We start from the raw sequence: 57,671 nt of genomic DNA on the forward strand, positions 1-57,671 counted from the left end.
TTTACCCAAATCCCTTCTCTTACTTGATGAATGAGAGGGAATTCTTATTTTCTTCTGCCTAGAGTGACAGAAGAGGGCTATAATACCCCCAAGTCTCGCAAACACCGCCGCGTTAATTCGCTTCGATATTTAGCATCCTGAGTCTGGAGTTTTTAAGTGATTGGGTGGAGAATTAAGCCTGATGTTTTTGATAATTTAAGAGCGATCGCACTTTGCTCGAGAAAGGGCGATCGCCCTTAAAGATTATTCTTTCCAGTAACGGGTCACAATCCGCATTACTTCACCTGCTAGAGGGGACGGTAAAGGCGGGATCCATTCACCAACTTCTGCAAAACCCAAAACGTGCAGCAGATTGATGAGGCTTTCTACTCCTTTGGGAATGCCGCAAATCAACAATCGGATCGGTTGCTTTCCAATGGGTGCGTCGGGAATTTCTTCGCGCAGGAGTTCGGGAACTGACTTTGGCTGTGATATCATGAGTTTTAACTACAAAATAGTCGGATAGCGATCGCCCTTCAGTTTTCGAGGCAAAGGGGCGATCGCTTTTCCGTTTGTACATCCTCAGCATAGTTCATTCGCTGCTGCCATTCAAGCGATACGACAAAAAATATTGCCGATACGGCAAAACAAGTGTTAGTCAAGGTTGCAGGATGCTAACATCACCTTGCAGAGTCCTGGCTAGTAGTTGAGTACGCGCAGTGATCCGTTGGAAATTGGCAGTTGTGATGGCCGATCGCAATATCAGCAATAAAGAATTGGCGGCTAGAGTTGGGATGCACCCAACATCTGTTTCTAAAATCAAAACCCGTCGCCGGCTGACAAGAATTGATGAAACAACTCTTGATGCTTTGTGCAAAGCACTAAACTGCCAACCGGGAGATTTAATGGTGTATGAGGAGGAAAATTCCGATCGCACTTAAAAAACCGACTGCGATCGTTAGTAGGAAGGTTGACAGCGACGCACCCTACACATTCGTGAAGCGAAGCTATCCCGTAGGGAATCGCACAATTTCCACTGCAAAAACGCGAGCAAACTCAGCGACAACGAGCGATCGCACTCGATCGATCTCAATTCCCGGAATAAACTGCTCTAAACTGCCAACGGGTCGATCGGGAATCCCGCAAGGTACAATTTGCCCAAAACCTGCGAGATCCGGACAAACATTTAAAGCAAAACCGTGCATCGTAATCCAGCGGCTGACTTTAATGCCGATCGCACCTACCTTGCACCCATCCACCCAAACCCCAGTCATACCGGGAACCCGCGAACCCTTCAACCCCAAAACTTCCAGCACCCCCAGCAGCACTTCCTCCAACTGTCGCAAATACCAGTGCAAATCAGGCTGGTGGCGCCGCAAATTTAAAATCGGATACCCCACCAATTGGCCCGGACAATGGTAAGTCACCTCACCACCCCGTTCAACTCGGTGCAATTCCGGCTGAGTTTCGCTGTCAAATTTCAGAAATTCCAACTTCGCGCCCTGTCCCAAAGTATACACCGGCGGATGTTCCACCAAAATCAGCACATCTGGCAAATCTGGGTTTTCCCGGCGCTCTTGCACGAGTTTTTTCTGGATTTCCCAAGCTTGGGAGTAGGACACTTGTCCCCAATCGAAGAGCAAGCAGGGTTGTGCATTTAACTGTTGAGGGATGAGAGGAGAAATCATGAAAAAAATCAAGAGTGTATTTACGGAATATTGGCGCAGCTTAAATCAAGAATTGTCAACATATAATAAAAGATTTGGAAGATAAGTGTTTTCCAGAATACATAGTGCTACTGTATAAAATATACCCAAGTAAAAGAAGGGAGGGAGCTCTATGAAGCTTGTTATCCAGGGTAAAAATATAGAAATCACCGATGCGATTCGCGAGTACGTCAATCAAAAGGTTGAAAAGGCAGTTAGCCATTTTCAAACTTTGACTACAGAAGTGGACATACATCTATCGGTGGCTCGTAACCCCAGGATCAATCCTAAGCAGACTGCTGAGGTGACAATTTATGCTAACGGCAGCGTGATTCGGGCTGAAGAAAGCACGGAAAGCCTGTATGCCAGCATCGATTTGGTTGCCGACAAGATAGCTCGTCAACTGCGGAAATTCAAGGAAAAACGCCACGACAACAAGACCCACAGTAGTGTTAAAACGGTTACGGCAGTTGAAGAACATCCTGTAGTAGCGGATCTGATTGGCGATCGAACTCCCGAACTTCCTGCTGAGGTGGTGCGGACTAAGTATTTTGCCATGCCTCCAATGACTGTGCAAGAAGCTTTGGAACAATTGCAGATTATCGATCACGATTTCTATATGTTCCGTAATGCGGAAACAGGCGAAATTAATGTGCTCTACGAACGCAAGAGTCACAGCGGCTATGGAGTTATCCAACCCCGCCACAGCAACGGTAACGGTAATAGCAAAAATGGCAAAACTGCCGAAAGCGCTACATCTGAAAAATCGAGTGTTGCGAAAAGCTAGATAATTGCTGAGTGCTAATTATTAATGGCTGCAAGCCGTTAGCAAAAAAGGACTAAAGTCCTTACTACGAACCACGAGTTTTTAGTAAGGACTTTAGTCCTTTCTTGGTTTTTTTAGATAATGATTCGTAGTCAGGACGTTGCTGATATTGCCTAGAGAAAATGGATGAAAAATTATGCTATTGGAGTTAAGACAATTGAAGATTCAGCCGGGTCAGCAATTACTGGTTGAGGATGTTAACTGGCAACAATTTGAAAGTATTTTGGCGGAATTAGGAGAACGTCGTGCTTCCCGACTTTCCTATAGTAACGGAAGGTTAGAAATTATGGTTCCTCTGCCCGAACATGAAAAAGCCAAGGAAATTATTGGCGACATGGTAAAAATTTTGTTGGAAACACGACAAATAGCATTTGAGTCGTTGGGTTCGACAACGTTGAAAAATGAACGCATGAGTCAGGCTGTCGAACCGGATACCTGTTTTTACATTCAAAATCAACTAGCGGTTATCGGTAAAAATCGCCTCGATATGAGTGTCGATCCGCCCCCAGACTTAGCTATAGAAATTGATCTCACCTCTCGCACGCAGTTGGATAATTATCAAATTCTACGAGTGCCGGAACTTTGGCGATACGCAAGGCGAGGGCTACAAATCAACGTCTTGCAAGCCGAACAATATATTGAGTCTGATGTGAGTCCTACTTTCCCCAATATCCCGATTGTTCAACTGGTGAACCAGTACACTCAGCAGAGTCAAGTTGCTGGCAGAACCCGCGCTATTCAAGCTTTTAAAATTTGGCTAGGGGAAAATCTCTAGTCTCAGAACTTTCTTCCTCACTAAAAACCGTTAGTTCGCAGTCAGGAATTTAGTGTTTTCTTGTTTTTGAGACAAGGAGGACTTTCGTCCTCACTACCAACAATATATTTAAGCAAATCCCTCTAACTTTTGATGGTTTCTAAAGTTTTGAGTGCTTCTGCAACGTGTGCTTTGAAGTCTAACATCGAGTCAAAGATATGCTTGACAACGCCTTCTTTGTCAATGACATAAGTTACTCTACCGGGCATAATCCACAAGGTAGCTGGAACGCCGTACAATTGCCGAACTTTATTCCCCGTATCACTCAACAAAGTAAAAGGTAACTGATATTTGGCAGAAAAATTCTGGTGAGACTGCTGCGAATCTTCGCTAATTCCTATGACTTCTGCACCTGCGTCTTTGAAGACTTCGTAGCTATCTCGAAAGGCGCAAGCTTGGGTTGTGCATCCGGGTGTGTCGTCTTTGGGGTAAAAGTAGACTATGACGTTTTTTTTACCTTTAAAATCTTTGAGGCTGACTGATGTGCCAGTTTGAGAGGGTAAGGTAAAATCGGGTGCGGTGTCTCCTACTTTGACTGTCATGTTTTTTAACTGAGTAGCTCTGTTTGAGTGAAATTTTAACTTTTGTTATTGTACAGTCTTTTGTGACGAATAGTTGGCAGTTGCGATCGCCCGGTTCGGTATCATCCCATGCTTGCTTTCTGGCACTTAAACAAAAAACCCTTTTGACAACATCGGGATGCTCCAGGTGATTCGCAATTAGGTGGATTAATTGGAGAACCTTTTTTGAAACGCAGATGCACGGGGATTAACGCAGATTGTTATTGAAAATTGGAGGGGCGGGGCTGAATCGTTAACACAAAGTTAATTGTTATCGGCCTTTAGTTAAATTTTTTAATTCCCGCCAGATTGGAGGAATTTGGCCGGAGTGTGTGCGGGGCTGGGTGAGGATTCCTTGAGTGGGACTGAACAGCAGTGATAGCACAAAGAATCCCGATGCAACTAAAACTATTGCGGGGCCGGATGGTAAGTTATAGAAGTAGCTGAGATACATTCCGCTAATGCTGGAAATCACTCCGATAATTGCGCCTAAAATCATTACTTGGTGCAGGCGAGTTACTAGGAGATAGGCGGTACTTGCTGGTGTAATTAATAGGGACAAGACTAGCACTACGCCAACGGCTTTGAGGCTGGCAACTATCGTGAGGGCGATGAGTACCATCAGTCCGAAGTTGAGCAGGTTTACTGGCAAACCTGTTGCTTGCGCTCCTAATGGATCGAATGTGTAAAATAGCAGTTCTTTGTAAAAGACTACTACAACTAATAAGACTACGGCGACAATAACGGCTGTGTCGATCGCATCTTCGACAGTCACGCCCAGGATGTTGCCGAACAGAAAGTGGTTGAGGTCGATTTTGTTGTCTTTTTGGACGATCGTAATTAAGGTGATGCCGAGGGCGAAGAATGCCGAAAATACGATGCCCATTGCCGCGTCTTCTTTGATTGTCGATCGAGCTTTGATCCAAGCTATGATGACTGTACTCAAAACTCCGGCAATGAACGCGCCGATAAAGATATTTGCTCCGAGGATAAATGCGATCGCCAATCCGGGCAAAACCGAGTGGCTGATGGCGTCTCCGAGCAAGGCCAGTCGCTGTACCATTAGGTAGCTGCCGACGATCGCGCAGACGATGCCGACGAGAATGGCAATTACGAGCGATCGCTGCATGAATCCGTACTGCAACGGCTCAATTAAGGTTTGTAGCATAAAATTATAAAATCACAGTTAACTAATGACTAACAACCAAAGCAACCCGGTTTGATCTGAGAGGTTGCACCATTCTCAATAAGCTTTTTATGAACAGGCTTTCCGGTGGGTGAAGCGAGAAAATTCACTTTTTGTGGAACAGGCCGGAAAGCCTGTTCTTGAGAATGGTGCAAGATGTGAGTTCGATCCGAGATTTATCGTTTCCCAATTCAAGATTATCAAAAAAACCGGGTTCAAGAGTGTAACTCCTAGATTAATGACCAAGAATTTCAAAGGTGGTACCCGCCACGTGATTTATGCGTGGAATCAATGCAAAATCGAAAATCGAAAATCCTCAAGCCCCCGCATTTATCCATGGGGTCGCCTCTAAAATCTAAAATCTAAAATCGATTGACTGCTGGCTAATTAAGCTGCTTGTCCGGCAAAGAACATTACTTGTCCGCCGTAGGCGCGGTAAAGGTTTTCTTGGGTTAGCACTTCTTGGCGGGAACCAGCAGCAATCAATTCTGTATTTAGCAAAATTAAATCGTCAAAATTAGTGATTGATTCGCCTAAGTCGTGGTTGACTACTAAGACGATTTTTCCGGCATTTGCTAGTTGGTGGAAGATGTCAAAAATGATATTTTGAGTTTTTTGGTCAACGCCAACAAACGGCTCGTCAAAGCAGAAAATAGAGGCTTCTTGGGCTAAGGCTCTCGCTAGAAATACTCGCTGTTGCTGTCCGCCGGAAAGTTGTCCGATCGGTCTGTCTTTGTAAGCACTCATGCCTACTCTTTCTAAGGCATCGGCAGCGGTGCGGCGACTAGCTGCCGAAAAGCGGCGGAACCATCCGGCTTTTCTGACTCTTCCCATCATCACGACATCCCAAACGGTGGCGGGATAGTTCCAGTCAATTTGCGATCGCTGCGGCACGTAGGCTACTGTTTCGAGTCGATCGGCGATCGCTTCTTCCCCCCAGGTAACAGTGCCGCGAGCTGCCGGAATTAAGCCCAACATTGCTTTGATCAGCGTGCTTTTGCCGGCACCGTTGGGCCCAATAATACCCGTCAGCCTTCCCGGTTTGACGGAAAGATTGATATCTTTGAGTGCCTCTACCGTGCGGTAGTTTACTGCTAAGTGCTTAACAGTGATAATTTCAGTGTCGGTAGCGCTGTCTTTGAGGTGGCAAACCATTTGAGACCAAGGATTCTCGTTGGGGAAGGCGGCGGTATTCATTGGGGTGACTCTATATCCTTTTTATTAAGTTTACTGTAAAAATGAAAAGAATATGAAATCATCGGTAAATAGGAATAATCGGCAACGCACCAGAGGTAGATAATGCGACAGTCCAAGCTGGAAACCCCTCAAACCATAGGCTTTGTAGCGAAAATCTCAAGTCGGTTAAAACTTCTCATATCTTCCACCATTCTCAATCAGAGGCAAGAAGCCTGTGAAGCGAAGAGTGAGTTTTCTTGTGGGGTGGGCATCCTGCCCGCCCATAGAAGGGTGATTGAGAATGGTGCCAGATGTGAGTTAAAACCGACGGAAATTGTAAAGCAATCCTATCAAGGGGAGTTTAGCTGTGAGTGGGGAATTGAAACCTCCCGCCCTGCATTGGACAAGTCCAAGGTATTTTTGATTAGAAGTATTGCCTGCGGCATTTTGACTTTGGGTTTATTTAGTTGCGCTCAAACCCAGGGCGATCGCCTCTCTCCAGAGGCAGATGCTAAACCCAAGGTAGTTGCTACCAGCACAATTATTGAGGATTTGACCGATCGAGTAGCCGGCGGCGAAGTTCAGCTAACAGGAATTTTGCAGCCGGGAACCGATCCTCACGTTTACGAACCGGTGCCAAAAGATTCTCAAGCTTTAGAACAAGCTAACTTAATTTTGTATAACGGTTACAATTTGGAACCCGGATTAATTAGGATGATGAATGCCGCCGGAATTAAGGCGCGGAAATTAGCAGTGGGTGAAGTTGTCAAGCCTTTGCTACTGAATAAAGAAGGCAATACCGTACCCGATCCGCACGTTTGGGGAAATGTGGAAAATGTAGTTCAAATGGTGGAAGCGATTCGGGATGCGCTAATCGAACTGTCGCCGGAAGATCGGGAGAAGTTTACGCAGAATGCTGTGAAACTTACTGAAGAGTTAAAACGCTTGGATAGTTGGATCGAACAAGAGATTAAAACTATCCCCGAAAATAAGCGCGCATTAGTAACAACTCACGATGCTTTTCAATATTACAGCCGCGCCTACGGATTGGGAAGTGCGGGCAGTTTGATCGGGATTAGTACGGAGGAACAGCCGAGCGCTCAAACGGTGCAAAAGTTAGTAGAATCGGTGAAAGCTGCCGGAGTTCCTGCTATTTTTGCCGAGACTACAATTAACCCGCAACTGATTAGAACAGTGGCGGAGGAAGCGGAGGTAAAATTGGCGGCGCAGCAACTTTATTCGGATTCGATTGGGGCGCCCGGAAGCGATGGCGATTCTTATGTGAAAATGATGTCGGCTAATACTCGCGCCATCGTCGAAGCTTTGGGGGGGAAATACACGCCGTTTGAAGTTAGCAAGTAGCAAGTATGGCGCCCCGGAAGAGTTTTATTTTCTCTGCGGGGTGACAGCTAGCTGATGCAGCCTGCAAGTTTCAGTAGGCTTGCATTGCATAAGTCTTTGGTTGATACAGAAACCGCAGATGCAAGGCAGATAAACACAGATTAACGCAGATTGTTGAAGGAATTGAAAGCTTGGGAATGCAAGAGGTCTAGTTTACCTGCTTCGACAAAATTAAATTGAGCACGTTCAATTCGTTGGAACTTAAAAGATATTTATCTGTGAAAAATTTTTCTCTACTTTGCTCTAAACTGTAGCTTCTAAACACGATAAATGGAAAGTCTTGATACTTGTGCCCGATCGGCATTACACTATCTACAGGGTAGATCGATCGCACGTAAGCCGACAAAATATCCCGAAACCGCCTGTCTTCCGGTTCTTCCAGCTTGCTGTCAGCAAAATACTCCTGCATTTCCTCCCCGCTAACAAAAGCAAACAGCGGTATGGCATAATAGCGATCGAACTGCTGACTCTGCTCTTCAAAATACTGAGTTTTCTCAACTTCGCTGTTGAGAAATTGCAAAAGCTCGATCGCACCGCCTCTAATTGCCGATATTACATTCTCCGGGGACGAATCCCTATCCCTAATTAGACGCATTTTGTGCAGCAACTTCTTCTCTAGACATTCCTTAATTTCTCGATGAAGCCGCATCTGGTATGTTTCTACCAAATTTTGTTTAGCTAGAGGTACGACCAACAAACTACCGCAAACATGACCGAGTTCTAAATTATCATAGCTCAGCAAACCATCAAGAGGATTGCACTTATCCAAAAATTTACGATTAAAATCGTCCCGCATTTCCAGATAGGAATCGCCCTTTTGGCGAGAGTTATCATAATTTTTCAAAACAAACTCCCCGCGACCCAAAAGCTGTTCCAGACTCGTATAAACCTCCTTAAACAACATATTTACTCGCTGGCTCTCGCTCTTTAATGTCTTAATTAGAGCAGCCATTTTGTTGCTAAAAGTATCCCCGACTGCGGAAACCGACTTTCCACCAATCGGAATTATCAAAAATTTATCCCTACCTAAATAACCGTATCCCGAAATTCGCGTCATCACCGCAGTCTTCAAAATTAGCAATAAATTCAACAAACTTAACTTACTTTCTTGCAGGGAAAGTTCCGCATCATCAGCGTAATAAACGGCGGTATCAGATAGGTAAAAAACCAATTCTTTGTCTTCACCATCAAGGGTTTTACCGTTCTCATCTTCTCCGCGTCCCCGATAAATCACCTGTATCACTTCCATCAGATTTTTCTCAATCTGGAAGCGGGGAATATCAACTAAAATATGCTTGGTTTTGGGGAAAGAAAGTCCACGACTTCCCGATGCAGTCATAAAGATTACTTTAGCTGTATTTTTGTATTTCTGTATTTTTTCTTTCTCCTCTTCCGAGATATTCGCGTGAATTTCCAGATAATCGGTAAACTGCTCAAACTTTTCGCGACTAGCTTTAATTTTTTCAATTAATTCTGCCAATCTTTGCTTGTTCTGAATATATACTATAATTTGTTCCACACCTGGGATAGCTAATCGCTGATTGATATCCTCAATCATTTCTGTTTGAACCCGCTTTACTAAATTACTATTCTGTTTTAAAGGTGCATTCTCAGTGTATTTAAGAGTTTCTACAAATACCTTATAAGTGATATCTAAACTGCGCGCCGGGTAGGAATTCGCATTAATAACCTTTGCAGGTAGATTGTTAAATTTAAAAGGAATAACTTGTAAAGGTTGAATTTCTTCAGAATCTCTAGCTAACTTTTTAAAATAAATTTTGTCCGGTTCCGGTGACGTGTTATCCAGGTGTTGTTTGATGACATCAGGGTCAACTATCGAAGCATCTGCCACAATAATTTTAGTATTAAAGCCGTGTTCCCGCTTGTGCAAATCATGTTTTTTGACAATCTTGGCAATTCCGGCTAAAAACTCAACGCCACCATCATCTCCTGTAATTTCATCTATCATAATGAAAATATGTTTGATGCGACTGGAGATTTCTTGCATCTTAGCGGGAATGACCCGTTTGTCCCGTTTATTATAAGTATCTTGAAAAACTTTATCTAAATGCTCTAGAGTATTTTGTCTGTTCTCTTTCATTTTCACCGATTGAATAGAAACCGTAGCTACGATATTATTAGATACCTGACTATTGAGCAGCGCGTATATACCTTCGCAAATGCTCTTAAGCACTCCATTTCCTTTGGAATTAAGTGGTTTAATTACTGTTTCTCCCTTTTTTTGAAGTTCAGATTGATGAGATCCCCTCCTCTGAATTTCTGAATCATCCTTGAGGAAGCAAACAGTTTTTTTTGTGAAATCTTCACGATAGCTATTCGATGCGTATTTAACTGTACAGTGTCCTGAATTGCTTTTAATGATATCGGCGTTAGTGTTGATACAAAATAATCGATCGTTGCACAGCAAGCCAGTATTTTTATCTTTAAATTTTTTGATAATATCTAAGTTTACTTGCTTGCGGGGACTCACGTATAGGAATAAGAAACCCTCGTCGATATGGCTTTCCAGGAAATTTACGATCGCAGTTGTTTTCCCAATTCCCGGATTCCCAGTCAAAAATAGGTAAGTTTCGTCAGATTCCAGTGCTTTGACAATTAATTGAGCGTGAGCATTTCTCAGGTGTAATCCGCGATCGATTTGCAAATCATCTGCCAATTTATCTGATATAATATCAATGGAATTGACAAAGTTATAGATCCGCTCTGTATGACATACAGGTGCGACATTTTTGCCAATTGTTAACAAATCGGTGACAAATTTTTTGCCATTCTGAAAACTGTAACCTGCGTTAAGTTGGATCGCATCTAAAACTTCGCCACGAGCATCGTTAATCTGTTTATCTTTCGCTTCCTGCTGGTAGATTTTGGCACAAGTCGCCAAGATGTCAATTTTATCACTGCGGAGGGAAATTGTGCTGATTGTGCGATCGCTATAACCGACAACATTCAACAAAACATCAGCATCATGAGGAATAATATTAGTTGTTTGCAGAAAACCGTAGAAGCTGTGAGCGTAGCTACCAGCCTGAATCAACTTAGCGCTTTCCTTATCCTTATACTTAAAAGCCGTAAAATAGCGGTTTAAACCCTCCGAAAAGTCAATACCTAAAGTGCTAGTATCGATTCGCAGATTAGAAAAAACACTTTTCGATCGCAAATAGCTAATTTCTCTGAGCAAAGACTTCCGCATTACCTCTATTTCGTTGAGATTATCGAATTTTTCCGAAGTCAACGGAGGAGTAAACACAGACAAATCAACGCACAGGATTCTAAAATGCTTACCATTTTGCAACAAAATCAGGGTATCAGCTTGCAAAAACTCACCTTTTTTCTTGTAGCGGCGGATGTAGGAGTTAATTTCATCGCCTGATAAATTGGGTTTCGCAGTTTTTAACTGAGATAATACCTCTGTAAATCCTGCTTTTGGATCCTTATTATAAGTTCTGATACTGTTAGCATCGCTAAAACTGCACTGACAATACAAAATCTTCACCACATTTAAATTGCAGCCAGTAGATTTGACGTACTCCCGGAAAAAATTCAACCCACCCAAAAAGCCTTTTTGAACAAAAAATAAGCTCCATTTTTCAACAATTTTAGCATCCAAACTACCGAGCAAATTAGCTTCTCTGGTAATTTCCCCAATCATCTTGGGCAATTTGAGTTTCTGCAAATCTAGACGATAGGAATCACCGAAATTATGAGCTATATTTTCCCGCTGAATATATGCCAGGATCCCGATATTAAATCCAACCTCAAACAGCCGTCCAAAATCTTCACCAATCACGATCGAGTCCCTCCCTCACTGACATTTAATACTTCTCTTACCTTATTCAAAAATGCCAAGGAATTAAAATTTGCGCTACTCCGAGCATGACTAAATATAGACAAAGCACCAACCGATTCATCGCCAAGAATTCGCTCGTAGGGGTCAAGTTTTAAACTAATATTGTGACGAGCTTCATACCTAGAAAAGTGGAATATTGTTAGATAATGTAGCAAAGTAGTTTTGATGGCACTATCATAAATCAAACCTTCACGAATATCTTGATCGTCTAGGATACCTTGATAGATATTCAACAGAGTCGAGTAGGAAATGACACCGTTATAAAAGTTCTTTTCCTCCCTGACTCTAATTCCGTTAAACAAGTTGAAAAACATCACAGCTTGCTGACTGGTATCTGCAAACAAGCTTTCCAGCTCCATTGCATCCTGAATGTAAAAAGATTTTCCCCTATCGCCTAGGAAACTGCGGACATAGTATTTATCAAAAAATATCGGATAAATTTTGATATCTCGCCTCTCTCCCTTCAAAGTTCGGAGAAGTTTTTTGGACATGAAAGACAATTCCTCATCTTCCTCAGTCTTAGTAATATGCAGCGTACTCATGTAAGGTGCTTGCGAAATATAGGCGAAATTCCGATATCCTTGTTGATAAAGCTGACTCATTGCATCTTCAAGGATTAACGGCTCAGAATAAAGACGGCTGACACTGTAATTCTCGGAAAGATTTTTCAGCATTTCGACTTGAATTGTAATATCATCTAGGCGAGTAATTCCGACAATTTCTCCGATTAAGCAGGCTTGTCTTTGGAAGCGGTTTTGATTGCTTCTTTTCGCATCACTATCCCGGCTGGAAACGACAATAATTGCCAATTTTTCCAACTCAGGAGCTAGCTGTACATTATCATCGAATCGAAACTTTTTAGGAAGGATTGAATACAGGGAACTCAAACCGTTACGAATTGTGTAACCATTGGGCGTTTTTCTAATCCGAAATCCTTGAGAAGTTGAGCGTTGTTTTTCACTCAAAATATGAGAGAATGTTTTGGAAATATTGGCCATAAATTTTTCTGACGGCGAAGGGTTTTTATCGTCGCCTTCGTGAAGTCTCACCATCGGAATAAATAAGTTGTCCGCAGTATTTTCCAGCAATATCCTCAGACAGATATAGGACAGCAGCAGCATGGCAAACTTATAGACAAAAATTGCGGCAGGTTGTAAACCTTTATCACCGCTGTCTAGTCGTCTGTCGTCGTAGGGAAACACAACTAATTTTGTCTGAAAATGTTTTTCGTAGATCGCTCTAGAGCGATCGGCTTTAGGTGCAGAAAGTAAAGGCAAAACATCGACATCTTTGATATTGTATTCCATGCTGAAATTTTGGCGTTCATCAGTAGGAAAATAGCGGACATCTTCTATGGTGATATTGACTGGTAGCTGACAAATAGAGCTTTCATCGACACTAGGATCTTTGACGGTAATATAATGGAGCGTTTGCTTGTAATTTCGCTCCATAATTTCATTAAAAAATTTAGGAGTAGTCAAAATATTGTCAATATCTTCTACCAGACCTATTTTGAGGTTTACGTGTCGCGTTTCTGTGCGAATTGGTAAAATTGTTTGACGTTCCAGAAAGCCTTTTAGCATTATTCTCAGATGGTTGATTTTAGATTTAACATTTACTTCGTTAAACCTCTTCACAAAATTTCGGAAAAGTCTTCTTTTTATTTCGTCATTGTCACGACCCAATACATTTTTGATGACTTGCTCAAAACCAGAAATAGGATTAAAGTCAAGTTCTAATTCAGGGTTGTAATTTTCCGTTCCAGGAGTGTGGGTAGATGCAAAGACAAAGTGATATAACAGTGCTATTTTTAATACCTTACGTACAAATATTTCGCTATTAGCATCTTCGGCCAATTCTGCTTGATGTTCTTCACTGTCTGGATGTAGCAGATTCAGATAATACTCAAATACATCTTTTCCACCGCGCGCTTGAACTTGATTATCAAATTTAATTTTCAGCCCAAAGATAAACTTGCGTTCGTTACGAGCATTGTCGGTACTTTCTCCCAAGTAACCTGATACAATAGGAATAATTGGCAGTGCATCTAGGACTTCTGCCCTCGCGAAAATTTCTCTGTAATTAACTCTAACACCAGCATAATTAACCTCGTAATCACCATCGGATTTATTTGGATCGTTGATGTAATCTTCTATCAATCTGAGGCGGCGAATCAAGTCTTGTAAATAGATGATTCCTACGGTATCTGTACTGCTAGCGCGAATGTGTTCTAGCAGATAGTCCAAATAAATAATCTTAGATTCTTTGTTAATTTTCCCCAGAGTTTCTTTATCTACCAGTCTGATTAATTTGTGAAAATCAGAGTCTGGATTTTCAACCATCTCATCAAGACGATGCTTAAGTCCTTGTTTATCATCGTTATTGTCGGCATTTTCATTAATATAGTTTTCCAAACCTTTTTTTAGTTCTTGTTCAAAAATATCAGTATTTCGGACTGTAACGGTCAATTTATGCAATTTTAAAGCTGCATGGCTTCCAGTACCTCGGCTTTCCAAAGTTAGCCTTTCTTTTTCTAAAGAAGGGTAGCGGGTGCCAAAATCGTATTTAAAGCCTAACTCTTGGCCGCTTCCCCGAAAAGAGGGTGAGTCTAAGGGACTAATCAAACTAGCGACAAACCTTTCAATCGAGGTATTTCGAGGCAGTTTAGATTCTAAGTGCTGCCGCAAATAGTTTTTGATTTTTCTAACTTGACTGCCAAAATGCTCCTCAATTTCCGGCGGTAAATTAACAGTAGCAGAATCTGCTTGGGGTTCAAAAGAACCCAAGGGTTGCCGCACTTGCTTGTTGGAAACATCCGCAGCAATGGTGTCAATATCAATTAGCAAGCGGCGGCTGTCTTCTGATACGCTAAACGGGTTTTTAGTCTGCAATGTTTCTAAAATCTTGTCCAGCAAATCGCCATAGTCTACTGGAACTAAATCGTCGTCGCCTAGTCTTAAGATGTTCACCCTGTTAGCTCCTTTAAAAGGCTTGAATCCACTCTTTAATTTCGTATTCTGTCCAAACCTGATTTACCCAATAAGGATCGGTTTCAACTAATTCTCTGACTTGGGCTTCGTCTGCTGCTTCGTAAATTGCAAAAACTTTTGTTAAATCTTTCGTTGGCCCGATCGTACTTAACACACCCGATTCCTTCTGCTTAGCCAATCCTGCTAAATGAGCGTCTCGAAACGGAGCGCGTTTTTCGAGAACATCTTCGCAGTAACTTCCCCACATCACATATTTAGTCACGGTTTTGAGCCTTAGATTAATTTGTTTAAAAGTTATTGTACAATAAGAGTAAGAGGATTTAACTAAAATTTTAAGAATAAGATTAATGAACCGCAGAGAGCGCAGAGGGCGCAGAGGAAGAGGGGAAAGAGAGAGGTTTGTTAGATAAGAGGAGAAATTTATTACTTTAATGGTTGGGGAGATGTTGCGGCCATTGGTGTCAATTTAATTAACGTTATAAATTGAGTCCGGCAGGGGTTGAAACCCCCGCCTCAAAGCTGAAGTCCTCTCAAGAGGACTGAAGAGTTCATTAGTTAGCAATTATGCACTTTAGACGGTTTTATTGCAATAATTTGAGATTCTTCGCTTTGCTCAAAATGGCAAATTTACCTTGTTATCCGTAAATCTTATTAGTCCTCTTGAGAGGACTTTAGCTTTGAGCCAGGGAATTCATTCCCTGGCAGTTTCCATTGCTGAGTAGCGGCTTCTTTAGCTTCTCAAACTAACGCCGAATTTTTCAACTAGGACATCGCGAACTTTTTGTTGTGCCGGTTCGACATCGGTTTCGCTCAAAGTTCGATCGCCCGCGCGATAAACTAACCGAAAAGCCAAACTCCGCTGTCCCGCCGGCACGTTGTCGCCTCGATATTCGTCAAACAATTCCACCGAATCCAGCAAACTACCCGCCGCCTTTTTCATCGCACTCTGCATATCTACAACCGGAACTTCAACCGATGCGAAAAATGCAATGTCTCTGTCTGAAGCGGGGAAACTCGAATAACCAGCGAATTTGCGAGTTAACTCGTTCGATCGATTCAACGCTGCCAACAGCACCGCCAAATCTAATTGAAACACGTAAACCTGCTCAGGCAAATCCTTTTCTTGCTGCAATTGGGGGTGCAACTGTCCAAAAACTCCTAAATGTTTTCCGTTTAACGATAACGCAGCGGTGCGGCCCGGATGCAGGCGTGTATTCGAGGAATCACTTTGATATTCCACCGACAAACCCAACTCCTGAAACGCGCTTTCCAAAACCCCCTTGGCCTCAAACCAAGTCAAAGGTCGATCGCGCCCTCCCTGCTGCCATTTCCACACAGTTGGATCGCCGCCAATAATCCCCGCAACGGCATCGGCTTCCTTCATTGTGGGGTGGGCATCCTGCCCGCCCTCTTCCTTCCAGAAAATGCGGCCGACTTCAAAACCGTTTAGCGCCCCATTTCCCTGTTCCAAATTGTACTGGAAAGCATCAATCAAACCCGACAGCATTTCTGTCCGCAAAGCCGAATACTCCACAAACAGCGGATTCGCCAGCACCACCTGATTGTCTCCCTCAGTTTTCACCAAAGAATAGTGCATCAACTCCGTCAAACCGGCCGCCCGAAAAGCCGATCGTACATTCCGAATTGCCGCATATTCTGGTGACAAATAACCGGGTTCCGTTTTGCTGGGTAAAGTATCGCAGAAATTGTCATAACCGTGGAGTCGGGCAACTTCTTCAATTAAATCAATTTCCCTTTCTAAATCGCGGTAACGGTAAGGAGGAACAGTTATCCCAAACACCCGTTCTTTTTCCGTTGGCACAACTTCGCATCCCAAAGCTGTCAGAATGTTTTTTACCTCTTCCGGTTCCAGATATTTAGAACCGCCCGTTTGTCCTCTTTTCAACTGTCCCAAAACCAAATTTACTCGGTCTAAACGCAATTCGAGCGATCGCGAAAAACTCAAATCATCGCCGGAACTCGCCGTTTTCTGCACCGTCGCACTGCCTCCAGCCAACTCCAAAATTAGGGATACAGCGCGGTTGCAGGCCGTCGTCAATGCCGCCTGATTGACCCCCCGTTCGTAGCGGATCGATGCCTCGCTCCGCAGACCTTGAGCGCGCGCAGAACGGCGAATCGTTGCCTGGTCAAAAATCGCTGCTTCCAAAACTAAATTTTGCGTTCCTTCGTGAACTTCCGTGTCTTCGCCGCCCATTACCCCAGCTAAGGCAACAGGTTTGTCGCTAGCAGTAATTAACAGATTTTGAGCTTGCAAATTGCGGTTTTGTCCGTCCAAAGTTTTGAAGGATTCGCCTGTTTTGGCAAAGCGGACGCCGATGCTGATATCTTGAGTACCAGTGAAAGATTGCAGGCGATCGCGATCGAAAGCGTGCAGCGGCTGGCCCCACTCCAATAAAATGTAATTAGTTACGTCAACCACATTATTAATCGGCCGCACTCCCGCCGCCTGCAACCGCTGCTGCAACCAAGCTGGAGAAGCACCAATTTTCACACCTTCAATTGCCGTGCCGATGTAAATCGGGCAACCTTGCGGTTCCGATATTGCTACTGCCAAACCAGGACTTTCTTTGCCCTCAATCGCCACACCATTCGCTGCGGGAATTCTCAAACTAGCCCCAGTCAGCGCGGCCACTTCCCGCGCTACGCCCACCATGCTCAAAGCGTCAGCCCGGTTGGCAGTTGCTGTCAAATCTAAAATCACGTCATCTAAACCCAAAAGCGGGCGAATATCGCTGCCCAATTCGGGATTTTCTAACTCGAAAATGTGAATTCCGGCTGACTCTTTAGATAGTCCCAATTCCGCCAGAGAGCAAATCATTCCTTCGGAAGGAACGCCCCGCAATTTAGCCGGTTTAATCTTTAAATCAATAGTCGATAAATAAGTGCCGACAACAGCGACAGGCACGTAAATGTCTGCCCTAGCGTTCGGTGCGCCGCAAACAATATTCAAAGCTTCACCAGAGCCGACATCCACTTGACAAACTCTCAATTTATCTGCATTCGGATGCTGTTCGCAGGCGATGATTTTGCCCAAAACTACGCCGCTTGCCCACGGGCGGCGGTCTTCAATTTCTTCAACTTCAAACCCAGCCATTGTCAGGGTTTCGGCTAATTCTTCCGGGGATATTGCCACATCCACCAATTCCTGCAGCCACTTTAGAGAAATACGCATAATTTAGTCAGTAGTTAGTTGTCAGTGCTCTGTAGTTATTAGTCATTAGTCGGCGCCGACCGGCTACGACTTTTGAGTGCCAGAATTTATTGGGGAAAGCTTTTCATAGCATACTAATTTAAATTTGTCAATAGTGTTATGGTACCGATCGGCAAAAACTAGGGATATACCCCAAGGTCGATGGCAACTGGGGGATGAGTAGCATTCTCATTCAGAGAATGAGGTATGCTAGAGACATCTAACAACGCAAAAAGCACTTAAGTTTAGAAAGACTTTACACAAAAAAGCACAACTTTAGCAAGTCTTTAAACTATCTTCAACGATAATCAACCGAAAAAACTCACAGCAGCGAGATAATCAAAATAGGGAAAAGATATCGGCCTAAAAGACTTAGGTGCAATTCCAATTCGCAATCGAAGGCACAGCCTGCCGAAAACTGATAGATTAATATGTCTACCAGAAGCAGGAACAGGCTATTTGTGCAGTCGAGCGACGCTGACAAGATCAGAACAACATAGGCAAACTCAATCAATATGAGCTACTGCGTAAATCCGGGCTGTCCCCATCCTCAAAACCCTGCTGACTCTATTCTTCAGTGTCAGACTTGCGGTGCGCGGTTATTGCTGCGCGCTCGCTACCGAGTCATTGAACCCTTAGGGCAAGGAGGTTTTGGAGCTACATTTCTGGCAAAAGACATCTCATTGCCCGGTCAACCGAGTTGTGTAGTCAAGCAACTGCGACCCAGTAGTTCGTCGCCGCGAGTTTTAGAAATGGCGCGGGAATTATTTAAGCGAGAGGCAAAAACCCTCGGTCAACTGGGCGACCACCCGCAAGTACCGAGGCTGCTAGACTATTTTGAAACGGAACAGCAATTCTACTTAGTTCAAGAGTATGTTAAAGGCTCGACTTTGAAACAAGAAGTTAAGCACTCAGGCCGTTTCAACGAATCGGATGTTAAAAATTTTCTATTAGAAATTCTGCCAGTAGTGCAATATATCCACAGCCAAGGAGTAATTCACCGAGACATCAAACCCGCCAATATTATTCGCCGAATTCAAGACGGTCACTTAGTTCTGATTGACTTCGGAGCGGTAAAAGACCAAGTTAGCCAAACAATATTATTAGACCCCGCCGACCAAAGCGCCAACACGAAATTTTCAGTCGGCACATTTAGTTTTGCCCCCCCGGAACAAATGGCGCTGCGGCCGATATTTGCCAGCGACATCTACGCAGTGGGTATGACTTGCTTGTACTTGCTGACAGGAAAATCGCCCAAGGATTTAGATTTTGATGGAGTAACCGGCGAAATTGTTTGGCAGCCCCACGTTCAGGTGAGTCCAAATTTTGCGCGGATTCTCGAAAAAATGCTGAAGCCGATGGTTGGGCATCGCTTCCAATCGGCAGCAGATGTCCTCAGAGCTCTCTCGGGCCAATTTGAAGACCCAAGTCTTATGGATGGCTTGGCAACTCAATTCAATGCCTCTTCTCGTACAGTTGAAGAACCGACAATATTTAATGACGAGGGTTCTTCGTGGTCACCGCCGAGGAGCAAAATCAATGAAGATTTACGATCGAACCACACCCGCGCTGGTAGAACTTCCTTCAGCCAATCTGGGAACACGGGGATGCAGCCGAGAGTTTCCCGGACTCTGGCTGAGTCCGGCAGAACTTTCGGAACGGTTGGACCTTCTAGCGACAATTTAGCAGCGTCAAAGCTATCGAAAGTTGCTCCTAAGTGGGATACCAACAGCTTGCGAGCGGCATATTTTAAAGGCAAACGCGATTTTGCTGACTGCGAACTGTCGGGTTTGCAACTGCAAAAAGCGCAGTTAGCTGGGGGGAATTTTTATCAGGCTAGGTTGGTAAAAGCAAATTTGCAAGCAGCCGATTTGTCGGGGGCAAATTTGGGTCACGCGAGGTTAATTCAGGCGAATTTGCGAGATGCTAATTTGACTGAGGCTTATTGCAGCACTGCCAATTTTGAAGGGGCGGATTTCCGAGGTGCTGACTTGACGGGGGCTTATTTGACTAAGGCGAACTTGCGGGGAGCAAATTTGTGCGGGGCGAATCTTACGAACGCTACAGTTTCTGAGGAACAACTGGCAATGGCAAAGACTAATTGGCTTACTGTTAAGCCGGATGGCAAGCGGAGTTTTGGATTTTAAGAAGTCATGGGGCATGGGGCATGGGGCATGGGGCATGGGGCATGGGGCATGGGGAGTTGTTAGCTGCTACTAATCACCAATCACAACAGTCATCAGTCATCAATCAACAGTCCACAGTCAACAGTCAACAGTCAACTTCCCACTCCCCCAGTCAGGTGAGTCGTCAGGAGGAAGCTCGATCGCCCCAAAGCCGCCTAAATTAAAAACTAGGAATGGAGGATTCGATCGCACCTAAACATGAAACTGCTCAACCGCTGCACTCGAACGCTTCTGTACACCGGCATCCTGGCGCTGGCCTACTTTGTTACCGGAAAACTCGCAGCGTCGATGCTGGGACTGGTGAAAGCCGAACCCTCCCCCGTGTGGCCGCCCGCCGGTATTGCTCTAGCAGCCCTGCTACTGCAAGGGCGACGGATGTGGCCGGGAATTGTCCTCGGTTCAGTGCTGTTAAACTCTACCGGCGGTATACCGTCGGCTGTCATTGCCACATCGGCTTTTAGCGTCACCCTGCAAGCGCTGGCTGGAGAGGCTTTGCTGACTTGGAGCGGATTTTCTACCAAACTCGATCGACTGCGAGATGTTCTGGCTTTAGTAGCGGGCGCGGTCATAGGGTCTACTTTCCTAGGCTCTATCCTCGGCAACTTGGGAACGTGCATTTTTGGTTGGGCTCAGTGGAGCAATTTCTCTCGCAACTGGTGGACTACGTGGCTCGGAGACGGCATGGGAATTTTGATTGTGACGCCCGTTCTGCTGACTTTGAACCACGCCGTTAATAGTTTTAAATCTCCACTAAAACTGAGATGTTTCATTATTCTCAATTACTTGTTTAGGAACAGGCAAGATGCCTGTGAAGCGAGAGATGAATTTGATTGTGGTACAGGCATTTTGCCTGTTATTGAAAATGGTGTAAAAGGTAAGATTAAACCGGGAATTATTTCAAGTTTAAAAGCATTTTTTAACTGGGACGATGGCGAATCACGAGTTACAAATTATTCAAGCCGATTTTCTGCAAGTGAAAACCGCTACAATCTTCTATTTGTAATTATTAATTATTCAGAAATAGCGCTCTGGCTGACTCTATTGCTGAGCGTGAGCTGGCTGTTTTTTTGCTCTAAAATACAAGCAGCGATCGCTCAGTATCCGCTGGAGTATCTGCCTTTTCCTCTGATAGTTTGGGCTGCCCTGCGGTTTCAACCGGCGGGAGCGATTTTTGCTTATTCGATCGTATCTTACATCGCGATTTGGGGAGCGGTGCAGGGAGGCGGCCCGTTTTTGGCCAAAAGCGATAATCTCAAACAGGCGGTTTTATTTTTACAAGCTTTTACCGGTACGATCGCCCTTGTGGCTCTGATGTTGGCCGCCGCCGTAGCAGAACGCCAGCAAGCGCTGGTGGAGGTGCGCCGCACGGCCGCCATGCTGCGCGACCGCGAAGCTAGTTTAGCCAACGCTCAGCGCATCGCTCAGTTGGGAAATTGGGATTTAAATTGCGCCGCCCTCACAGCAACTGACAACTGCCAAGAATCCTCAGAAGATCGTAGATCCCATATCGAATTGCGGTGGTCAAACGAACTTTACCGCCTCTTGGGTTTTGCTCCGGGAACTGTCAAACCTACACCAGAAGTTTTTTTGCAGGCCGTACATCCAGAAGACCGAGAATTGGTGGCGCGATCGCAGCGCCAAGCTATGTTTGAGCGCACACCCTATTGCATTAACTACCGAATTGTGCTGGCAGACGGTTCCGAACGCACTGTCTGCGAACAGTCGGCCATTCAGTCAGGGGCGATCGCCGCCACAGTCCAAGACGTTACCGAACGCCACCGCGCGGAAACCGCTTTGCGGGCGTCCTCCGATCGCGATCGCTTGCTCTCGGAAATCGCCCTGCGAATTCGCAACTCCCTCGACCTCGAAGAAATTCTCAACACTACTGTTGCCGAAGTCCGGCAATTTTTCAAGGCAGACCGCGCTTTTATCGGTATTGTGGACGCGGACGGGGTAAATCTTCCTAGCCCGGTATACGGTAAGGTTGTGGCCGAGTCTGTGGATGCCCAATACCGTTCTCTTTTGGGGTGGGTACTCGCTGACGAGAATCACCTCGAAAACCAGAAAACTTTTTATGCTAACAACCGCGTCCGATCTATCTCCGATACTGCTAGCGTTCAACTCAGCGTTCCTATTGCCCAATTGTACAGCGACTATCAAATTCGCGCGACGTTAAATGTGCCGATCGTCCTGGGGGATGAATTGTTCGGGCTCTTGGCCGTCAACCAGTGCTCCGGGTCCCGCCAGTGGCAGGAATTTGAAATAGATTTGTTAGAAAAACTCGCTACCCAAGTGGCGATCGCTCTCCAGCAAGCCCAACTTTTGCAGCAGGTAAAAGCTCTCAATGCCAACTTGGAATATCAAGTGGAGGAACGCACCCGCCAACTACAGCAAAAAATGCACGAACTGCAAGAAAGCAACCGCCTCAAAGACCTATTTTTGCACGCAGTTTCTCACAATCTCCGCACTCCTGTTATGGGAATGTTAATACTGCTGAAAAATTTGCTCAACAAATCGGCCTCTGATTCTCTACAAGATGTTCCGGTTTCTCGATCGATTTTGCAGCGCATCGTTCAAGCCAGCGAACACCAGTTGACTATGGTTAATTCCCTGCTTGATGCTCACGCTAGCGAGGTTAAAGGTATTGTTCTCAATCCTTTACCGCTAGATTTGCAGTCTTTAGCTTCAGCCATTGTTGCCGATTTAGAACCGATGCTAGCCAAAAATCAAGCAACTTTAACTCAGGAAATACCAGTGGATTTGCCACAAGTCAAGGCCGATCGCCAACACTTGCAGCGGGTGCTAGAAAATCTGTTGACTAATGCTATTAAGCACAATCCTCCGGGAGTCAATATAACTTTTAAAGCCGAGGTAATTGAACTTGAAACAGCGCTAAGTTATGAAGAAAATTCCCAGGCTTTAACATCGCCCAATAATCCGCTCGCCCGCTGTATCGCTAACCGGATATCTCCTGCGGGCGATCGTCCTAGGATAGGCGAGACAACCCAAAAAAATCAGGAAACCCTGGCAAAATTTAACCTGGACGGCAGTTGCAAAATGCCCCGCTATCAGGGCCAAATTGGCAATATCGGCAGCAAATTGCCCGGAGTCACAGTAAAAATGGTTCGCTGTACTGTAACAGATAATGGAGTAGGAATCAGCGCCAAACAGCGGGAATCTCTATTTGAACTTTACGTTCACGACCCTAATAGCCGACAATTAACAGGGCTGGGTTTGGGCTTGTACCTCTCGAAGCAAATTATCAAAGCTCACGGCGGCGAAATTGGCGTCGAAAGCACTCCCGGCGGTGGTTCGACTTTCTGGTTTTCGCTACCTGCTGTCAACTCGGACGATCGATCTTTGTCAATATAAAATATAAAATCTAAAATCTAAAATGCTATGAACTATTTGGGCAATGCAAAATCCGTTCAGGCGTTAACGGTTTACGAGGTGTGGCGCGATCGCTTCCTCCGAGAGCGGCTGCGCCCTGCAGTCGGAATTGCCATCTTTTTTGCCTTCACAATAACGGTCTATTTTCTAGGCGAAAGATTCTTCGCTCACCAGGAGTTTGAAAGTGTTTATTTGTACACGAGCGCTGCTGTAGAATTGGGTTTGTTGACCTGTTTTGTGTTGCAAAAAACCTCCTTTGGACAGCGCTATCCCGGTTTGCTATTTTTGGCTTTTTCGTGGTCGCTGACTGTGGTTGTACAGCTTGGGCTAGCTGTCGCACAAGCCGGGGAATTACCAATTTTTACTTGGATTTTAGCGTTTTTGATCCAAGCTACGCTGATCCCCGTCCGCTGGCGCCTCCACCTGATTTCTCAACTCGGCGTTTTGTGTTGCCACGTCGGGATAAATTTGGTTTTAAATCTAAGTTTTGCTAAGTATACTCCTTTTAAGTTGACCGGGTTGTACTTATATTTGTTTTGGATTTGTTTGATTTGCGATTTGTCGGTTTATTGGTACGAATGTCTGCAACGGAAAGAGTTTAGTACCAGGCGTGAGTTGGAATCTGCTTACCAGCAGTTGGAGGTGGCGGAGGCGAAGTACCGCAGCATTTTTGAGAATGCCGGCGAGGGAATTTTTCAAAGCACTCCCGATGGTCGTTATATTACTGCAAATCCAGCTTTGGCGAGGATTTACGGCTGCGATTCTCCCGAAGAAGTGACAGCAAAGTTTACTGATATTGAGCGGCAGTTGTACGTCGATCCGGCTCGCAGAAAGGAGTTTTTGCGAGCGATAGAGGAAAGCGGCACAGTATCGGATTTTGAATCTAAAATTTACCGCTCAGACGGCAGTATTGTCTGGATTTCTGAGAAGGCGCGGGCGGTACGGGACAGCAGCGGCGCCGTGCTTTATTATGAGGGTTTAATTGAGGATATCACGCAGCGCAAACAGGCACAAGAATCGCTGCGGATGTTTATCCACGCTCTTTCTCACGACTTGCGAAACCCGGTGGCGGGAATGTTAATGGTGCTGAAAAATTGGCAGACGAAACCTGGGGATTCGATCGCAATTCCCCGTTCTATTTTGGAGCGGATGATTCAAGGTAGCGAGCAGCAATTGCGCTTGATAAATTCGCTGTTGGAAGTTCACGCCGGGGAATTGCGCGGTTTTGTTTTGCACTGCAAATCGGTTGATTTGAGGGCGCTAGTTGAAGCTGCTGCGACAGATTTGGAGCCTTTAATGAATGAGGGTAAAGCTACTTTTAAAAATTTGGTTCCGGATGATTTGCCAGCCGTGAATGCTGACAAAACTCAGTTGTGGCGCGTGTTATCCAATTTAATTTCTAATGCTTTGAAACACAATCTACCGGGATTGAGTTTAACAGTTTCGGCTCAAGTAATCCAGGCGGATAAATTAATTATAAATCAAAGCACAGCAAAGCAAGACACCGACAAGTTACCGATTACCAATCCACAATCCCCCATTACCAATCCACAATCCCCAATCCCCAATCCCGGAGCTAGGATGATTTATTGTACCGTGGAAGATGACGGGGCGGGAATATTGCCGGAACAGTGCGAACATCTTTTTGACCTTTACGTTAGGGGCGATCAATCCCGACACTCGGTTGGTTTGGGTTTGGGTCTCTATCTTTGTCGGCAAATTATAGGTGCTCACGGCGGCCAAATTGGGGTAATTAGCACTCCCGGTGCAGGGGCAAGTTTTTGGTTTACTTTGCCACTGGCTGAGAATTTCAGGTGATTTTTTGTATTTTTAATTACATTTTACCTAGCAATCGTGCCAGATATTTAGAACGTTATTAATTGCTGAAACCATTGCGAAATATGCTCTTCCTTCTGCCTGCAGCTATACTTTTGTTGTGCCGTCGCAGGTGCTTTTTGAGTTGTGCAAGCCAAATCTGTCGATCGGACTATTTCGATCAGACTATTGATATTAATTTAAAACCATGGTATATTTACCCAAAGTTTTTAAACGAAAAATAAATTTCCGATATTCACATTTTCTTTAGAAAGATCATTTAATCTAGAAAATCTCTAAAACTAGATAAAAAATATGCAATTTATGTTTGTCGAGCAAAGCTCAGAAAATACAGCTAAAGACGATGCAGCTAAGTACGAATCAGCTAAATATAACGAGCGGTCGTTCTCAACTTTAATGCGGGCGCTCCGTCTTTCCCAAGGTTACTTTTCTTTCGTTTTAGTCAACTGTAACTCGCTAACTTTGCGGCAGCAAATAGTCGATCGGCTGCAAGTACATTGTCCCGTGAAACCGCGGCAACTGTTTTTGCCCAAATCGGCGACAACTCTCTACACGACAATTGCAGCAGAAATAGACGGCGAAAAGCCTCCTGCTTTAATGCTCCTCGGTTTGGAATCAGTGGAGGCGATCGATCGATTGCTCATTTCTACCAACCTATTATGCAGCGAATTCAGCAAAAAATTTTCGTTTCCCCTCGTCTTTTGGGTGACGGATGAGCTCCTGAGAAAAATCATTCGTACCGCCCCCGATTTATACAATCGGATGACGACAATTAGATTCATCAGTAATTAGTAATCAGCCCATCGATTTGAGATTTGAGAGTTGAGATTTTTAACAGTCAACATTTAACAGTCAACAGTCAACAGTCATTAGTCAAGTGTTAAATTCCGCTTCCCAAATCAGGACTAATTCTCGCGCCTCTGCAGTTCCCTCAGCCGGAAAACCTGCCAAAAAGTCTTTATCGGCCCCCACGTCGTAAGGCCCTTCCTTAAACTCCAAAATCACAGTATCCTGTGTCAAAGCTACTAACGTGTGAATAGTGCCCTCTGGCAGTTCGACAGCGCGAGTCGGGCCCGCAGCGCTGACTCGCAAGGAGCGCAGGATTTGACCGTTTTCGTTCAAAATAACAATACCGACTTCGCCTTGAATCACCACAAAAAACTCAAAACCGTTAACTGCAGGCGGGCGCAGGTGTTGGTGAGGGCGGACGTAAGTGCCTGGTTGCAGCACGTTGACAAACCGCTGCACTTTTTCAGACAAATCGTGGAAATTGTAGTTTTGTCGCTGGCGGGGACTGCGCCGGGAGGAAGCGGCAACTTCGTCTAGCAATTCTTGCGTCAGCAATTTGATCGGAGGGGACTGCACAACAGATATCCTGTATTTAATAGTTTATGAACAAATGGGCTAGTCTGGGATCATCGTTATCAGCATCTCTTGACACATGGAAATCGCAACTCAGGTGCGTATCACTAAGGCAATGCGTTTGTCAAGTATCTTTAGAAAAAGTATTAGCCCGATCGCCCTTTCAACTATTCTAGTCTGCGCCAATAGCGTTTCTGCCTCTGAACCGAGGCCGGCACTGTTGGTTGAGCAGCAATTCTCACAGCAGCCACTTAAAGAAGAAATCCGCGATCGAGTTCAAGAAGAAGTTGACATTGCTTTTGGGCGCACGGCGGTACTGCTGAACGGGCTAATAATTGCCTTAACTTTGTTTCCGACAGCAGCCGGAGTCGGGGTTTGGTTTCTGTTGAGCAAATTGTCCAAGCAGACAACAATTGCTCGCCAAGAAATAGAAAGTCTCCATTACGATACAATCTCTCAATTAAAACTATTAATTTCGGACGCTGAAACTATCTTAGGCGAAATTCAACAGCAAAGTCACCCGGCAGAGGCAGAAACAGACTTGTTATTCCCCGATGCCCAAATTCAAGAATTTGCTCCGGTTAACTATGGCAATTACCAAAAGTTATTGACTGCGGGCGACTATGCTAAACAGGGAGATGCTTGTTTCTTTGAAAACCGTTATCAAGATGCGATCGCGGCTTACGATCAGGCCCTGCAAATTCAGCCGGATTTAGCCGATACTTGGAATAACCGAGGAGTAGTGCTCACGAGAATGCAGCGGTATCCAGAGGCGATCGCCTCTTACGAACAAGCTACTACAATTCGCCCCAATTATCCCGATGCTTGGAACAATCGAGGCGTGGTATTGTTGGAGTTGCAGAAGTACCAGGAGGCGATCGGCTGTTACGAACAAGCAATTCAAGCCAAACCAGATTATGCCGATGCTTGGAACAACCGAGGCGTTGCATTTTCCAAAATGCAGGAGTACGAACAAGCCGTAATTTCTTACAATCAAGCCCTACAAATTAAAAATGATTATACTGACGCTTGGAACAATCGAGGCGTTGCACTCTCCAAATTGCAAAAATACGAAGCTGCGATCGCTTCCTACGACAATGCTGCTAAAATTCGGCCTGACTTTTACAGAATTTGGTACAACAAAGCCAGATGTTATGCCCTACAAGGTAAAATTGAATTAGCAATTGAAAATTTAAAGCGCGCCCTCAATCTCAATCCGAATGTATGTAAAGAGTTGGCAAAAAGTGAAGCTGATTTGGAGAAGATTCGCGAACACGACGCATTCAAGCAGTTGATTAATTGAGCGGAACTAAGCAAATGAGTGGGAAAATACATACAGCCTATTCCAGGTTCATGAAGTGTAGGGACAAAGGTTTTTGCCTTTTCCGGGGATAGAAGGATAGGCGGGGGTACTTCATAAACCGGGAATCTGCTTTAAGTAGTCAAAAGCGAGTGAAACGAAGCTATTGGCTTTCTGTTCGGGCAGTTGTACATTCGGTTATACAGCAATGTTTATTTGTGCCTACCTACTTATATCAAATCCGTTAGCATCGGAATAGTAAATTCGAGTTGACTGTTGACTGTTGACGCCGTGAACAGTCAACAGTCAACAGTCAACATCATTCCGGTGTAACCGGAAATGATATTACTTCTGTTTAATTACAACCAAAGTAATGTCATCAAATACTTTTTGTTCCCCGATGTATCGCCGCACGTCGTCAATCACAGCTTGCTTGATTGCTGCTGCTGACTGTTCCCTGTTAAGGACAACAACTTCAATCAATGGCTCGATACCGTATTGATTTTTCTTCATATCAAAAGCTTCGGTAATTCCATCTGTGTAGAGTATGACAACATCCCCCGAATTCAACTGTATTTCAGTAGAAGCAATGAAATCGGCAATATCTGCTTCCAAGGCGATGGGAAAGCCTAACTCGATGGTATCAATCCGCTCTACTTGGCCGCCGTCACGCACGACAATCACCTCTTCGTGCTGTCCGCTCAAATGCAGGGTGTTGTCCCGATATTCCAGCAAAGAAAGGCTCATATTTTTACCGGAATCCATGCGCTCTACGTTGTCAAAAAGAGTTTGGTTGACTGTCTGCAATAATTTAACGGGGTCGGTTTCCTTGTGAACCAGCAAAGTGCGAATTGCTGTCTGCGCCATAATCATTAACACGCCGCTTTCTAAACCGTGTCCTGTCACGTCGCCGATGCCAATTGTGGCTTTACCGCCGTGATTTAGTACGTCGTAGTAGTCGCCACCAACTTCATCAGCCGGTTCCATGAATGCAGCAATTTCTAGCCCTGCAATTGACTCTAATTCCTGCTGTTGAGGCAAAATCATTTGTTGCAGGCGGCGGGTTACGTCTAGTTCCGCACTCATGCGAAGGTTGTCTACTTTTAGCCGATCGTTCAAAACCAATATTTCTTTATTAGCTTGGGCTAACTGTGCCGTGCGTTCTTCTACTTTTTGTTCTAGGGTTTGATAAAGTTGGGCATTTTCTAAGGCGATAGATGCCTGGGAAGATAGGAGTTTTAAAACTTCTATTCGCGCTGGGGTGAATACTTTTTCTGCTAGGTTGTTTTCTAAGTAAACTACGCCCATGAAGCGACCTTGATTGATGATGGGAGTACAGAGTATGGATTTGGTTTGATGGGCAACAATATAGGGGTCTGCGGCAAACATTGCCTCGGTAGTAGCATTGTTTAAGACGGCAGGTGTTTTGGTTCTTTCTACATAGTTGATGACGCTCATGGGGAGGATTTCGGGGAGGGGCAGATGGGGGATTTGTGAGAGGGTGATGTTGTCGCCTTCGACTTGTCCGACGGCTTCTATGGTGAATGTGTTTGAGTGTTTGAGCAGCAAATATCCGGTTTGTGCGCCGGCATTTTCTATGGCGATTTTAATTAGTTTTGCTAGCAATTCACTGAGGACTATTTCACTGGAGATGGCTTGGGCGGCTTTGAAGACGGAGGCTAAGTCAAATCCTTCGGAATTGCTGCTACTGGTAATGATGGTGGCTAAGGTGAGGCTGGTTTCTGAGGGTTTTTGAGCGTTGATTTTGGCGAAGAATTGCGGATATCGGGTTTCTAAGTCTTTGACTTTGGCTTTGGCTCCCCAGCGGATGTAGCAGTAGTATGCTTCTAGTAGGAAGAAGCGGGCCATGTTTTCTTGGCCGCGAGTTAGGTGAAATTCGCCGGTGAGTTCGTTGGCGAGGGCTTCTTCTTGGGTGTATTGTTGTTCTCTGGCCCCGGTGATGGCCGCATCGTAGAGGGTGATGGCTGCGGGGTAGTCTCCTAAAATTCTCGCTTTTTCTGCTTCTACTAACTCGTATTTGTGTTGGTAGTTGGCGGGGCAATTGTTAGCCCAATGTCTCATTGTTTGTTGATTGGTGGCTACTTGTTCGAGATATTCTGTCTGTTCGGTTTCGCTGACGTGGGGATATTGAGCAAGGAGGCTGAGGGAGTAGTAAAAGTTGAGTTGTGCTGTCACCAGCATCCCTCGAACAGGTGCTTGATATTTATCTGCTTGCCGAGCATTTTCAACGGTGGCTTCGCGTTCTTTAAATAAATATGAAAGTAAAGTTTTAAAAGTGTATATAAAAAATAAGTTATAATAATTATTCATTTGTAATGCCGCTTCAAGAGCCTCTTTTTCATTATATTGATCGCCAGTTAAGTCAGTAGGTCGGTTTGACTGACCCAGTAAATTCAAGTAAAGTTGTCGATACATCTTAATAGCTTCAAAGGAATGAGATTGCTTGAGTTTGCCAATCAAAGATACATACTCTCTGGTTTTAACATCCAGAAAATCTAAGTCGTTACCCGCAAAGAATATATGAAGATTATTTATTAGAATTGCATAGCAGCCATACTCTAAATTTCCGGTTTCTAGCCCACTATTAACAGCCTCTTGCAAAGAGTCTATGGTTGCCCTAACATGGTCTTTCCAGTGTCGAATAGATGAGTTAAAGCAATATAAAACAATTGCTTTTATATTTTTGGCATTGAATTGCTCCAGCAATCTTAAAGATAACTGACCAAATCTATATCCTGAATCAATATCTCCAGAAGCAGTCAAAAAGATACCATAATGAACGTACACACCAGCAGCTAAAGGAGGATTGCCGTAAGTTAAGCAGAGATCCACCATTGCAAATAAAAGCCGCGACAGTAAAGCAGGATTCGTGATATAAGCAGCCGAAGTAACTGTTAAAAGAATCCGAATTGCGGCAAAGTGATAAGGATATGTCATTTCGGGAAGGTTGGCTAAATCCTCAATTTCTTTATTTTCTTCGGCCAGTTTTCTTGAAATTGCCTGAATCAAAATTCCGGGATCTTCCGACATTTCAGACAGCGATATCCCTAATTTTTCCAGAACCTCCAGCCCTGTCTCTATTGCTTCTGAAAACCTGTATTGAGAAATATAAGACTGAATTTTAACTTCATAAACTTTCACCCGATCTAAAAGCGTTTTCGCTTCTTGCAGCACAACTTCTAAAAGCTGTTCCGCCCGTGCAAAATTAGCGTTTAAATATTCAGCTTCTACGGTTTCCACATAGATAGGCAGCGTTAAGTCATAATCACTCTGCCAACTATCGGCAGCCAGCAGTCCCAAACTGAGATTAAAATAATTAACAGCCGCTTCAAAGGCGGCGGAGGCTTTAGCTTTTTGACCGGCAATCAAGTTAAGTTCTGCTAACAGGTTGTTGTCTGACTGGGTGGCTAGTAGCGGTAATGCCTCTGTGGTTGTCTGTATAACAAAATTTAATTGATTAACCAGGGCAAAAATATTGTTTTTGCGTTCTTCTGCTGTGGTATTTTGCAGCAGCAATTGACCGATTTGAAAGTGAGTTGATTTTTTCTCGGTTTCGGGAATCAGAGAATAGGCAGATTGCTGCACTCTGTCGTGCAAGAATTTGTAATCTACTTTCACATCTTGCAGCCGCACTGATTCAGCTTCCGACTCGACAAATACCAGGGGAATTTTGTAGGCTTCGGAGAGGGGCAAAATCAAACCCGCCTGAAGCGCTGGCCACAACTGCGCCCCCGTTACTAATTCTGATGCTTCGTTGACAATTGCTAAAACATCTAAGTTGAAAGTATTGCCAACGCAAGCGGCAAGTTTTAAGGCTTTTTGAGTAACATCTGGTAGTTTTTGAATGTTTCTGGCAATGAGTTCGACAACGTTTAAATCGGTAATGCCAATTGCTTGGATTGCCTCGATATCCCATTGCCATCTGTCGCTGCTGGCTTCATAATGCAGTAGGTTTTCCAAGGCAAGGGTTTTCAGCAGTTGGGTTAAAAAGAAAGGGTTGCCTTGGGTTTTGCTAAACAGGAGTTGGGAAAAGGATTGAATGCGTTTTGTGGCTGCCGATTCATTGAGAGTATCGGCAATCAGTTTGCTAACATGATTTAGCGCTAAAGGTTGGACGGTGATATTGTTGAGATTTGCCCCGGATTCGCGGATTTTTTCTAAGGTTTGAATTAAAGGATGAGTGGGGTTGACTTCGTTATCGCGATATGCTCCAATAATTAACAAAAATTGGCTATCAGAGTCACTCATCAGCAGTTGCATCAGTTTCAGGGAGGCTGCATCTGCCCACTGCAAGTCATCTAAAAACAGGACAACGGGGTGTTGGGGCTGACAAAAGACTTTGAGGAATTGTTGAAAAACTCGATTGAAGCGGTTTTGTGATTCTGTTGGCCCTAATTGTGGCACTTCTGGCTGCGAACCGATAATAAATTCTACTTCGGGGATGACATCAATAATGACTTGGGCGTTGGGGGTGAGGGCATCTAAGAGTTGATGTTTCCAACTGGCAATTTGTCCGGCATTTTCTGTGAGTAATTGGTTGATTAAGGCTTGAAAAGCTGTGATGATGGCTGAGTAGGGAATGTTACGGTTAAATTGGTCAAATTTGCCGGAAATGAAATAACCCCGCTGGCGAACAATGGGTTTGTGAACTTCGTTGACGATGGCGGTTTTGCCAATGCCGGAATAACCGGATACTAGGATCATTTCGGCATGGCTTTGATCCCCCCCGGCCCCCCTTGATAAGGGGGGGGTAAGAGTGGAGGAGGATTCTGCTTCTGAAGCGTAGCTTTGATCCCCCCCAGCCCCCCTTCTTAAGGGGGGGGTAAGAGGTGTTGGGGTAAGAGGGGATTCTGCTGGTTCTAAAGCCCCCTTAGTAAGGGGGTTGGGGGTTATAGATGTCGGGGTTATAGAGGAGTGGCTAATTCTTTCAAAGGCGGCTAGTAATTCTATTACTTCCTGTTCGCGGCCGTAAAGTTTTTGTGGAATCAGGAGTTGGCTACCTTTGTCGCGGGTGGCAATGGCAAAAGGTGCTATTGTTCCCGTAGCAAGCAACTGATTTAAACAAGTTTCTAAGTCAAATTTTAATCCCGCTGCGCTTTGATATCTCTCTTCGGCGGTTTTGGCTAAGAGTTTCATTACAATATCAGAAATAACTTGGGGAATTTCTCTGATTTCACAAAGTGGTAAAGGCTGTTTAGCTAAGTGACAATGTATTAATTCCATCGGCTCGACCGTGGCAAAAGGTAACTGACCCGCCAGCAGTTCGTATAAAGTCACTCCTAAAGAATAATAGTCGGTTCGGTAATCTACGGAGCGGTTCATTCGCCCCGTTTGTTCTGGGGAGAGATAGGCGAGAGTACCCGCCAGTTCCGAGGGATTGCTCACAGATTGATTTTCTTGTTGCAGGCGGGAGGAAATGCTAAAGTCAGTGAGTTTGACTTCGGCTGTGGTAGAGTTAATAATGATATTGCCCGGTTTAATATCTTTGTGAATAATCGAATGGCGGTGCAAATAATCTAAGGCATCTATTAAGACAATGGCAATTCTCAGAACTTCTGTTAAAGGGAAGGTTTGGTTAGTAAGTAACTGGTCGAGAGAGGAGCCGCCAAAATCTTCTAAGATTAGGGCAAAGCTATTGCGATAGTTTTCTAGGCTATAGACTTTAGTGATACTAGAACTGTCTAGGGGTTGGGCAATTTTGTATTCATTTCTGAGGCGGGTGACTTCTTCCAGAGTGGGGTACTCGGATTTAAGGAGTTTGACGATAACGGGTTGCTGGTCTGCTTCGCGGTAGCCTCGATAAACCAAACTTTTTACGCCGCTGTGAAGTTCTTGTACAATGCGATATCCGTTAAGTCCGAGCATAGTCCGTGCGCTATTTGGTATTGTACTTGTTAGTGATATTAACCTATCGGGAGTGAAAACCACTGTATCATCAAGAAAATCCGTAAAAATTCACATTTTGCACCACGATAAAAAAGCTGTAGGGGCTGGTTCGCCAACAATATATAACGATAACCAACAATCTAAATAAACCCGCCCAACCCCACCAATCGCCCACATCAACCAGAAATTTGCATCGAATATTAGTATGTGGATGATGATTGTTCGTTGGGTGGGGCGGGTTTTCGAGATTGTTTGTTTTTGGCGATTATGGTTGGCGAACCCGCCCCTACAGCATTTAGGATGATACAATTCCCAGTCAAAGGGAAATGATATTATTTCTCTTTCTCAAAAAAGGGCGATCGCCAGTTTCCTAGACTTTGAAGCCTTGGGCTTTGCCGACTGTAAACCAGGGTGCGGTCAATAGTTGCCGATCGAAACTGTAGAGAACGCATCTGCTATACAATAACAGCAAAATCTATATTTCCCGCAAAAGGGAGCTAGGAGAAAATTATGGCTTTTCCCCAGGATTGGAGAAGTTGGGAAACACAAATAGCCCGACTGATTGGTCAAGCATGGTTGGACGAAGCTTTATATAATCGGCTACTCAACGAACCCGCAGCCACGCTGCGAGACAATGGGTTAATTTTGGAAGATTTCGTAGAAGTCCAAGTAAATCAGGCTCCCGATGCAGTTCCCATCCTTCGAGGTACTTCAGGGGAAACGGTGATTTATGTCCTACCCCTACCTCTCAAACCTGACGATCTGACAGACGAACAGATTAGCAATTGGATTGATGGGCGGGCTGAGATATTACCAGGCGGACTTAGGGTCTGTTGCTCCTAAAGTTCCTTTAGCTTAGCGCAGGCTGCACCTGTAGCTTGCCAGTTTTTCGGCCCCGCTTGTTAGTCGTAGCGGGGCTACTTCAGGAGAGTAGGTGTTTCCGCAGTTGACAAGCGGATGAGGCTGTTGTACTGTATCGGCATTAATTGCCAGAACAAGATTAGGTTGATCTAACAGAGGAATATAATTATATCAGTTTTGCAACAAGATTTGACGGCGAGCGAACAGGAAATGTCGAAGGCGATCGCGCAGGCTTGGTTAAGTGGAACTCTCTAGTCACAGCGGGGTCGATCGAGGAGAGTTAGCTTTTCGGGCGATCGACTATAGTTAATTTATAGATTTAAATTTTTAAGAATATGGAAACCGTAAATAGCGATCGGGCTAAAACGAAAAAGATTGAATGAGGAGGCGATCGCACAAATTGTGGTACACACAATCTTGTCGTAGGTAAGGTGCGTCGCCACCGGTCAAACAGCAAGTTCCATTTAACCTCTCACAGATCCGCACCCTACAAAACTTGAGGAGAGGAAGCTTTTCCGGGGATAAAAACTGGCAAGCGCGATCGGACTTGACAAGAGGACGCGGCGGTTGTAATTTGTCACAATTATTGCTAAAATTAAGAGTAAAAAATTATTCTGATTAGCCAATGAGCAACATCTCTATCAGCTTACCAGATGACTTAGTTACCTATGTCAGTCAAAAAGCGCCAAACCCCAGTGCTTTGATAGAATCTCTCTTGCAACAATGGCGAAAACAGCAAGAAAAACAAGCTTTAGCAGATGCTTGTCAGCTAATTGATGAACTAAATTTAGGATGGGATGAGGAATGGCAGACTCAGGCGATTACCGACTGGGAAGTATCTGGATAGCGAGATTCGATCCGTCAGTCGGAACAGAAATACGCAAAACGCGACCAGCATTAGTTATTTCTGGGTCGCTGTTTAACGAGGGGCGCTCTAAAGTCACCGTTTTGCCATTTACCTCCGCTCGTCCTCACGATCCTCGGATTTCTGCTGCTGTGATATTTGCACCCGCATCTGCACAAAATGGTTTAGATGCAGACAGTTTGCTAGTCTGTGTTGACCCAATGACTTTCGATAAAAAGAGATTACTACAACAACTCGGTCAACTTGAATCAGATCTGCTTTCCCAAGCTCAAGAGATTTTACAGCGCTATCTTGAATTATAGCGATCGCCACTCTCTAAATCTCAACCGCAATAAGAGCGATCGCTTTACTAAAATCAATCCCAAAATTATATTAAACACCCTTCAGGATGCTCTACCAACCAAAGTTTAAAAATTGCTTCACCGTCGAAATCATCAAATCGGTAGGAGTATTCCTGATCTCCGAGTCAGATTCCTTCGTCCTCTCAGGCCACCTTTACGAACTATTAACCCCCTTAATTAACGGTAACAACACCGCAGACGAAATCGTCAACCAACTGCGAGGTCAAGCCTCACCCGCAGAAATTTACTATACCCTAGCCCTGCTAGAAAAACAAGGCCACCTGATCGAAAATGACACCTCCCTCCCCGAAGAAACCGCCGCCTTCTACACCCTTTTAAACATCTCCCCCCAACAAGCCACATCCCGCCTACAATCCCTCAAAGTAGCCGTCATCTCCTACAGCCAAATCCCAGCCGAAGCTTGTGTCAGCGCCCTAGAAACCCTCGGCATTCAAACCTCGGCCACCGCAGATATCACCGTCATCCTAGCCGACGATTACTTGCAACCCGAACTGGGCGAATTCAACCAAAAAGCCCTTCAAACAGGCAACCCTTGGCTACTCGTCAAACCTACAAGTTCCACAATTGCGATCGGTCCGATTTTCCACCCCGAAAACACCGCCTGCTGGGAATGTCTCGCCCAACGCCTGAGAGCAAATCGCCCCACCCAAAGCTTCATCCAGCGTCAAAAAAACTACTCAAAACCCTTATTAAACCCCCCAGCTTACCTACCTTCCACCATACAAATAAGCTTAAATTTAGCCGCCACAGAACTAGCCAAATGGATTGTCCAAGGCGACAATAAAACCTTAGAAAACACCATAGTTGCCTTTGACACCAAAACCCTCAAAACCACCAATCACATTATAACTAAACGCCCCCAATGCCCCGAATGCGGTCAACTTCCGCCCCAAGAAATCCAGCCCTTTGTCCTCCAAAGCCGGAAAAAAACCTTTACCGCCGATGGCGGACATCGCGGCTTTTCCCCAACCGAAACCCTGCAAAAATTTGACAGCCAAATCAGTCCCATAACCGGAGTTGTGCGCGGTTTACTCAAAGTTCCCCAAACAACCAATGCTTTAACACCGAACTACTTAGCCGGCCACAATTTCGCTACGATGTTCGATGACTTGTACTTCCTCAAAGAAAACTTACGCGGCAGAAGTGCCGGCAAAGGCAAAACCGACGAACAAGCCAAAGCCAGCGCCTTGGGAGAAGGCATTGAGAGATATTCCGGCGTATTTCAAGGCGACGAAATCCGAAAAAAAGGCAGCTATCAAACCATGGGAGAAACCGCAATTCACCCCAATGATTGCATGGGTTTCAGTGAAGTACAATATAGGACTCGCCACGACTGGAATAGAACCTGTAAAAACTTCTTTCAAAGAGTCCCCGAACCCTTCGACACCAGCCGAGAAATTGACTGGACACCAATTTGGTCATTAACTAATCAACGAGTGAAATATCTACCCACAGCTTACTGTTATTACGGCTATCCCAAACCCGAAAAACCCGACTGTTGGGCCGACTCCAACGGTAGCGCCGCCGGCAATACCAAAGAAGAAGCAATTTTGCAAGGATTTATGGAATTAGTCGAGCGAGATAGCGTTGCCTTGTGGTGGTACAATCAAGTTAAAGTCCCCGCCGTTGATTTAGATAGCTTTAACGATTCCTACATTCAAGAACTCAGAAACTATTATCAAAGTATAGACCGCAATCTGTGGGTTTTAGACCTCACCAACGATTTTAACATCCCCGTTTTTGCCGCCCTTTCTCACCGCATCGACAGAGAAATCGAAGATATTATTTTTGGTTTTGGCGCACATTTTGACCCCCAAATTGCCCTGTCTCGCGCTTTAACAGAAGTCAATCAATCGTTACCCGCAGTATTAACCTTTAACAGCGATGGTAGCACAAATTACGGAGTTTCCGACGGCCTCACCGTTGAGTGGTACAAAACCGCCACCCTAGAAAATAAATCTTATTTAACGCCCGATACTTCCCAACCTTTAAAATTACTATCTGACTATCCCCCCTTAGCCAGCGATGATTTAAAAGCCGACGTTGAAAAGTGCGTAAAAATAGCTGAAACATTAGGCTTAGAAACCTTTGTTTTAGATCAAACCCGGCCAGACATTGGGTTAAATGTCGTCAAAGTTATAGTACCAGGAATGCGGCACTTTTGGAAACGCTTAGCACCAGGGCGACTTTATGACATTCCCGTGAAATTAGGCTGGCTAGATGCACCCATCCCCGAACACCAAATCAACCCATTCCCGATATTCTTTTAAGATTAATTATGAGTGAAACCATCCCCCAAATCATCCTAACTTTTAAGCCAGAAATTTCTATAGAGGATGCCGAAAAAGACTTAATTTTAAAAGCCCCCTACATCGACTTTAACCTCAACAAACTCTCCCCCGGAATTGTCGCCGCGATTAAAGTTATTTCTACCGCAGGCGCAACCGAAACAGCCCTAACTCAACTGGTAGTTGCTACCGATGGCAGTTCCGCCCTCGCTAAATTCTACTACTACCTAGAACAATTTGTCATCCTGGGTTTAGTTTACCATACTTTAGAAATTGACGGCAGTGCGATCGCTACAGCCGTGCCCATAGCCACACCCTATAAATGGCAATTATCAGAGACAATTACTGATAACAACTATCAACTTTCGCGCTTTGCCTATTGCCACTCAGAAAAATCCCATTTAGTTGTCGAATCCCCCCTTTCCAAAGCCAAAATTATCCTCAAAGATTGGCGCAGTGCAGCTTTAATCAACGAACTATCGCAACCTAAAGCCATCTCCGATTTAATAACCAAAATTCCGGGAATTTCTGAAGCCACCGCCCGATTATTTCTCAGCTTTTTGCTAACCGCTGAAATGCTATCACCTGTTAACAATGATAGCAGCTTAGAACCAAGTGAAACTCTAACTCAATGGGAATTTCACGATTTATTATTTCACTCCCGCAGTCGCGGCGGCAGACATTCCAATCTGATTGGCAAAACCTTTCGATTTTTAGGAGAAATCGAACCCACACCCGTACTCAAAGCCAAACCTTCCAACGAGATTATCAATCTTTATAAACCTGACATCGACAGCTTGAAACAGACAGATAGACCGTTTACCGCAATTTTAGAATCAAGAAAGACAATTCGGCAACATGGAGAAAAGCCGATTACTGTCGAACAATTAGGAGAATTTCTCTATCGTTCCGCGAGATTGCGCGAGATTGTCCCCAGAGATAACATGGATTGCAGCAATAGACCTTATCCAACCGGAGGCGCTTGCTACGATTTAGAGATTTATACAGCTATCAATTCCTGTGAAAATATTGAGGCTGGCTTGTATTATTATGCACCCGAAGAACACCAACTTTGTAAAATTTCAGGGAAAACAAAGCAGGTAGAAGCATTGCTAAAAAGTGCAGGATTGTCAGTACAGATAGAGGTAGAACCACAGATTTTAATTCTGCTATCCTCTCGGTTTTCGAGAGTAACTTGGGGCTATGAATCAATGGCCTATAGTCTAATATTAAAGCACGTTGGGATTTTGTATCAAACCATGTATTTAGTGGCAACAGCCATGAATCTCGCGCCGTCGGGAGTGGGCGGGGGAAATTCCGAGTTATTTGCAGCAGCAGCCGGATGCGATTATTTTGCCGAATCTTCCGTAGGGGAGTTTATCTTGGGGAGTCGGTGATTAGTTTCCCTTGGTGTCAACTTAAGCTGTCAGTCCGCCCAGTTCTTTCGTCCGCCCGTCAGTCCGCCAGGGAATGAATTCCCTGTCTCAAAGCGAAAGTCCTCTGAAGAGGACTAATAGACATCTCCAACAAAGCGAGTTTTGAACAGGCAAGATGCCTGTTCCACAAGAAATATGGTCGAGGTAGAATGAGTTTTTCAGTCCTCTTCAGAGGACTTTAGCTATTAGCCAGGGAATGAATTCCCTTGCGGTCTGGCGAACAGTAAAATGAATTTTACGACCCCAAATCATAACAGGCTGGCAACCATTCAGGCAGGCTCAAGTTAAAGTTTTCCTCTAACATTAATTCTGCACTATTCAGCGCTCCTTGCACCCATCCTTGCATATTTGAATAGGCTTCGCCACAGACATAAACATTAGCACCATGAATCGGATGTCGCATCTGTTTCATCACTTCCCAGGGCTGACAGCGGGGGTTCCAAGAGTGCCACCCACCCCCGTAGGGATCTTTTTGCCAGTCGATATAAAGGGCGGTATAAGGTTCTGGAATATCTGCTAAATTGTGTAGGGCTTTGAGTTGTCGCTGGGCCGTCCGTACCATATTCTGAGAAGGAACTAAGGGGTCTGTCGCAATAGAACCATCACTTGTCAGAAAAGCTCTCAATTCCCGTGTTTCGCCTAGTTCTCCGCGAAACGCGGGACGTTTTTCTGGCTCATCTGGATTATAAGCCATCGTTCGCCAGAAACCCGCAGCAATATTATCAGGAAACAGGCTTAATAATAGGGAGTTGTGATTGTTCGGATCGCCCCCTTGGGCGCTTTCTGTACCGAAGTAGTAACACTTTTGTATCGGCAAATCTGTAGCTGAAGTACCACCATGAATATCTAGTGCGTGCCACCAAGGAGTATGATAACCGAGGAAAAGTTTGTAAGCGGGATCGCCGCTAACGGTTTGGATATTATCTTGAAAAGTTGAATTGCTAAATAGGAAATTCTGCTGATTTTCTACGGCCAACAGTTCTAGCGATCGCTTCGGCATTGCTAAAATCAGATGTTTCGCGAACACGGGCGGGAGGGAATGACCCGCGCGATCGACAAAATTTAACCTAATCAGCCCTTCTGGAGTGCGATCGAAGGTTTTTAAGCGATGATTTAAGCAAACTTCCCCACCCTCTCTCTCAAATTCTGTCGCGAGGGTTTTCGGTAATGTTTGGTAGCCATCAGCCATCATGTACCAAGTATCGCTGTAGGGAAGAGACATACTTGTAGCGATCGCACTAGCCGCATTCCAAGTACCCAAATCCGAATATAAAAAGCCCGTATCCAAACTGAGATTGTAAGCCTCGTTGCTAATTTCCTTCAGCAACACTTCCCAAATACTCAAATCATACAAGTGTTGACCGTCAATTTTCAGCGTTTCGCGATCGCGCTTCCAATCATCGGAAGCAAAATATTCAGGAGTTAACTCTTTCCCTGGAATCGCCCGCCCAACAGCCAAATCGAACAATTCCTCATAATTTTTACCTTCTTCATGCGGCCGTAAATTATAAGGTACTTTATCAGGTTGGTTAAATTCACTCATCAACAAATGCCGATCGCGAACATATGCCCGTACTCCCGGACTGCTAAAGTCAACAACCGTTGTCTTCAGGTTCAGCAACTTAATCAATTCCCAGACAATAGCCTGAGATTCAGTCACATACATCCCACCCAACTCAGCCTGAACATGAGGCATCCCCGGCATTGTCATTGATAGTAACCGACCACCAATGCGATCGCTCAATTCATAGAGACGAATCTTAGAAGATTTGTGATGAGATGCTAACCGCCAAGCAGCGTAGGCCCCAGAAACGCCACCACCCACAACTGCAACATCAATCATTTGATTTGGCTTAACTGCACTATTACTCATAAGTTCCTAGTAAAATAACACCTAAAAAATTACTTATAGATCGATCAGCGTCAGGACACTTCAATAACCTATTAGCGTCTACTTAGCGTCAAATTACATAAATAGAAAAAACCCTCGTAATAGAATCAGTCATTGGCAAATAGTGATTCACCTCAATTTGATATTGATTTTACGGCATTGCATAATTTTGGGAGGACTCTTGTAGGGGGGACTCTTATAGCCACGCAGAAAAATAAGGGTTTTCAGCTTTGATAAAATTCAAAATCATCCCGCAAATATGCAACGCCTCACTTTCAACTACAAATATTTCTGCAACAACAAACCCATTTTCTCCTTAGTTGCGGCAGGCACTTGATCGAGCCGAGTCAGAATAGCATATTTTAAAGCTGAATGCGACTCGGAAACGGGGGGATTTTCTGTTAACCTCCGTACTGTTTCTTGAATGGCTTTTTGGGCATTTGCTGCATTGCGGTGCAAGTTGGCAACTACCATTTCTACAGTTACGCTGTCGTGATCTTCGTGCCAGCAGTCGTAATCGGTGACTAATGCTAAAGTTGCGTAGGCAATTTCTGCTTCTCTGGCTAATTTTGCTTCCGGCAAATTTGTCATTCCGATGACTGTCGCCCCCCAACTGCGGTAAAGGTGGGATTCTGCTTTTGTGGAAAATGCGGGGCCTTCCATGCAGACGTAAGTGCCGCCCCGGTGGAGGTTAACGTCGGGGAGGTTCAAGGATTCGATCGCACTTGCCAATACTTTAGCCAATTCGCCGCAAACCGGATCGCCGAATGTGATGTGACCGACTATTCCTTCTCCAAAAAAAGTAGAAACTCGATTTTTTGTGCGATCGATAAACTGATCCGGCACTACCATATCTAAAGGTTTCGCCTCAGCTTTCAGAGAACCAACCGCCGACGCTGAGATTAAATACTCAACTCCCAAACTCTTCATTGCATAAATATTTGCCCGGTAAGGCACTTCTGAGGGCAAAAAAGTGTGGTTGCGGCCGTGTCTAGCCAGAAATGCTACCGGCGTACCGTCCAATGTTCCCACAATTGCGGCATCCGATGGCGCTCCAAAAGGTGTATCAATTTTCACCTCTTCAATATCCTTGAGGGCCTCCATTTTATACAAACCGCTGCCGCCGATAATTCCGATTTTTGCTTGTGCCATTTTTACCCTCTGCTGGAGTTTTACCACAGTGATTCTATCGGGCCATCGTTAAGTTGGGGTAAAGATAATTGAAGATTTGGTGACAACAGTCACCCTACATACACTATTTTGTCACTAACTATATGTGATTCTAATCACAAAATGCCTTCACAAAATCTTTAAAAATAAAGGTACATAGTTCTGTTACTTATTTTTAGCGTGTTAAGACCATGACAGTCAGCTCTGCTAACCTCCCCAAAATCTCGATCGAGGCGATCGTCCAGCGTATTTTTGCTTTTCGTCAAATTACCCCCCTTGACAGACGGCTGCTGAAATCAGCCATGCTAGCCCAGAAAGGTCTTAACGAAAAAGACCAGTGTCACATCAACCGAGTTTGTCAGGGCATCCAAAACGGATTGATTTTAGTTGTAGAATAAATTTGCAACACTATCTCTTGCTAACTCAAGAAGCTGTTTTAAAATTTGTGTTTGAGTCTGTATATACTGGAACTGAGTTGGGGCCGAGTTTTACTATTTTTCGGGGCGCGATGGATCAACATTACAAATAATATTATTTCCCTCTTATCGCTCATAGTTCAACAGCCAAAAGCCTGTATAAGTCATGCCACTATCATCGGGCTGGACTAACAAAAAATGCAATCCTTTACTTAATTGCTTGCGCTGTTGGTAAATTTGGGCCGCAGCTTTCACCTCGCTATCTTCAAAAGTAGCCACAACCCACCTATCTACTAACCCAGCTTCCAATATCAATCCGTCTGGTTCTCCAGCAATATAATTCAAAGCGAAAGGTTTGGCATCCTGAAGCCATCTAGCCAACCGCATAGACTGGCGCCCGCCGTCAATCACAACTCCCGGTACGGGTACTGTTGAGGCCAAGCCCAAATTCAGCGGTAACAGGAATTCTGGCATTTCCAAAATTGGCAGGGGACGCCCTTGAAAAGCATCTTCAATGTCGCCGGCGGGTAGGGAAGCAAAACGCCAGCCATCGCCCCAGAGGTTTTCGGGTAAGGGTACGGGCGGCGGCGAGTCGAGGGCGATCGCACTGTAAGTTTCACCTGTATAATTAGGCATACTCAAATATTCTTTTGCGCGTTTTTGCAGCAGCAATTTCAGAGCCGCAGTGCGCCGAGTCGCTTCCACCTTGACACCCAAAAGTTTGCCCGCAGCTTCGATTAAGCCCAGAGACTGAGGCCTAAATACTTGAATCAAGTCGGGCAAATTCTGAGTTTGAGCTTGCTGCTGCAACTGCGAAGCTAGCCAATTAGAATTTGCGTCCCCTTGGCGACAAACAGCGCTAAATTGAAAATTGCCTTCCGAGTCGCAAATTAAGAGTTCCCACAGTGGTTTGCCAGTTTCGTCTTGGAGAGGACGGCGGTAAAAATCGGCTTGCCAAATACGCATAAATAATTAACAAATAAAATCTACAACTCGATAATTTTAATATAGTCTGGTGACAATCCGATACAATACCGAACTTTGAAAAAAATTCGACTTATATATTCTGAGTTCATAGTTGAGTTAGATTTGTATATCTAACAGCGGTTAAAAAAAGGCCACTGTAGCCTGGTGAACCCAATCAGGATAGTTATCAGTCATTCCCAATTATAAAACTTTTTCTCTAAAATTTAAAAGTGTAGAAAGGCTGGGCTTGCCATCCTCCATTAGCAATTAGCGCTTCCAAAATTTATTTAAGATGGCGAACCAAATACATATCCAACTCGCCTTTATTTTTAGCATAAATTTTTCCTCGGTAGTCGCATTCAAAAAAATCTCTAACTAATTCAAACGTGTCGTGAGAGATATTGATATTTCCAGCTACGCCGGAAGATTCCATCCGAGATGCAGTATTAACTGTATCTCCCCAGACATCATAGGAAAACTTTTTATGACCAATTACCCCAGCAAGTATTGGGCCTGAATGAATGCCAATACGGATATCCCAATAAGGGATATTTTGTTGAGCTTTCTGCAATTTTCGCAAATCCATGAACTGTCGAATTTCTATGGCAGCAAGTACAGCGTCAAAGGCGTGTGTTGGGCGAGGCGTAGGAATTCCTGCAGCGCACATATAGCTGTCGCCAATAGTCTTCAGTTTTTCCATAGAATATTTATCCATCACGCGATCGAAATAAGAAAAACAATAATCTAGTTCGTCAACCAACTCTCGCGGCGTCATTTTTTCAGATAACTGAGTAAAGCCTTTAAAGTCAGTAAATAAAACCGATACGTTATCATAATAAAGTGGTTCTACTTTGCCGTTATTTTTGAGTTCCTCGGCAATTTCAAGCGGCAGCACGTTCAACAGTAGCTGATCGGATTTGTGCTTTTCGGCATCGAGTTCGGAATACAGCCTATTTATCTCTTTAAAGCGTTCAGCATTTCGGATAGCTGAAGATAGTTGCAAAGCCAAAAGATAGCCAATTCGTAAATCTTCTTGAGTGTAAGCTCTCGACTTGGTTGTGGCAAAATTAATTGTCCCTAAAACCTTACCTTCGCTTTCCAAAGGAAGGATAATTTGCGAAGCGTAGGGGGATAAAATAGCAGTAGCACCCGCTTCTTGAATTAATTGAGGTTGACGAGTTGTGAAAGCCTTGTGAATAGGGCCACCCTCTGGGAGGGCTGCAATATCTACAGGAATATGCCTGCCAAATAAGGTCATGCAAGTGTTAGTGCTGTGCAGGCAAACGCTACAGTGTTCAAAGTCTAGCAACCATTTGGCTTGCTTGCCTAGTACCCGCAAAATCTGGTTGAGATCGAGGGTGCGGTTAATGGCAGTGGCAACTTCGTTGACAGCGGAAATGCGGATGGAAAGCGCTTGAGCTTCTGCTAACAAACGGCGGGCTGTCAACAGAAGCTCTTCTCGATCTAGATCTTCTAGCCGCTCGCCCATAATATGGGTATACAATATAGATTACAAAGCATCTATTTCGAGGGCTATTGCATCAGTATATCGGTTAACAAAGCTAAACAAGTCTGCTGTCGCAATAATCTCAAAAATTTCTGAATCATCAAGTCCTAAATCCCGCAGGTTTTGGTAATCAGTTTCTGTCATTTCCAGGGGTTTTGTAGCAGCCAGCAAGCCAAAGGTAATTACGGCTTTATCACGTTTTGGCAAAGGGCAGTTGGCAAAGTCAGAAACTAGGGTTCGCAGTAGTTCTTCGCTCATCCCCAAGGCTGACAATCCGTGCAGGTGAACTTGTAGAGCGTACTCGCTATTATTTGATTGGGAAATAGCGACGCCGACCATTTCTTTAAGCGTGCGAGGTAAGTCTCCTTGCAGGATAGTTCCCCGGAATTTTTTCCAATTTGCTTCTAATAGGTCAGGGTTAATTGCCATTGACTTGAACAGGTTGGGGACGATGCCAAACCCCAAGTCTGTCAAGATTTCTTCGTACACTGCTTTGGCTTTAGGATCGGTAAGCTGCTCGTATTCTATAAGTGGAAAGTGTGTCATTGTTGTGTTGAATTTTACGGCTGTTAATTGGGTTGGGAATTTACGTGTTTGTTATGTAACGCCACTCAAAGGGCGACCTTACGACCTATCTTGGCTTTAGTCGGATTGATAATAAAATGCACCGCTGTCAGCAAACCGCGAATCATGAAAATGAGCTAGCAACAAATCTGATTCTTGAGGCTGGATTAAACCTGTAATTATAGCAGTAACAGGAGCCCATAAAATTCTGTTGCGATCGGGTTCTACGGCTAATTTTAGATTCTCCCAATGGTTGTTGTCAAGTATCGGCAATTCATCTGGCGCGACGGCGTGAAATCTTACCACAACTCTTGAATTAGAGATTGCTGTTCCGTTCGTTAATTTTTAGGCAAAAAACACTGTTCGATCGATCGATCCAGCTCCACAAATGGCCTGAATCTTATGATCCGGCGCGCGCACAGGGGAAAAACAAAATGCAGTGCGATCGAGTTTATTGCATTAATCAGACGCTCGATCGACAACCCATGCCCCAGACAAGCTAGGCTAACGCCTGCGACTGGAGTTATTATGGGTAAACTGTAAACTTCTATCATTGTCGCTGCATTTGCTATGAACCCTGCCCTGACTCAATTTGGCGCTCAGATGTCCCACCTCACGGGAGTTCGGGCAATTATGAAAGATATTATTGAAACTCTCAGAGCCGGCAGCGGGCAGGAGTTTATCAATTTGAGCGCCGGAAACCCGGTGATTTTGCCGGAAGTCGAGCAGTTGTGGCGCGACTGCACTGCGGAACTTTTGGCGAGCCCGGAATACGGCGAGGTGGTTTGTCGCTACGGTTCCAGTCAAGGTTATCAGCCGTTTATCAATGCGGTATTGGCGGATTTTAATCAGCGTTACGGACTGAATTTGACGGAGCGCAATATTCTAATTACTCCCGGCAGTCAATCGATCTATTTCTACGCAGCCAACGCTTTCGGCGGCTACACTACCAGCAAACAGCTTAAAAATATTGTTTTACCGCTGAGCCCAGACTACACGGGTTACGGCGGCGTTAGCTTGATTCCCGAAGCGGTAGTAGCCTGCAAACCCACCCTCGATATTGATGCAGCCGCCCACAGGTTCAAATACCGCCCGGATTTCAGCCAACTGTCGATCGACCAAACCACCGGTTGCGTCATTTTTTCCCGTCCCTGCAACCCCACCGGCAACGTTCTCACCGACGACGAAGTTAAGAAAATTGCCGATTTAGCGGCCGCTTTCGACGTGCCGGTGTTCGTTGATTCCGCCTACGGCCCTCCCTTCCCGTCCTTGAATTTTACCGAAATGACGCCGATTTTTGGCGGCAATATCGTGCACTGTATGAGTTTGTCGAAAGCAGGATTGCCGGGAGAAAGAATCGGAATTGCGATCGGCGATGAAAAAATCATTCAAATATTAGAATGTTTTCAGACCAATATGTGCATTCATTCGCCGAGATACGGACAGGCGATCGCAACTCGTGCCATTACGTCCGGCGCTCTTGCCGATATTTCCATAAACGTAATTCGCCCGTACTATCAAAGCAAATTTGCGATCGTAGAAAGCACTCTAGAGCAAGCAATGCCGAAGGATTTGCCGTGGTTTTTGCACCGGGGCGAAGGAGCAATTTTCGCATGGTTGTGGCTGAAAGATTTGCCAATGACTGATTGGGAACTGTATCAAGAGTTGAAAAAAGTCGGCGTAATTGTCGTGCCGGGAAGTTCTTTCTTCCCCGGTTTGCGGGAAGATTGGCAGCACAAACATGAGTGTTTACGCATCAGTTTGACCGCAACAAATGAGGAGATTGAAACTGCAATGAAACGCTTGGCTCAAATGGTAGAAAAGCTTTATCAGTCTTGATTTCTTATACCAAATCCGCCGAAATCCACCTCGTTGCTGATTCGGCGGTTGAAACCGCTCTGCAAGTGAAACTTTCGTCATAGATCATAGGGACAAGCGAGATCAATGGGGTGTTTAAGCCGAATTTGATATGATTTCTCTGTCTTGCGTAGGTGGACTTCGTTGGTGTAGTTTGAGGTCAAAAGCGATTGAAATCGCGGACTATGAGCGAGGAGTTTTTAACAATTAAACGACTCGATAAACAAAACTCAGAGTTGCCCAAACATTCACATCCAAAGCCAAATCATCGGTCGATATCCCCACTTTCTGCACCCCCGGAATGCTAGCGGCGTGCAAATCTTCTAGTACCGCCCGCGCCACATTTAAAGGATTCAACAACACTCGAATTGGCAGGGCATCCCTCGTTTGCTGCATTTCGGCTTCTATTGCAGCCAGAGTTTGAGCGAAGGGACTCTCACTAAATATAATCACAGTTTCCGCAAGTCCGATCGCCCCAGATACCGCCCACCCGATCGCCCCAGCCGCCGGCACGGTCACATTCTCCCCAGGAGCGATCGCCCGCGACATTCCCCCCACAGCATCTTTGCCCTCAACGCCGAGCACGGACAGCCGTCCCGCGCTGTCCGTGCAAAACACCGCAAAGTAAACCGGGCTATCGCTGTCGTTATACAATCTGCACTGAATTCGGCTGCTTTTGCCCACACTTAGTATATGAGCATTGGCTGATTTCTCGCTTTCCCCGGTCAGCGGTTCCAGGCGGTAAGACTTTTGGGCCCGCACCGACTCCCGCTGTGCCACAGCCCGCGCTTGGGGTGCGGTAGTTGCCAGAACCGCCCGCACCTTCAGGCGCGAAGACCCCTCATTGACTGTCAGCCGCAGCAACTTCCCAGCCTGCAGCGCTTTCAACTGCGGAGTCAAGCGCTGCACCGCCACCTTGACTGCTTCTCCCCCGTCGCCCTCAGTATCGGGAATCAGCATTTGAGCCAAAGAAAACAAACCGTAACGGCTTTGTATCAAAGCAGGTTCGTGAGGCGAGACTGTTTCGACTAAAGTCGTTTCCGAGACTCTGCCAAACCGACAGTCAGCCGGTTGCTCGCTGCCTACCGCCGAAACTTGCGGCACAGTCGCAAAGGCGCTGGTAGCGTCCACGCGCTCGATACGTTCCAAACCCGAGTCCAAAGCTACAGTCAAACCGATGTTTCGCGACAATACCCGAATTTCTTCCCTCACCACTTCGCCGACTGTTAATTCGCCGAAAGTTCGATCGAACCCGTCTACAACTTGGGCTTTAGCAGAGAGGCCCGTGCGTCCCCGCAGCAAAAGCCTCGCGCCCTCCGAGGAATCCACAGCAAACACAGAACCCCCCGAGCACTCCAAAACCCCCGGCGACAACCCGCCCAGCCACAAATGCACAGTTTTGCCCCCCTCTTCCACCGCCGTCACAGCGCCGTCAGATGCAGGCGAATTCAAGATTAAATTTGAAAAATTCACCGCCGGCGCGGTTGTTAAATCGTGATTGAGAATTTGCGGTTGCTGCGATAACCCTGTCATTTGCTCGACATTGCCCGCGGCGCGGCTGAAACTGACGCTGAAGCTGCTAGCGGGAGTTGCCCACCACAAAGTTTGGGTGAGGGCGTAGGTAAACAAACCTGCGGTAAATCCGTTCCACTCTTGTTCGGCGGCGAGTTGGGAATTCGCACCCGCGGCCAGTACGGTGGCGGCCGGACGTAGATTTGTGCCGGATCTGAGGTCTTCGGCGAACGTTAATTCTCCGAGGCGAGGCTCGCCGATGGTGGGGCGGGGGCGGGAGCGAATGCGAAAGTTGCCGTTTGTAGGGAAACCCCGATAGGGGTAGCTGGTGTCGAGGATGGCGATCGCATTTTCTGTCGGGAGCGATCGCATCAACAGCAACAGCGTTTCCTCTAAAATATCGTTCACCGCCCGGTTTGCTAACAACGGCAAAACATCATCCGCCGGCACCAAACTGTTGTGCATTTTTCCGGGAGACTCGGCCAAACTGACTCGGCTACCGCAGCCGCTAAAGTGAAAAACTACCACGTCACCGGGTTTTGCTTGTTCCCCCAAGTGAGTGACAAAAGCCGTCTCGATATTCTCCCTCGTAGCTTTAGCGTCAGTCAAAGTCAAAATGTCCGACGGCACAAACCCAAACCGATATATCAGCAGTTCCCGCTGCAATTCCACATCCGTCACGCAGCCGTGCAGGGGCGAGTCTGGATATTTGTCAACGCCAACCAACAAAGCCAATTTCCTGGCTGTCGGCTGCGCTAAGACTTGGAGGTAGCGATCGCCCAACGGCAGCCACAGGGCCTCGCTGATTCCGATGGCGGCCAGCACCCGGCCAGCTTGCTGCAAAAATTCCCGCCGCTTGAGTCCCATTTTTAAATAGCTTTGAATTTTAAGTTTTGAATTTTAAGTTACATTCCCCTCAATAATTTTAGGAGAATTAATTAGATTGTGAGTGTTTAGTATTAAGGGAGTTTTTAAGTTTTAACTTTTGAGCTTTAAGTTAAAAATTTCCCATTTAAAACTCAAAACTCAAAATTAAAAACTATGCAGAATGCCGCCTCCACCCAAGTTCAAGATTTAAATCTCGTAATTGAAAATATTCATTGCCTTGGCTAATTCTGCGGCGACTTCCGGCCGGGAAAACTGCGGCGGCGGCAATTTTCCAGCGCGCAGCATTTCCCGAACTTTGGTTCCCGACAAATGCACCCGTTGTTCGGGAGTGCTGGGACTTGTTTTAGTTGTAGCCATTTGTTCCGTCAGTGTGCAATAGAAAGCGTGCTCGAATTTCATCGGCACAATTCCCAATTCTCCCGGTTCAAATTCATCAAAAATATGTTGGGCATCGTAAGTGCCGTAATAATCGCCAACTCCAGCGTGATCGCGCCCCACGATAAAGTGAGTGCAGCCGTAGTTTTTGCGGATTAAAGCATGAAAAATTGCTTCTCGCGGCCCGGCGTAGCGCATCGCCGCCGGATTAATTGCCAAAATTACGCGATCTTTTGGATAATATTTTTCTAGCAGAATTTCGTAGCAGCGCATCCGCACATCAGCCGGGATGTCGTCTTCTTTTGTCGTCCCGACTAGCGGGTGCAAAAACAAGCCGTCTACTGTTTCTAAGGCACATTTTTGGATGTATTCGTGTGCGCGGTGGATGGGGTTTCGGGTTTGGAAACCGACTATCGTTTTCCATCCTTTTTCTGCGAACAGCATTCTCGATTTCGCCGGGTCAATTTGGTATTGGGGAAAACGGACATCTAGTTCGCGTTCCAGCAGCCAAATGTCGCCTGCGAGGTTAACGGGCCCGGATTTGTCTACTACTTGGACGCCCGGGTGTTTGAGGTCGTCAGTGCGGTAGACGTTGAGGGCTTCTTCTTCTTTACTGTAGTGATATTTTTCTGCAAGTTCCAAGAGCCCGACAAATTTGCCCGCCGGCGAGTCGAGGCGCACTAAAGTTCCTGCTTTCAGGGGGGCGGCGACTTGTTCTGTTACCGAGAGGGTGATGGGAACCGACCACGGAAGGCCGTTGGAGAGGCGCATTTGTTTAACGACCGATCGATAATCAGCTTCGTTCATGAACCCTTTGAGGGGACTCAGGGCGCCGATGCCGATCATTTGCAGGTCAGAGATCGATCGATCCGAAAGCTGGACTCGCGGCAAAACTTCTGCTTTGTCGAAAAATTCTTGTCTTTGGTCTAGTGTGGCAATGCGGTTGACCAGGATGCCGCCGTGAGGGGCAATGCGGTCTGAATGCTGGCTCATGTCGATTTGAAGTTGTGGGTTTTAGCTGCCAGAGTACATAGTATCAAGCGGTGGCTGCAATTCTACATTTTTTAATTGTTCTGGACTTGTGCAGAATGCTGCTTTTGTGGCGCTGTAATTCTTTAACTGTAAACTCGCGCGCTCAAAACTCTAAACTTTCCCTCAAGTCTGGACTTGAAATTCTTCGGGATCTATTCCCCAATTTACCCAGCTAATCGCTTCTTTAGCCGTTAGCGAAGCCCTCGAAGAGGATCGCACTTTTGGAGGCACTCGCAAGGCATGAAGGTGTCCCGTACTCGGACAAGTCATCTTTAACAAATAAATTGGCTCTATGTCAATATTATGGTCAATTTTCAACAAAGTATATTCTTGCCAAGTATCCAATTCAGTTGCTTGCAATTCTTGACAAATTCTCGGATAGCCGATCGCCTGAATCAAAACTCGCCGCACTTCGGCATTCTGTTCTGTTAACAGCCAGGAAGCTTGCCAAGACTGCGGCGGAACTTGACCAATTATTTCCGGCAGTCGGACGCCGCGATAAGAGTATACACTGAACTTGTCAGCAAATTCAACGGCTGGTTGACCTTCTGCGTGGAGCAAATATTCGCTATCAAAATGAAGTTGGATCGGGCGATCGCACACAAAGCACTTTTTCTCAAACGGGTAAATCCAGCCGCAGTTTTCCACTAAAGATTTAAAGGCTGAGTATAAAGGGCGATCGTACTCCAAATTTAACACGCCTATACAAAAATCCACCCAACTTCCGTGACAGGCTGACAGTTGTGAAAATATGCTGTTATTAATATCAGCTTGATCGCTCGGTAATCTCTGAAATCTCCCGCCCAAATTCCTTGCTAATTTGACGTAAACTTCGTCTTTAACATGAACGTGCAGTTGATTCATAAGTTCAGCATACAGCGGATTATAGAGTTTGCTGTAAATTTTATTTTCCAGTTCACTGTCGAGTTGACTTCTTAATATATCGTACAATTCATTATGAATTTTGTTTCTGATTTCGCTGGCCATTCCCAGACCATAATCGCGTATCCTTAGCGGTTCAACAGCTTGCAAAGCTGTGTAAGGGCTGTCACAGAAAATAATTTCCGGTTCAGGACAGCGGATGATGTGGTAGGCGGTGTTGATGGCCGCTGTCGCTTGCGGGCGATCGACTGGTTTTATCGAAAGTCCAATTTGTCGCCACTTCTCGCGATAAATCGGAATTAGCGCTATTTGTTTTGGAGTAATTGCGACCATTTGTAGACCTAGATTATTTGATTGTCGGTCAAAAATTTTTGCTTTCGCATCCGGTAAAAATTATCCTTAAGTTTGCAAAAATAACGGAATTTTCCCTAGAAACCTATTTTATTAGAGTTGTCCAATTATTGGTATAAATTAACGATTGTTTGCAATACACCTAAAATCATAGGAACATTATCGACACAATAAACATCAGCATCAATAATTAAATTATTTCCATCTAATTTAAGAAACCGCCAGACAACGCCAGTAGTTACGCAGCCAAATACGGCAGGTATGGAATTGTGTTCGCGTTCGTTAAATAGCTGAGCCGCTACCATTTGTGCTGCACACTGTGGCAGACAAGATTCTATTTTTGGACCTTTCGTTTCTCTCAATGCAAAAACTGGAACTTTAATTTCAAAATCAAACGGCACGGAAGATAATAGAAAGTCGCATTCCCCAGTCAATCCCTGGTCAACATCTACATCAAACGACCAACCAGAAAAAATAGAAAATTGTCTGTTGTTCCTTTCCCTAAATTCTAACAAAAGAGGAGAAATAATCCGTTCGGAACGTTCTTTTGCAGTTGTAACTGCAGTGTTAGAACTAATTTCGAGGGTTCTCCAAAGCCATTCGGAGGGTTCTACAGGAACAATCTTGGAACTCAAAATAGGACTGAGTGACGGTTCCAATCCAAATCGCTCTTTTAATTGTTGGAAAGTAAAGGATTTGTAAGGCATATTTTTCAGATAAGTCGCTGAAACTCTAGATTACTTGGAGAGACCAAGCGAGTTAATAAATGCTAAACACCCTTGTATAGCAACCCTTGCAAAATTTTGTCAACCTCTCTTTTCTTCCTTCTTCTCTCTTCCCTCAGACTTCAACATCAATCGGTTAGTTAAATCCGTTACATAATCCGTTGCCGATCTTCCTTCTAAACATTTAACCACTCAAGGAGTACCCTGGGCGCCGGCAACAAAATCATTAACAAAAGCGCGATCGCCAACAACCCCAAAAAATCCCGACGATTATCCAATTCGCTAACATCATTCAGCGCTGGTTCGTCGTTTAATGGCGTCAAAAACAAAATAATCGCCCACAGCAGCAAACCCTGTTCCAAAAAAGAAAGCAGCAACATACAAAGTCTAGCAAATTGCCCGATCGCCATACTCGCTCGCTGGCCGAACATCGCGTGTACGATGTGCCCGCCGTCGAGTTGTCCCACCGGCATCAAATTAAACGCCGTCACGATCAAACCCAAATAACCCGCCACCGCTACCGGATGCAAATCGATCGCAGTTTCAGCATTCAAAGCGCCGCCCAAGGTTAACTTGCTCAACAAAGTCATCAGCAGCGAAAAACTGGGTTTGAAAGAGTCAAAATTTAACATTCCCGACTTGTCAGACAGCGGTACAATAGTCGAATGATTCAAACCCCAAATTAATAATGGCACTGTCACCACTAAACCCGCAAGGGGGCCGGCAATGCTAACATCAAATAAAGCTCGGCGGTTCGGAATTGGACTCCGTATTTGAATGAATGCCCCAAAAGTTCCCAAGAAAAAAGGAATCGGGATAAAATAAGGCAAAGTCGTGCGAATTTTGTAGAATCGGGCAGCTAAATAGTGGCCGGATTCGTGAATTGCTAAAATTGTAATTAGAGCCAGTGAGTAAGACAAACCCTGGAGCAACATTGATGAGTTGGACTGCAAAGCTTGTTCAGTAACTCCGGCAATTCGCGCCCCGACAAGCGTAGTCGTAAACACCGTGATCAGCAGCAAAGCTAATGCAAAAAATGGCCGGGTTACAGATTCGGTTTTGACAGGAGTTTCCCCTGATTGGTGGCTGGGATTGGGAACTATAGCAAAAAAAGGTTGACCGCTCAAGCTATTTTGAAATACTACTAAAAAGCGATCGCCAAAAAGCCTCTCCACATTCTCCCGAATTGTTTGATAAGCCGCCTCCGGGTTCGTCCGCAACTGTCCCCGACAAATTACAGCCTGCGGCCGAAATTCCAAATCTCGCAAAAAGTAAATTGACCAAGGAAAACAATCGCGCAAACTCGCTTCTTCTGCTGCATCGATCGGGCGCACGGGCGGTTTTTGCTTAACAGGTTCAGTCGCAGAGTCTGCTACCTGCTCAGGAGTTTCGGCGGTAATTTTCTTGCGCCCCAACTGTACCAGAAACCAATACAAAAAAGGGCAAACCAGAAAAGGTATAATTACCAACTCCGGCGGTACAGTTTTGCTGTTACCGTAAACTAAAATCCAACCACTCCAAATCAGCGCGGGCGCCATCATTACCAGCCACAGCAGCCATATCGGAGTCCGGGTGATGCGGCTGGTGCCGTTCTGCAACAAGTAGTACGATATCAGCCCCAATACGAACAACCATAGTAAAAAGAACATAATATTTATCCCATTCCCTTCTGAAATACTTCCTTGAAACAACAGAGTTTAGTCTCCAAACAACCCAGGCCCGTGCTCGACAATATCCTTGCTTTCCCGCCTAACCGGGAAACTCTGGGTGCAACAGCCTATTTCATTGTAGAAAACCAAACTAACATCCTGGTGGATTGTCCCGCTTGGGATGAGATTAACCAAACATTTTTGCGGGAACACGGCGGCGTGCGACTGCTGTTTCTCACCCACCGCGGCGCTATCGCCAAGGCGCGGGAGATTCAGGAAGCCACGGCGTGCGAGATCCTGATTCAAGAACAGGAAGCTTATTTACTGCCGGGTTTGAAGGTGACGGTTTTTGAGCGAGAATTTGTTGTGAGCGATGGAATCAAAGCATTTTGGACTCCCGGCCATTCTCCTGGTTCCTCTTGCCTTTATCATAGTGGCAGCGGTGGAGTGCTGTTTTCGGGTAGGCATTTGCTCCCCAACCGAGAAGCCGCCCCAGTACCGCTGTGGACGCCAAAAACTTTTCACTGGCCCCGGCAAATTAACAGCGTGAAGTCAATTATCGACCGATTTTCACCGGAAACTTTACAGTATATTTGTCCCGGTGCAAATACTGGTTTTTTGCGGGGAAAAGGATCGATCGATCGAGCTTTTGAGCAATTAGCCAATCTGGATTTAGCTGTTTGTTTACAGTCAAAAGCTGAACCCTAAATGTCTGCTGCAACATCGAAAAATGATCGGACGCGCTAATTATAGCGGTAAGGTGCGCCCTGACGCACCCTACATTATTCTTCCGTCTGTTAAAGAGCGAGGAAAGTTTGTATAGTGGCGGTTACAACCGCCTATTCTTATGGAAAAAACCGAGAAACAAAAAATGCTCGCCGGCGAATTGTATTTAGCTGCTGATGAGCAATTAATTTTAGATCGCCAGCGAGCCCGCCGCCTCGCCAGAACTTACAATTCTACCCGCGAAGACGAACCAGACAAACGGTTAGAAATTCTTGCAGAATTGTTCGGTGCAGTTGGCCCCAAAGTTGAAATCGAGCCACCTTTCTACTGCGACTACGGCAGCAATATTTATGCTGGAAACGGGTTGTATATGAATTTTGGTTGCGTGATTCTCGACTGCAATCGAGTTAACATTGGCGAAAATTTACTGTGCGGGCCCAACGTACAAATTTACACCGCTCTTCACCCCACAGACCCGGAAATAAGGCTTTCTGGCCAAGAACTCGCCGCTGAAATTAATATTGGCAATAATGTTTGGATTGGCGGTGGGAGTATTATTTGTCCAGGAGTCACTATTGGCGACAATAGCACGATCGGCGCAGGCAGTGTTGTTGTCAAAGATATTCCCGCAAACGTCGTGGCGGCGGGGAATCCTTGCCGAATCATCCGGCATCTACCTTGATGTGGTACGATCGACACACTCGTGCGATCGGCTCCTTGGAGCTTAACTCAACAATTTTAGGTATTAGAACAGCCAGTTTGAGATTTTTCACGTAAAATCCCGGAAAAAAACCGTGGAAGAAATCTCAAATTTAAAATCTAAAATCTAAAATCGCTTAATATCAAATCCGTTAGCATCGGAATAGTAAATTCGAGTTGACGGTTGACGGTTGACGGTTGACAGTCAACAGTCAACATCATTCCGGTGTAACCGGAAATGATATAATTTCTCGTTCCCGGTTTCCACACTACCAAGCTTTTCTTATGACGACTGCAACAGTTTATCCCAACGCTCCCGATCTCTGCACCGACGACTACATAGCAGTCGGTGTAGCTACCTGCTTCATCAAAGAAGAAGGCGAAGTTTTTGAAGTACAAGTAATCGAAGCTATTCCCTCAGCAGCTTTAGAAGCAATTGTGAAGGGAATTCCCACATCTTATTTAATGGTTTGCGGGACGACTTTGGGAGCAGTGCTCGACGGCGAAACACCCAAAATGTTGCCAGAATTCCCGGCCTCAGCTCAGTTTAGCGAAGAATTTGCCTTTCGGGCGATCGCCGCTGCCCGCACTTACAAAATCCGCCCCCAAGCTCAACTTCACATTCCCTTGGGAACAGTTCGCAACGACTTTACTTATTCCTTAGAACGTAAAAGGGTGCTCAACTCCGAGCGGATTATTCGCACTGAAGACAATGTGAAACAGCACGAACACACTCACAAGGTTCTTTAAACAAATCCCGCAACTGGGGCAATTTACCAGTGCCTCAGCCAGCGGATGCACCGAAAATAGTTTTGATTGTTGAGATATAAATTAAAGATTTAACAAGTTTTTCGTTCATTATTAATGAAGGAAAAACTTTTAATATTTCGTTATTAAGCAATACAGCAGACAGTTTTTGATAGAAAACCGTAGAATAAGGGTTTCTAGGCA

At 45.2% G+C, this 57,671-nt stretch carries 42 protein-coding genes; 20 read left to right on the forward strand and 22 right to left on the reverse strand.

Going from position 1 to position 57,671, the window contains the following annotated elements; genetic code table 11:
* Window positions 1–243: 243 nt before the first annotated feature.
* Window positions 244–477 carry a hypothetical protein gene (locus QUA45_RS04940; RefSeq protein ID WP_333219773.1) on the reverse strand — a complete coding sequence of 78 codons (234 nt, stop codon included), beginning with the start codon at window positions 475–477 and terminating at the stop codon, window positions 244–246.
* Window positions 478–698: 221 nt separating this feature from the next.
* Between QUA45_RS04940 and QUA45_RS04945 the strand changes: the two genes are divergently transcribed.
* On the forward strand, window positions 699–920 hold the full coding sequence (locus tag QUA45_RS04945) for a helix-turn-helix domain-containing protein (RefSeq protein WP_332984474.1): 222 nt from the start codon (window positions 699–701) through the stop codon (window positions 918–920).
* Between the two features lie 66 nt (window positions 921–986).
* Here QUA45_RS04945 and lipB read toward each other — a convergent pair whose 3' ends face one another.
* Window positions 987–1,667: a lipoyl(octanoyl) transferase LipB gene (gene lipB / locus QUA45_RS04950; RefSeq protein ID WP_333095165.1), complete on the reverse strand. Its 681-nt coding sequence runs from the start codon at window positions 1,665–1,667 to the stop codon at window positions 987–989.
* Between the two features lie 151 nt (window positions 1,668–1,818).
* Here lipB and hpf point away from each other — a divergent pair, with 151 nt between their 5' ends.
* Entirely contained in the window at window positions 1,819–2,472 is a 654-nt protein-coding gene (gene hpf / locus QUA45_RS04955) for a ribosome hibernation-promoting factor, HPF/YfiA family (protein ID WP_333095162.1), read from the forward strand.
* A gap of 175 nt (window positions 2,473–2,647) precedes the next feature.
* On the forward strand, window positions 2,648–3,286 hold the full coding sequence (locus QUA45_RS04960; RefSeq protein ID WP_333219775.1) for a Uma2 family endonuclease: 639 nt from the start codon (window positions 2,648–2,650) through the stop codon (window positions 3,284–3,286).
* A gap of 122 nt (window positions 3,287–3,408) precedes the next feature.
* On the opposite strand, the gene QUA45_RS04965 is transcribed toward QUA45_RS04960, so the two are convergent.
* From QUA45_RS04965 to QUA45_RS04975, 3 genes are all read right to left on the reverse strand, one after another.
* Window positions 3,409–3,867, reverse strand: a complete 459-nt coding sequence (locus QUA45_RS04965) for a peroxiredoxin (protein ID WP_333069707.1) — start codon at window positions 3,865–3,867, stop codon at window positions 3,409–3,411.
* Window positions 3,868–4,156: 289 nt separating this feature from the next.
* On the reverse strand, window positions 4,157–5,053 hold the full coding sequence (locus QUA45_RS04970; RefSeq protein WP_333095156.1) for a metal ABC transporter permease: 897 nt from the start codon (window positions 5,051–5,053) through the stop codon (window positions 4,157–4,159).
* A gap of 405 nt (window positions 5,054–5,458) precedes the next feature.
* Window positions 5,459–6,268: a metal ABC transporter ATP-binding protein gene (locus tag QUA45_RS04975; protein WP_333095155.1), complete on the reverse strand. Its 810-nt coding sequence runs from the start codon at window positions 6,266–6,268 to the stop codon at window positions 5,459–5,461.
* 102 nt (window positions 6,269–6,370) lie between these two features.
* Between QUA45_RS04975 and QUA45_RS04980 the strand changes: the two genes are divergently transcribed.
* Window positions 6,371–7,609, forward strand: a complete 1,239-nt coding sequence (locus QUA45_RS04980) for a metal ABC transporter substrate-binding protein (protein ID WP_445304914.1) — start codon at window positions 6,371–6,373, stop codon at window positions 7,607–7,609.
* A 187-nt stretch (window positions 7,610–7,796) separates the two neighbouring features.
* Here QUA45_RS04980 and QUA45_RS04985 read toward each other — a convergent pair whose 3' ends face one another.
* From QUA45_RS04985 to pheT, 4 genes are all read right to left on the reverse strand, one after another.
* Window positions 7,797–11,456: a helicase-related protein gene (locus QUA45_RS04985; RefSeq protein WP_333219777.1), complete on the reverse strand. Its 3,660-nt coding sequence runs from the start codon at window positions 11,454–11,456 to the stop codon at window positions 7,797–7,799.
* The gene (locus QUA45_RS04990; protein WP_333219779.1) at window positions 11,453–14,485 is read right to left on the reverse strand and encodes a hypothetical protein; all 3,033 of its coding nucleotides are present in this window, start codon (window positions 14,483–14,485) and stop codon (window positions 11,453–11,455) included. The genes QUA45_RS04985 and QUA45_RS04990 overlap by 4 nt, the downstream gene beginning before the upstream one ends.
* Window positions 14,486–14,498: 13 nt before the next feature.
* A complete protein-coding gene (locus QUA45_RS04995) occupies window positions 14,499–14,768 on the reverse strand; it encodes a YciI family protein (protein ID WP_333095150.1) in 270 nt (89 codons plus the stop codon).
* 468 nt (window positions 14,769–15,236) lie between these two features.
* Entirely contained in the window at window positions 15,237–17,699 is a 2,463-nt protein-coding gene (gene pheT, locus QUA45_RS05000; protein WP_333095147.1) for a phenylalanine--tRNA ligase subunit beta, read from the reverse strand.
* Between the two features lie 533 nt (window positions 17,700–18,232).
* Here pheT and QUA45_RS05005 point away from each other — a divergent pair.
* The 5 genes from QUA45_RS05005 to QUA45_RS05025 all read left to right on the forward strand — a co-directional run bounded on the left by QUA45_RS05005 (window position 18,233) and on the right by QUA45_RS05025 (window position 25,921).
* Window positions 18,233–19,864 carry a serine/threonine-protein kinase gene (locus QUA45_RS05005; RefSeq protein WP_333095145.1) on the forward strand — a complete coding sequence of 544 codons (1,632 nt, stop codon included), beginning with the start codon at window positions 18,233–18,235 and terminating at the stop codon, window positions 19,862–19,864.
* Window positions 19,865–19,884: 20 nt separating this feature from the next.
* Complete coding sequence (locus QUA45_RS05010) at window positions 19,885–20,067, forward strand: hypothetical protein (protein WP_333095143.1); 183 nt, start codon at window positions 19,885–19,887, stop codon at window positions 20,065–20,067.
* 34 nt (window positions 20,068–20,101) lie between these two features.
* Window positions 20,102–23,275: an MASE1 domain-containing protein gene (locus tag QUA45_RS05015; RefSeq protein WP_333219781.1), complete on the forward strand. Its 3,174-nt coding sequence runs from the start codon at window positions 20,102–20,104 to the stop codon at window positions 23,273–23,275.
* A gap of 27 nt (window positions 23,276–23,302) precedes the next feature.
* A complete protein-coding gene (locus QUA45_RS05020) occupies window positions 23,303–25,111 on the forward strand; it encodes a PAS domain-containing sensor histidine kinase (RefSeq protein ID WP_333219783.1) in 1,809 nt (602 codons plus the stop codon).
* A 312-nt stretch (window positions 25,112–25,423) separates the two neighbouring features.
* Window positions 25,424–25,921 carry a hypothetical protein gene (locus tag QUA45_RS05025; protein ID WP_333095139.1) on the forward strand — a complete coding sequence of 166 codons (498 nt, stop codon included), beginning with the start codon at window positions 25,424–25,426 and terminating at the stop codon, window positions 25,919–25,921.
* Between the two features lie 81 nt (window positions 25,922–26,002).
* On the opposite strand, the gene QUA45_RS05030 is transcribed toward QUA45_RS05025, so the two are convergent.
* Window positions 26,003–26,494: a WbuC family cupin fold metalloprotein gene (locus QUA45_RS05030; RefSeq protein ID WP_333095138.1), complete on the reverse strand. Its 492-nt coding sequence runs from the start codon at window positions 26,492–26,494 to the stop codon at window positions 26,003–26,005.
* A gap of 94 nt (window positions 26,495–26,588) precedes the next feature.
* Between QUA45_RS05030 and QUA45_RS05035 the strand changes: the two genes are divergently transcribed.
* On the forward strand, window positions 26,589–27,794 hold the full coding sequence (locus tag QUA45_RS05035) for a tetratricopeptide repeat protein (protein WP_333219785.1): 1,206 nt from the start codon (window positions 26,589–26,591) through the stop codon (window positions 27,792–27,794).
* Between the two features lie 342 nt (window positions 27,795–28,136).
* Here the strand turns inward: QUA45_RS05035 and QUA45_RS05040 are convergent, their stop codons facing one another.
* Window positions 28,137–33,677: a protein kinase domain-containing protein gene (locus QUA45_RS05040; protein WP_333219787.1), complete on the reverse strand. Its 5,541-nt coding sequence runs from the start codon at window positions 33,675–33,677 to the stop codon at window positions 28,137–28,139.
* Window positions 33,678–34,208: 531 nt separating this feature from the next.
* On the opposite strand from QUA45_RS05040, the gene QUA45_RS05045 reads away from it, so the two are divergent.
* The 5 genes from QUA45_RS05045 to QUA45_RS05065 all read left to right on the forward strand — a co-directional run bounded on the left by QUA45_RS05045 (window position 34,209) and on the right by QUA45_RS05065 (window position 39,471).
* Window positions 34,209–34,541: a hypothetical protein gene (locus QUA45_RS05045; protein ID WP_333148390.1), complete on the forward strand. Its 333-nt coding sequence runs from the start codon at window positions 34,209–34,211 to the stop codon at window positions 34,539–34,541.
* A gap of 643 nt (window positions 34,542–35,184) precedes the next feature.
* Entirely contained in the window at window positions 35,185–35,406 is a 222-nt protein-coding gene (locus QUA45_RS05050; RefSeq protein ID WP_333095132.1) for a hypothetical protein, read from the forward strand.
* Window positions 35,364–35,726, forward strand: a complete 363-nt coding sequence (locus QUA45_RS05055; protein ID WP_333219789.1) for a type II toxin-antitoxin system PemK/MazF family toxin — start codon at window positions 35,364–35,366, stop codon at window positions 35,724–35,726. Before QUA45_RS05050 ends, QUA45_RS05055 begins: the two co-directional genes overlap by 43 nt.
* A gap of 86 nt (window positions 35,727–35,812) precedes the next feature.
* Window positions 35,813–38,056 carry a TOMM precursor leader peptide-binding protein gene (locus QUA45_RS05060; protein WP_333219791.1) on the forward strand — a complete coding sequence of 748 codons (2,244 nt, stop codon included), beginning with the start codon at window positions 35,813–35,815 and terminating at the stop codon, window positions 38,054–38,056.
* A gap of 8 nt (window positions 38,057–38,064) precedes the next feature.
* Window positions 38,065–39,471 (forward strand): SagB family peptide dehydrogenase, encoded by a 1,407-nt coding sequence (locus QUA45_RS05065; RefSeq protein ID WP_333219793.1) that lies wholly within the window; start codon window positions 38,065–38,067, stop codon window positions 39,469–39,471.
* Window positions 39,472–39,745: 274 nt separating this feature from the next.
* Here the strand turns inward: QUA45_RS05065 and QUA45_RS05070 are convergent, their stop codons facing one another.
* Both QUA45_RS05070 and QUA45_RS05075 read right to left on the reverse strand, forming a co-directional pair.
* Window positions 39,746–41,383 (reverse strand): FAD-dependent oxidoreductase, encoded by a 1,638-nt coding sequence (locus QUA45_RS05070; RefSeq protein WP_333219795.1) that lies wholly within the window; start codon window positions 41,381–41,383, stop codon window positions 39,746–39,748.
* A 297-nt stretch (window positions 41,384–41,680) separates the two neighbouring features.
* Window positions 41,681–42,553 (reverse strand): S-methyl-5'-thioadenosine phosphorylase, encoded by an 873-nt coding sequence (locus QUA45_RS05075; protein ID WP_333219797.1) that lies wholly within the window; start codon window positions 42,551–42,553, stop codon window positions 41,681–41,683.
* A gap of 209 nt (window positions 42,554–42,762) precedes the next feature.
* Here QUA45_RS05075 and QUA45_RS05080 point away from each other — a divergent pair, with 209 nt between their 5' ends.
* Window positions 42,763–42,969 (forward strand): hypothetical protein, encoded by a 207-nt coding sequence (locus QUA45_RS05080; protein WP_333069727.1) that lies wholly within the window; start codon window positions 42,763–42,765, stop codon window positions 42,967–42,969.
* Between the two features lie 144 nt (window positions 42,970–43,113).
* On the opposite strand, the gene QUA45_RS05085 is transcribed toward QUA45_RS05080, so the two are convergent.
* The 4 genes from QUA45_RS05085 to QUA45_RS05100 all read right to left on the reverse strand — a co-directional run bounded on the left by QUA45_RS05085 (window position 43,114) and on the right by QUA45_RS05100 (window position 46,330).
* Window positions 43,114–43,953: a Tab2/Atab2 family RNA-binding protein gene (locus QUA45_RS05085; protein ID WP_333095126.1), complete on the reverse strand. Its 840-nt coding sequence runs from the start codon at window positions 43,951–43,953 to the stop codon at window positions 43,114–43,116.
* Between the two features lie 283 nt (window positions 43,954–44,236).
* Window positions 44,237–45,442 (reverse strand): adenylate/guanylate cyclase domain-containing protein, encoded by a 1,206-nt coding sequence (locus QUA45_RS05090; RefSeq protein ID WP_333095124.1) that lies wholly within the window; start codon window positions 45,440–45,442, stop codon window positions 44,237–44,239.
* Between the two features lie 21 nt (window positions 45,443–45,463).
* Window positions 45,464–46,006 carry a peroxidase-related enzyme gene (locus tag QUA45_RS05095; protein ID WP_333095122.1) on the reverse strand — a complete coding sequence of 181 codons (543 nt, stop codon included), beginning with the start codon at window positions 46,004–46,006 and terminating at the stop codon, window positions 45,464–45,466.
* Between the two features lie 96 nt (window positions 46,007–46,102).
* The gene (locus QUA45_RS05100; protein ID WP_333095120.1) at window positions 46,103–46,330 is read right to left on the reverse strand and encodes a hypothetical protein; all 228 of its coding nucleotides are present in this window, start codon (window positions 46,328–46,330) and stop codon (window positions 46,103–46,105) included.
* Window positions 46,331–46,594: 264 nt separating this feature from the next.
* Between QUA45_RS05100 and QUA45_RS05105 the strand changes: the two genes are divergently transcribed.
* Complete coding sequence (locus QUA45_RS05105) at window positions 46,595–47,863, forward strand: valine--pyruvate transaminase (RefSeq protein WP_333095118.1); 1,269 nt, start codon at window positions 46,595–46,597, stop codon at window positions 47,861–47,863.
* Window positions 47,864–48,088: 225 nt separating this feature from the next.
* Here QUA45_RS05105 and QUA45_RS05110 read toward each other — a convergent pair whose 3' ends face one another.
* The 5 genes from QUA45_RS05110 to QUA45_RS05130 form a co-directional block, all read right to left on the reverse strand.
* Window positions 48,089–50,260 (reverse strand): caspase family protein, encoded by a 2,172-nt coding sequence (locus QUA45_RS05110; protein WP_333219799.1) that lies wholly within the window; start codon window positions 50,258–50,260, stop codon window positions 48,089–48,091.
* Window positions 50,261–50,467: 207 nt separating this feature from the next.
* Window positions 50,468–51,649: a sulfate adenylyltransferase gene (gene sat, locus QUA45_RS05115; protein ID WP_333095114.1), complete on the reverse strand. Its 1,182-nt coding sequence runs from the start codon at window positions 51,647–51,649 to the stop codon at window positions 50,468–50,470.
* 162 nt (window positions 51,650–51,811) lie between these two features.
* A complete protein-coding gene (locus tag QUA45_RS05120) occupies window positions 51,812–52,903 on the reverse strand; it encodes a DUF6745 domain-containing protein (protein ID WP_333219801.1) in 1,092 nt (363 codons plus the stop codon).
* 125 nt (window positions 52,904–53,028) lie between these two features.
* On the reverse strand, window positions 53,029–53,628 hold the full coding sequence (locus tag QUA45_RS05125; protein WP_333148365.1) for a hypothetical protein: 600 nt from the start codon (window positions 53,626–53,628) through the stop codon (window positions 53,029–53,031).
* A 194-nt stretch (window positions 53,629–53,822) separates the two neighbouring features.
* Window positions 53,823–55,295, reverse strand: coding sequence for a site-2 protease family protein (locus QUA45_RS05130; protein ID WP_333095110.1), 1,473 nt, complete (start codon window positions 55,293–55,295; stop codon window positions 53,823–53,825).
* A gap of 33 nt (window positions 55,296–55,328) precedes the next feature.
* Here QUA45_RS05130 and QUA45_RS05135 point away from each other — a divergent pair, with 33 nt between their 5' ends.
* From QUA45_RS05135 to QUA45_RS05145, 3 genes are all read left to right on the forward strand, one after another.
* On the forward strand, window positions 55,329–56,003 hold the full coding sequence (locus tag QUA45_RS05135) for an MBL fold metallo-hydrolase (RefSeq protein ID WP_333219803.1): 675 nt from the start codon (window positions 55,329–55,331) through the stop codon (window positions 56,001–56,003).
* A gap of 139 nt (window positions 56,004–56,142) precedes the next feature.
* Complete coding sequence (locus tag QUA45_RS05140) at window positions 56,143–56,703, forward strand: sugar O-acetyltransferase (protein WP_333148359.1); 561 nt, start codon at window positions 56,143–56,145, stop codon at window positions 56,701–56,703.
* 302 nt (window positions 56,704–57,005) lie between these two features.
* Complete coding sequence (locus QUA45_RS05145; RefSeq protein WP_333219805.1) at window positions 57,006–57,470, forward strand: hypothetical protein; 465 nt, start codon at window positions 57,006–57,008, stop codon at window positions 57,468–57,470.
* The last annotated feature ends 201 nt before the right edge of the window (window positions 57,471–57,671 follow it).

This window comes from Microcoleus sp. Pol12A5, assembly GCF_036701435.1.
Lineage (GTDB): Bacteria > Cyanobacteriota > Cyanobacteriia > Cyanobacteriales > Microcoleaceae > Microcoleus.

Bases quoted from the DNA above. Each gene is read 5' to 3' on its own strand.
- QUA45_RS04940 (WP_333219773.1), bottom strand. From the start codon at position 477: ATGATATCACAGCCAAAGTCAGTTCCCGAACTCCTGCGCGAAGAAATT.
- lipB (WP_333095165.1), bottom strand. From the start codon at position 1,667: ATGATTTCTCCTCTCATCCCTCAACAGTTAAATGCACAACCCTGCTTG.
- hpf (WP_333095162.1), top strand. From the start codon at position 1,819: ATGAAGCTTGTTATCCAGGGTAAAAATATAGAAATCACCGATGCGATT.
- QUA45_RS04960 (WP_333219775.1), top strand. From the start codon at position 2,648: ATGCTATTGGAGTTAAGACAATTGAAGATTCAGCCGGGTCAGCAATTA.
- QUA45_RS04965 (WP_333069707.1), bottom strand. From the start codon at position 3,867: ATGACAGTCAAAGTAGGAGACACCGCACCCGATTTTACCTTACCCTCT.
- QUA45_RS04970 (WP_333095156.1), bottom strand. From the start codon at position 5,053: ATGCTACAAACCTTAATTGAGCCGTTGCAGTACGGATTCATGCAGCGA.
- QUA45_RS04975 (WP_333095155.1), bottom strand. From the start codon at position 6,268: ATGAATACCGCCGCCTTCCCCAACGAGAATCCTTGGTCTCAAATGGTT.
- QUA45_RS04980 (WP_445304914.1), top strand. From the start codon at position 6,371: ATGCGACAGTCCAAGCTGGAAACCCCTCAAACCATAGGCTTTGTAGCG.
- pheT (WP_333095147.1), bottom strand. From the start codon at position 17,699: ATGCGTATTTCTCTAAAGTGGCTGCAGGAATTGGTGGATGTGGCAATA.
- QUA45_RS05005 (WP_333095145.1), top strand. From the start codon at position 18,233: ATGAGCTACTGCGTAAATCCGGGCTGTCCCCATCCTCAAAACCCTGCT.
- QUA45_RS05010 (WP_333095143.1), top strand. From the start codon at position 19,885: ATGGGGCATGGGGCATGGGGCATGGGGCATGGGGAGTTGTTAGCTGCT.
- QUA45_RS05015 (WP_333219781.1), top strand. From the start codon at position 20,102: ATGAAACTGCTCAACCGCTGCACTCGAACGCTTCTGTACACCGGCATC.
- QUA45_RS05020 (WP_333219783.1), top strand. From the start codon at position 23,303: ATGAACTATTTGGGCAATGCAAAATCCGTTCAGGCGTTAACGGTTTAC.
- QUA45_RS05025 (WP_333095139.1), top strand. From the start codon at position 25,424: ATGCAATTTATGTTTGTCGAGCAAAGCTCAGAAAATACAGCTAAAGAC.
- QUA45_RS05040 (WP_333219787.1), bottom strand. From the start codon at position 33,677: ATGCTCGGACTTAACGGATATCGCATTGTACAAGAACTTCACAGCGGC.
- QUA45_RS05045 (WP_333148390.1), top strand. From the start codon at position 34,209: ATGGCTTTTCCCCAGGATTGGAGAAGTTGGGAAACACAAATAGCCCGA.
- QUA45_RS05050 (WP_333095132.1), top strand. From the start codon at position 35,185: ATGAGCAACATCTCTATCAGCTTACCAGATGACTTAGTTACCTATGTC.
- QUA45_RS05055 (WP_333219789.1), top strand. From the start codon at position 35,364: ATGGCAGACTCAGGCGATTACCGACTGGGAAGTATCTGGATAGCGAGA.
- QUA45_RS05060 (WP_333219791.1), top strand. From the start codon at position 35,813: ATGCTCTACCAACCAAAGTTTAAAAATTGCTTCACCGTCGAAATCATC.
- QUA45_RS05065 (WP_333219793.1), top strand. From the start codon at position 38,065: ATGAGTGAAACCATCCCCCAAATCATCCTAACTTTTAAGCCAGAAATT.
- QUA45_RS05070 (WP_333219795.1), bottom strand. From the start codon at position 41,383: ATGAGTAATAGTGCAGTTAAGCCAAATCAAATGATTGATGTTGCAGTT.
- QUA45_RS05075 (WP_333219797.1), bottom strand. From the start codon at position 42,553: ATGGCACAAGCAAAAATCGGAATTATCGGCGGCAGCGGTTTGTATAAA.
- QUA45_RS05080 (WP_333069727.1), top strand. From the start codon at position 42,763: ATGACAGTCAGCTCTGCTAACCTCCCCAAAATCTCGATCGAGGCGATC.
- QUA45_RS05085 (WP_333095126.1), bottom strand. From the start codon at position 43,953: ATGCGTATTTGGCAAGCCGATTTTTACCGCCGTCCTCTCCAAGACGAA.
- QUA45_RS05090 (WP_333095124.1), bottom strand. From the start codon at position 45,442: ATGGGCGAGCGGCTAGAAGATCTAGATCGAGAAGAGCTTCTGTTGACA.
- QUA45_RS05095 (WP_333095122.1), bottom strand. From the start codon at position 46,006: ATGACACACTTTCCACTTATAGAATACGAGCAGCTTACCGATCCTAAA.
- QUA45_RS05105 (WP_333095118.1), top strand. From the start codon at position 46,595: ATGAACCCTGCCCTGACTCAATTTGGCGCTCAGATGTCCCACCTCACG.
- QUA45_RS05110 (WP_333219799.1), bottom strand. From the start codon at position 50,260: ATGGGACTCAAGCGGCGGGAATTTTTGCAGCAAGCTGGCCGGGTGCTG.
- sat (WP_333095114.1), bottom strand. From the start codon at position 51,649: ATGAGCCAGCATTCAGACCGCATTGCCCCTCACGGCGGCATCCTGGTC.
- QUA45_RS05120 (WP_333219801.1), bottom strand. From the start codon at position 52,903: ATGGTCGCAATTACTCCAAAACAAATAGCGCTAATTCCGATTTATCGC.
- QUA45_RS05125 (WP_333148365.1), bottom strand. From the start codon at position 53,628: ATGCCTTACAAATCCTTTACTTTCCAACAATTAAAAGAGCGATTTGGA.
- QUA45_RS05130 (WP_333095110.1), bottom strand. From the start codon at position 55,295: ATGTTCTTTTTACTATGGTTGTTCGTATTGGGGCTGATATCGTACTAC.
- QUA45_RS05140 (WP_333148359.1), top strand. From the start codon at position 56,143: ATGGAAAAAACCGAGAAACAAAAAATGCTCGCCGGCGAATTGTATTTA.
- QUA45_RS05145 (WP_333219805.1), top strand. From the start codon at position 57,006: ATGACGACTGCAACAGTTTATCCCAACGCTCCCGATCTCTGCACCGAC.